Genomic DNA, 53,650 nt, shown 5'->3' with positions numbered 1-53,650 from the left:
GGCGCTGATGCTCGGGACCGACAAGGTCGTTTACCAGTATTACCGAAAAGTCAGGGCTGCGCCCGTGGTCATGGTCATGGTCTCGGTCGGCGTGATGTTCGTGATGAACGCGCTCACGCGCTTCCTGATCGGCGTCGACCAGATCAATTTCGACGACGGCACCCGCTTCGTCATCAACGCCCGGCAATGGCGCGACATGACGGGCCTCTCCGAGCCGCTGACGCTGCGCTCGACGCAGGTGATCACCGTCGTCACCGCGATCATCACCGTGGCCGCGCTGTTCTGGTTCCTCGGCAAGACGCGCACCGGCAAATCCATGCGCGCGTTTTCCGATAACGAGGATCTGGCGCTGCTGTCCGGCATCGACCCGAACAAGGTCGTGGCCGTGACCTGGATCATCACCGGCGCGCTCGCGACCATCGCAGGCACGCTCTACGGGCTCGACAAGTCGTTCAAAGCCTTCACCTATTTCCAGCTTCTGCTACCGATCTTCGCCTCGGCCATCGTCGGCGGCATCGGCAACCCGGTGGGCGCGATCGCGGGCGGCTTCGTGATCTCCTTCTCGGAGGTGGGCCTCACCTACGCTTGGAAGAAGGTGGCGACCTATCTGATCCCGAACTGGGAGCCGGACGGGCTCGTTCAGCTTCTCTCCACCGACTACAAATACGCAGTCAGCTTCACGATCCTGATCCTTGTCCTGATCTTCAAGCCGACCGGCCTCTTCAAGGGGAAAATCGTATGAGCAGCAATCGTCAGGCTGGTGAGACCAGCCGTCTCCGTGCGCCCCTCTTCTTCGCCATCATGGCCGCGCTCATCCTGCTCGAAGGTTTCACCTCGGGCTGGAACTCGGCGCTCGGCATTCTCAACATGGGGCTTCTGTCGGCGATCATGGCGCTCGGCGTGAACATGCAATGGGGCTATGCGGGCCTGTTCAACGCAGGCGCGATGGGCTTCCTCGCGCTTGGCGGCCTCGCCCCGGTGCTGATCTCCATGCCGCCCACCCCCGGCGCTTTCTCGGGCGGCGGTCCGGGCATCATGGCGGCCTTCTTCGTGGCCATCGTCGCCGTGCTGGCGGCGGTCTGGATCTGGCGCAATCTGCGCGGAAAGACGCGCGGTCTCGCCGTGACGGCCGTGCTGATCGTCGGCTTCTTCACCTATCGCTGGCTCTTCGATCCGGCGGTCGAAGTAATCGAGGCGATCAACCCCTCGGCGCAGGGCAACCTCGGCGGGCTTGGCCTTCCGACGCTGATCTCCTGGCCCGTGGGCGCGGTTCTCGCCGCAGGCGCGGCTTGGCTGGTCGGCAAGACCGCCCTCGGCCTGCGCTCGGATTACCTCGCGATCGCCACGCTGGGCATCGCGGAGATCATCGTTGCTATCCTGAAGAACGAACAGTGGCTCGACCGCGGCGTGCTGAACGTCAATGGCATCCCGCGCCCCTGGCCGGTGCCCTACGAGATCGACCTGCAGAACTCGCCCGACTTCGTCGCGCAGATGCAGAGCTGGGGCCTCGATCCGCAGCTTGGCTCGACCATCGTGGTGAAGCTGGCCTTCCTCGTGCTGTTCGTGATCGTCATCCTCGCGCTGATCTGGCTGACCGAGATGTCGCTGAAATCGCCCTGGGGACGGATGATGCGCGCGATCCGCGACAACGAGATCTCGGCGGCGGCAATGGGCAAGAACGTCACGCGCCGCCATCTGCAGATCTTCGTGCTGGGCTCGGCGGTGATCGGGCTTGCGGGCGCGATGATGATCTCGCTCGACGGGCAGATGACGCCGACCTCCTACAACCCGCTGCGCTACACCTTCCTGATCCTCGTGATGGTGATCGTGGGCGGCTCGGGGAACAACTGGGGTTCGATCCTCGGTGGCGTGCTGATCTGGTATGTCTGGGTCAAGGCAGGCGACTGGGGCCCGGATATCATGGGCGCGCTGGCGGCTCCCTTCCCCGATGGCGGGTTCAAGGATCACCTGGTCCAATCGGCCCCGCATATGCGGATGCTGGTGATGGGTATCATCCTGCTGATGGTGCTGCGCTTCAGCCCGCGCGGGCTCTTGCCGGAGAAATAAAAAAGAGGGGCTCTGCCCCTCGCCCGTTCCGGGCTCACCCCGGGATATTTCTTCCAAGCCGAAGACAAGACGCGCGCCCCGCAAGGAGCGCGCGTTTTTTTGGGTTACTCCTCGCCGCCGTCAAACTGGGCGACGCGGGCGCCGGCCTTGTTCGTGGTGACGACGCCGAGCGATTTGAGCTTGCGGTGCAGCGCCGAGCGCTCCATGCCGACGAAATTCGCGGTGCGCGAGATGTTGCCCCCGAAACGGTTGATCTGGGTGAGCAGATATTCGCGCTCGAACAGCTCGCGCGCCTCGCGCAGTGGAAGCGTTGCAAGCGCGCCGCCCAGAACGATGCGCCCTTCATCCGCCGGGCCTTCCTGGCCGGGCAATTCGCGCGCCTCGATCACGCCCGTGCCTTCCCCGAGGATCAGCACCCGCTCGATCACGTTGCGCAGCTGGCGGACGTTGCCGGGCCACTCCATCGTCTGCATCAGCGCCGCCGCCTCTTCCGAGATTTCTCGCAGCGGCAGGCCTTGGGTCTCGTTGAAGCCGCGCAGGAAATGGTCGGCCAGAAGCGGCACGTCCTCGCGGCGCTCGGAGAGCGGCGGCACCTCGATCGGCACCACGTTGAGCCGGTCGTAGAGCTCCTGCCGGAAATGCCCCTCGCGGATCTGTGCCGTCAGATCGCGGGTCGTCGACGAGATAACCCGCAGGTCGACGCGGACCTTGTCGGCCCCGCCCACACGCAGAAATTGCTGCTCGGTCAAGACGCGCAGGATCTTCGACTGCGTGCCGAGCGGCATCTCCGCCACCTCGTCGAAATAGATCACGCCGCCATGGGCCTGCTCCAGCAGGCCCTTCTCGACGCCGCGCTCGGGCGTCTCGCGCCCGAAGAGGACCTCTTCCATCCGGTCGGGCTCGATCGAGGCGGAATTGACCGTGACGAAGGGCCCCGCCGCACGGGTCGAGAACTGGTGGATGTAGCGCGCGGCCATCTCCTTGCCCGAGCCCGGCTCGCCCGTCAGCATCACCCGGCCGTTGGACTTGGTCACCTTGTCGAGTTGATCCTTCAGCCGCCGGAAAGCCGCCGAGTCGCCGATCATCTCGCCCGAGGACATGTCGCGGCGCTTGAGCGTCGAGTTCTCGCGCCGCAGCCGCGCCGTCTCCATCGCGCGGGAGATCACCACCATCAGCTGGTCGATGTTGAACGGCTTCTCGATGAAGTCGTAAGCGCCCTGCTTGATAGCCGCCACAGCGATCTCGATATTGCCGTGGCCCGAGATGATGATCACCGGCACGTCCGGATTGTCGCGCTTGACCGTCTTGAGGATGTCGATCCCGTCCATCTTGCTGTCCTTCAGCCAGATATCGAGGATCATCAGCGCCGGTTCCTGCGCGTTGATCTCGTCCATGCACTCGTTGGAATTCGCCGCGAGGCGTGTCTTGAAGCCTTCGTCGCGCAGGATGTCGGCGATCAGCTCGCGGATGTCTTTCTCGTCGTCGACGATCAGAATGTCGCTCATGTCACTTCCCCGGGGGCTTCGCCCCTCTCCTTGATGGCTCTGAGCGCTGCTCGCGCGCGTGGGAGCCTGATTTCGGCGAGCGCCCCGCGATGGGCGCCCTCTACGAAGGCGGGCGCGTCGCTCAGCGTCAACGTTCCACCATGTTCCTCGATGATCTTCTTGACGATGGGAAGACCCAGCCCGGTGCCTTTCTCGCGCGTCGTCACGTAAGGCTCGAACAGGCGCGAACGGTCCGGCGGCAGGCCGATCCCGTTATCCGCGATATGGATCGTCACGTGATCGGAGGCGACTTCCATATCGAGGCGCACCTCGGGCGCGTAGCCTTCCTCCACGTTCCCTTTTTCCGTATAGGATTCTATCGCTTCGCCCGCGTTCTTTACGAGGTTAGTCACCGCTTGCGAAATCATCGTCGCGTCCAGTTCGACGATCACCGGCTCGGTCGGGACATCCGTCACCAGTTTCGCGCCATGCAGGCTGTCTTGCTGCAAGGTCGCCGCATCGCGCACGAGCTGCGCAAGATCGTGATCGGCACGGTCGGGCTCGGGCATCCGGGCAAAGCGCGAGAACTCGTCCACGATGCGCCGCAAGTCATTGGTCTGGCGCACAATAACGCCGGTAAGCTGATTGAGCGTTTCTAGGTCTTCGCCCTCGGTCATCTTGCCGAACTTACGCTTGATCCGTTCGGCCGAGAGCTGGATCGGCGTGAGCGGGTTCTTGATCTCATGTGCGATGCGCCGCGCCACGTCGCCCCAGGCCGCCATCCGCTGCGCAGAGACCAGATCGGTCACATCCTCGAACGCGACCACATAGCCTTCGGGCGTGCCCAGATCGTTGCGTCGAACGGCCATGCGCACCAGCAGGCTCTCCAGCCGCCCGCCGCGCGAAATCCGGATTTCCTCCTGCGCGACTTCATTAAGGCCGTCCTGCAACTTGTTGTAAATCGACAGAAATTCTGGAACAGCGGTTGCAAGGTCGCGGGAATGATCGCTCACGCTATTGAGCGCCAGCAACTGCATAGCTGCCCGGTTCATGAAATCGATCCGCCCGTCGGCATCGAGTCCGATCACCCCCGAAGTCACCGAGGACAGCACGGAATCGAACAGGCGACGGCGTTCTTCCGTCTCGCGGTGGTTCTCCATCAGGGCCATGCGCTGGCCCTTCAGTTGCCCGGTCATGCGGTTGAACGCCTCGCCAAGCGTCGCGATCTCGTCGTCGCCCTCGGCCTCGATCACCCGCGCGTCCAAATCACCCGCGCCGACCCGCTCCGCGGCGGCGGCGAGCCGCCCGATCGGCCGAGACAGGCGCTCCGCGAACCACAGCCCCATCCAGAGCGCGGCGAGGATTAGGATCAGCGCGAAGCCGAAATAGACCAGCCCGAATTCGAAGATGACGCGACCGCGGGCGCTCTCCAATTGCTGATAGAGCGTCACCGTCTCGCGCGTCTTGTCCAGCAGCGCGAGAATCTGCCCATCCACCTTGCGCGAGATATACAGATACCGATCCACGAAAGCGTCGAGCCGGATCAGCGCGCGCAGTTCCGAGTTCGGCCAATCCTCGATCAGCACCGTCTCGCCCTTCTGCGCCTCGACGATGTCACGCGGAGAAGGTTCTTCGTAATCAAAGAGATAAGAGCGATCGCCGCGCGCGATGATGCGCCCCGTACCGTCGATCACATAGGCCTCTTTCACGCCGCGCTGGATGCCCGCCTGCCCGGTAATGAGCAATTCGCGCAGCTCGCCATCCGACATGAAGGTCGACGCCTGCCGCCGCAGGTCGAGGAAATTCGCGAGCGCCCGGCTGTCCTGCACCAGATCGCGCTTGTGCTCGGACTGATAGGCCTCGGCGGCCTGAAGCGAGGTGCCGACGACCGAGCGCACGCGGTCGGAAAACCACCCCTCGAGGCCGATATTCACGGTAAGGAACGCGAAGACTGCGACGAGGATCGTCGGCACCAGTGCAATGCCCGCGAAAACGCCCGTCAGGCGCAGGGTGAGCCGCGAGCCGGCGGAATGGGCGCGCCGGGCTGCGATGATCTGCACCAGCCGCATCAAAATCAGACCGGCGAGCAGCAGAAAATAGACGAAATCGGCGAGCAGGATCAGGCGCAGCGCGGTGCTGTCCGCCCCCTGTCCCAGGGGGCCGAGGACAATAAAGGTCGCAATCGCGAGCGCCGGGCCAAGCACCACCAGGCCGAAGGTGAACAGGTTGCGGACCCGCTTCTGGCGGCGAAAGCGCGCCAAACGGTCCCAGCCTGAGCGATATGCCGTGCTGCCCTGCACCAATGCCCCCTCATTCCGGGCTGAAGCTCGCGAATCCGTTAGACGGAAAAGCCACAGGCCCCTGTTGCGGGTTTACATCAGTTTGCGGCGCCGTGTCACCTGAATATCCAGATCAGTGATCTTTTTCCGCAATGTATTGCGGTTGATGCCGAGCAAATCGGCACATCTGGCTTGATTGCCGCCGGTTGCATCCAAGGCGATTTCGATCAGCGGCGCCTCCATTTCCTTCAAAATCCGGTCGTAGAGGCCCGGCGGTGGCAGCGTGCCGCCGTGAAGGTCGAAATAGCGCCGCAGGTGGCGTGCGATGGAGGAGGACAACTTCTCGCCCTCGCCGCCCTGACGTAGCGGCTCGATCGCGGGCTGGTTGCCCAGCACGAATTCCGCCTCCGCCCGGGTGATTTCCTCTTCGGGCGAGGTCACGGCAAGCCGGCGGATCGTGTTCTCGAGCTGGCGCACGTTGCCGGGCCAGGAATAGGCGCGCACGAGTTGCAGCGCCTCGGGCGTGAAGCGGCGCAGCCCCAGTCCGTCGCGCTCGGCGCGGGCAAGGAAATGCTCGGCCAGAAGCGGGATATCCTCAACCCGCTCGCGCAGGCTCGGCACGTTCAGCGTCACGCCGCCCAGCCGGTAGAACAGGTCCTGACGGAACTTGCCCGCCTCCATCAGCCCCGCGAGGTCGATCTGCGTCGTCGCCATGATACGCGGTGCGGGATCGGGCAGCGCGTCGAGCATACGCACGATCCGCGCCTGCGTCTCGTCGTCGTAATCGCCGACCTCGTCGAAAACGAGCGAGCCACCTTTGGCCTTCGCCACCAGTGCCGCGGGGCCGTCCGCGCCCTGCAGATCGCCTGCCTGCGCCACCACGAAGGGAAGCGTGCGGCGGTCGGAAAAGTCGTGAATAGCCTTCGCGATGAGGGACTTGCCGGTGCCGCTCTCACCCGCGATCAGCACCGCGAGATCGGCATTCATCACCCGCGCAACGAGCCGGTAAAGCTCCTGCATCGCAGGCGTGCGCCCGACCAGCGGAAGATCGCCCGCATCGGCGCGTCCGTCGATCTCGCGCGGCGCGGTCGGACTGCGGCGCTTCTGCTCCAGCGCCTTTTGCGCACGCTTCATCAGGTCGGGCAGATCGAACGGTTTGGGCAGATAGTCGTAGGCCTCGGCCTCGGCCGCCTGAATCGCGGTCATTATTGTGTTCTGCGCCGAGATCACGATGACCGGCAGGCCGGGACGCTCCTCGGATATCTTCGGCAACGCCTCCAGCCCGTTCCCGTCGGGCATCATGACGTCGGAAATCACCAGATCACCCTTGCCCTCTTCGACCCACCGCATCAGCGTCACGAGCGAGGCCGTGGCGTGAACCTTGCAGCCCGCACGGGTAAGCGCCTGGGTCAGAACGGTGCGGATTGTGCGATCGTCATCCGCGACAAGTACGGTGCCGTCCATGGATCAGGCCTCCTTCGGCGCAACGGGAAGTGAAATGCGAAACCGGGTCTTGCCCGGGACCGAGTCGAGCGTGACCCAGCCGTCGTGATCGTTGATGATCTTCGAGACAAGGGCGAGACCGAGCCCGGTCCCGTTCTCGCGACCCGAGACGAAGGGCTCGAAGATCTCGTTGGAGATTTCCGGCGGAATACCGGGGCCGTCGTCGATGATCTCGATCTGCAGCGGCAAGGGCTGCCCCGATCCATCGGCGCGACGCAGACGCAGGCTGTGTTCGTAGAAGGTACGGATCTTGATATTCCCAGCTCCTTCAGAGGCTTCTGCGGCGTTTTTCAACAGGTTCAGGAAGACTTGAGTCAACTGATCCGCATCGCCCAGCGTCGGCGGCAGCGAGGGATCGTAATCTTCCGTAATCGCCATATGCGCGCCGAAACCCACACCTGCGGATTTGCGTGCGCGGTCGAGTACGTCATGGATATTGACCGGCTTCTTCTCGGGCGCACGGACATTGCCGAACTGTTCGACCTGCTCGAGTAGCTTCACGATCCGGCGCGTCTCGTCGACGATCAGATCCGTTAATTCAAGGTCTTCTCCGGACAAGTTCATGCTCAGAAGCTGGGCCGCCCCGGCGATCCCGGCGAGCGGGTTCTTGATCTCATGGGCCAACATCTCCGCCATACCGATGGCCGAGCGCGCCGCCGATTTCACGAGACTCGCGCGGCCCAGCCGGTCAGCCAGCTCGCGCGGCTCGATCAGCAGCAACACCCGGTCGGGGTCTTCGCCCACCGGCGCAGCCTGAAGGTTGCATTGCACCGGGGCTTTCTCGCCCGTCGTCAGCTCGACATCGTTAACGAAGAGAGAGGCGCGGTTCTTCCGAACCCGGTAGAAGATCTCCTCCAAAGGCGCCGAAATCGCGAGCCTTTCGCCGATCGCCTTACCCCGCAGCGCCTTGGCGGAGAGGTTAAGGAACAGCTCGGCGGCCGGGTTCACCTCGTCGACAAGATCATCGCCGTCGATCAGCAAAGCCGGGGTCGGCAGCGAAGTCCAGATTATGCCGGGGGCCGGAAGGTTCATGCGGCGCACCTTTCGCCGAAAGCGCGCTCGATTAGCGCCAAGGTCGCCTCCGGCGTTTCGCTGACCATCATCTCGGCGCGCAGCGGCGCGTTCGCCGCCTCGCAATACCAGCCCAGATGCTTGCGAGCGAGACGCAGCCCGAGATCACGGCCGTAGAAGCTCAAGATCGCCTCGTAATGTTCTGAAATATAATCGCAAAGTGCGTTTCCGTACGGAACCTGCGGCTTCGGCGATCCGAAGATTTCATGACCGATTTCAGCCAAGCGCCATGGTGCGCCCTGCGCCCCACGCCCGACCATCACACCCGCCGCGCCCGATTGTGCAAGCGCTGCGCGTGCGGAACTCGCATCGACCACGTCGCCATTGGCGATCACCGGGATCGAGACCGCCTCGACCGTCTCGGCAATCGCCTCCCAGTCGGCGTTGCCTTTGTAGAACTGCATCCGGGTGCGCCCATGCACGACGATCATCTTCACGCCCGCAGCCTCCGCCCGGCGCGCGATCTCGGCCGCGTTATGCGTATCGTCACACCAGCCCAGCCGCATCTTCAGCGTCACCGGCAGATCGACCGCGCCCACCGTCGCCTCGATCAGACGCAGCGCGTGATCTGGATCGCGCATCAGCGCCGAGCCCGAGGCCCCGCCCGTCACCTTCTTGGCCGGGCAGCCCATATTGATGTCGATGATCCGCGCCCCCATGCCGGCGACCATTTTCGCGGCTTCGGCCATCGGCTCGGGCTCACGGCCCGCCAATTGCACCGAGGTCGGCAGCTCCAGCCCCATCTCGACCCGCGCCTTCGCGCGCACCGAGGGCTTCGCCGTCAGCATCTCACCCGAGGCCACCATCTCGGACACGACGAGACCCGCGCCGAAGCGCGCCACCATCCGCCGGAACGGAAGGTCGGTGATCCCCGCCATCGGCGCGAGGAAGACCGGAGGGGTCAATGTGATATCGTCGAGAACCAAATTCTGCGGCACGGAGACTGTCCTGTTACGCGTCTTCCTTCGAATTAGGCGTTTGACCAAAGAATCACAATTGCGTCCAGCCTTTTTTAGGTGGGAAAATCAGCATCCGCCTATTTTTTAATCACCGGTCCGTGGCCAGTTGTCACATCCCGCAGCGTCTCGCGTCCAGCGGCACCGATTGCGCAAAGTCGCGTCTTCGCCTAAGCCCTTGGGCGATCAGGGAGGCGCCATGAGCAACGCCATCATCATCGTCGCCGCCGGGCGCGGCACCCGCGCCGGCGGAGAAACCCCGAAGCAATGGCAGAGCCTCGCGGGGCAGCCGGTGCTGGCCCATACCGTCGCCGCTTTCGAAGGCATCGGGCGGATCGTGGTCGTTCTGCATCCCGAGGACATGACGCGCGGCGTCGCGCTGTTTCAGGGCAAGGTCGCGCTGTGTGCGGGCGGTGCCAGCCGCGATGCCTCGGTGCGCAATGCGCTGGAGATGCTCGAGGGCTCGGGCGTCGAGAAGGTGCTGATCCATGACGGGGCACGCCCGCTGGTGAGCCGCGCAGTGATCGACGGCGTGCTAGAGGCGCTGGACAGCACACAGGCGGCAGCTCCCGCCCTGCCCGTGTCGGATGCACTCTGGACCGGCGAGAACGGTCAGGTCACGGGCACGCAGGACCGCAACGGGCTCTACCGCGCGCAGACCCCGCAGGGCTTCGATTTCGACGCGATCCTCAGCGCGCACCGCGCCCATCCCGGCGGGTCCGCCGATGACGTGGAAGTGGCCCGGGCGGCGGGTCTATCGGTTGCGATCACGCGCGGCTCGGAGGACAATCTGAAGATCACCTACCCGGAGGATTTCGCCCGGGCCGAGAGACTGTTGGGAGACAAGATGGATATCCGTTTGGGTCATGGTTACGACGTGCACGCGTTCGAGCCGGGCGATCACGTGACGCTCTGCGGGGTCGCGGTGCCGCATGACAAGAAGCTCAAGGGCCATTCCGATGCCGATGTGGGCATGCACGCGCTGACCGATGCGATCTATGGCGCGCTGGCCGAGGGCGATATCGGGCGGCATTTCCCGCCATCGGACCCGCAGTGGAAGGGCGCGGCGTCCGAGATTTTCCTCGACCACGCGGTGAAACTGGCCGAAGCACGAGGCTTCCGTCTGGGCAATGCCGATGTCACGCTGATCTGCGAGCGTCCCAAGATCGGCCCGCATGCCACTGAAATGGCCCAGGTTCTGGCGCGCATCATCGGGATCGAGCCGGGCCGGATCTCGGTCAAGGCCACCACCTCCGAACGTCTGGGCTTCACCGGGCGCGAGGAAGGCATCGCCGCCATCGCCACTGCCACGCTGATCAAGGAGTAACGCCATGCTGCGCGCCATCAACACGGTCGGATTTGTCGGCTTGCTGAAACCCGCGCCGGGCACCTGGGGCTCGCTGGTGGCGGTGCTGGTCGGTTGGGCGATCGAGCATTGGCTGGGCTTTATCCCGCTGGTGATCGCCACGGTCGCGGTCACCGCACTCGGCTTCTGGTCGGTGCGCGCGCAACTGGGCGACAGCAGCGACGACCCCTCCGAGATCGTCATCGACGAGGTGGCGGGCCAATGGGTGGCGCTCCTGTTCCCGGCCTTTGGCTTCTGGCAGCGCGGCCTCTCTACCGGCGTCGATCTGCATATGGTCTGGCCCGGCCCGGTCGCGGCCTTCCTGCTGTTCCGGCTGTTCGACATCTGGAAGCCGTGGCTCGTGGGCCGCGCCGATCGCCGCCATGACGCGACGGGCGTGATGCTGGACGATATCTGGGCGGGGGTCTTTGCCGGGATCGTGTCGATCATCCTCGCAGGGCTCTATCACATCGTCTTTCTGGGCATGATGGGATGAGCCGCGCCTCCGACGTTCTCGACGCCTGCAAGGCGCGCGGTCTTATGGTCGCCACCGCCGAGAGCTGCACCGGCGGCATGGTCGCCGCAGCCCTTACCGATATTCCGGGATCGTCGGCGGTGGTGGAGCGCGGCTTCGTCACCTACACCAATGACGCCAAACGCGAGATGCTGGGCGTCAGCGCGGAAAGCCTCGACGCCCATGGCGCGGTCTCCGAGGAGGTCGCGCGCGAGATGGCCGAGGGCGCGCTGCGCCACTCCCACGCCCAGCTCGCGGTCGCGATCACCGGGATCGCAGGCCCCGGCGGGTCGGAGTTCAAACCCGAGGGCCGCGTCTGCTTCGGCCTCGCCCGAAACGGCGCCGAAACGCAGGTCGAGACAGTCGAATTCGGCGCGCTCGGCCGCGACACCGTTCGCGAAGCGGCCCGCGATCATGCGCTGAGCCTGCTGCTTCAAGCCGCCGAAAGCTGACTCACTTCCGCCCATCAATCGCGCATATCGGGAAAAATCTGCCCAATTTGCGCGCAGTTTCCAAAGTGACGCGCATTTGAGCGGCCTGCGCGGAAATTGTCCCTTTATTGCGCGCGGCGCTTATGGCCCCTGCCCCTCCAGAGGGATTTCCGAGGAGGATGTGAGCAAATGGAAGCGGGGATGAACGCGGCCGATACCGCGTGGATCATGGTGGCGACGGCGCTGGTCTTGCTGATGACGCTGCCGGGGCTGGCGCTGTTCTACGGCGGGCTGGTGCGGGCGCGCAACGTGCTGTCGATCTTCATGCAGTGTTTCTCGATCGCCGCGCTGATGAGCGTGCTGTGGCTGCTGTTCGGCTATTCGATCGCCTTCGGGGACGCCAATGGCTACTGGGGCGGTCTGGGCAAATTTGCGCTGCTGGGCGTGACGCCCGAAAGCCTCTCCGGCTCGATCCCCGAGATCGTCTTCTTCGCTTTCCAGATGACCTTCGCGATCATCACGCCCGCCCTGATCGTCGGCGCCTTCGTGGAGCGCATCAACTATGCCTTCGTGATGGCCTTCACCGGGCTCTGGATGCTGCTGATCTACGCCCCGGTCACGCATTGGATCTGGGGGGGCGGCATGATGTCGGATGGCGGCATCTGGGGCGCGGTCGGCACCCGGGATTTCGCGGGCGGCATCGTGGTGCATGAAACCGCGGGTCTTGCAGCCCTCGTGCTGGCGCTGATGATCGGGCCGCGCGCCAAGCGCACCACCCCGCCGCACAATCCCGGCATGGTCGCGATGGGCGCAGGGCTCCTGTGGGTCGGCTGGTTCGGCTTCAACGGCGGCTCGGAGCTGGCGGCCGATGGCGTCGCCGGCATGGCGATCACCGTCACTCATATCTCCGCTGCCGCCGCCTCGCTGAGCTGGGCGCTGTGGGAGCGCATCAAGTTCGGCCGCGCCTCGATGGTGGGCCTCGTGACCGGCACGATCGCGGGCCTCGCCTCGATCACCCCGGCCTCGGGCTTCGTGGGTCCGATCGAGGCGCTGGTGATCGGCTTCGCCGCCGGGATCATCTGTCAGGAATTCGTCGTGCTGATCCGCGAGAGGCTTCATGTCGATGACAGTCTCGACGTCTTCGCGGTCCATGGCGTGGGCGGCATCTTCGGCACGATCATGATCGCGGTCTTCGGCCATGGCAGCTTTGTTGCCCAGCTTGGCGCGCTGGCGGTGGTGGGCGTCTTCACCGTCGCAGGCAGCTGGGCGCTGGCGATGCTGGTGCGGCTCGTCTTCCCGCTGCGCGTGAGCGAGGAGCACGAGACCAACGGGCTGGACCTTTCCACCCATGGCGAACGCGCCTACGACATGAATTCCTGATCGCAGGGCTTTGAACGGAAACGCAAAAAGGCCGCCCCGAGAGGCGGCCTTTTTCGTGGCGCGGAACGAACGGCGCGGCGCTCAGCCCTTCGGCCCGTACAACTCCTCTGCGCGCTTCTCGAAGGCACGCACGATCCGCTGCATCGCCTCGTTGAAGACGACCCCGATCACGCCCTGCAGGATCGCGTTCTTGAACTCGAAATCGACGTGGAAATCCACCTCGCAGGAGCCGTCCTCGCGATCGGTCATCCGCCAGTGGCTGTGCATGTATTTGAACGGCCCGTCGATATATTCGGTCTCGATATGATGCTCCTCGGGATGAAGCACCACGCGCGAGCCGAACTTCTCGCGGAACACTTTGAACGAGATCACCAGATCGGCCAGCATCAGGATCGAGCCGTCCGGACGCTCTTCGCGCGAGCGCACGCGGGCGGCGGAATTCCACGGCAGGAATTTCGGATAGCTCTCCACATCGGCCACAAGATCGTAGATCTGCTGCGCGCTATAGGGCATGACCCTGTTCTCGTGATGCTTAGGCATGTCTCTCCCGTTTTCTTGCGCCTCTTGATGCGCTAAAGCTAAGCCCGAGTTCAAGCCCTACAACCCGTTTCGAGGCCCGACATCATGACGCAGCGCCCCTATGTGATCGACCAGATGATTTCGGCCAAGCAGATCGCGGCCCGAGTCGAGGAATTGGCGGCCGAGATCACCCGGACCTTCAAGGGCACCGACAAGCTCGTGGTGGTGGGGCTGCTGCGCGGCTCCTTCGTGTTCATCGCCGATCTGGTGCGCGAGATCGACCTGCCCGTCGAAGTCGACTTCCTCGAGGCCTCGAGCTACGGCGACGCGATGACCAGTTCGCGCGAAGTCCGCATCCTGAAAGATCTGCGCGCGGGCATCGAAGGCCGCGACGTGCTGGTGGTCGAGGATATCGTCGACACTGGCTTCACCCTGCACCACGTGATGGGAATGCTGCGGGCGCGCGAACCGGGACGGATCGAATCCTGCGCGCTGCTCGACAAGCCGTCGCGGCGCGAGGTCGATGTGCGCGCCACCTGGACCGGGTTCGAGATCCCCGATGAATTCGTCGTGGGCTACGGGATCGACTTCGCGCAGCGCAACCGCAACCTGCCCTATATCGGCAAGGTGCGCTTCACCGGGGATGCTTCGTGAATTACACGTGGCTGCTGCGCATGGCGCGGTGGGCACGGCGCCCTCCGTCGATGACGCAGGTGAAGATCGTGGCGGTCGTGGCGCTCGCCGTGATCGCGATCGTTGTCATTGAAAAGCTTGGATATTGGCCGGACTGGGCGACGGTGAACCCGCGCGCCTTGCGCGCTCCCAGACCCTGAGGCCGCGGTCCCTCTTCGGGCTTGTGAAATATCCCGGGGGGTGAGGCGGGAAAGGCGGCCTTCCAGTGGAAGAACGCCCCGCCGAACGCCCGACGCGCAAGCGACGGGCCGTGACGAGCGGGGGCAGCGCCCCCGCCACGCCAGTTTTACAGCGACGAAATGCGCAGCAGGCGCGCGATCTCGCCGACGATGCCGCGGCGGAACAGCAGCACGCAGGCGATGAAGGTCGCGCCGATCACCACCTGCACCCACGAGCCGATGCCCGACAGGAAGTGCTGCAGCGTGACCACGATGAACGCGCCCACGACCGGGCCGAAGATCGTGCCCATGCCGCCCAGAAGCGTCATCAGGATCACCTCGCCCGACATCTGCCAATGCGCGTCGGTCAGCGAGGCAAACTGGAACACCAGCGCCTTGGTCGAGCCCGCAAGCCCTGCCAGACCCGCAGACAGCACGAAGGCCAGCAGCTTGAACCGGTCGACGTTGTAGCCCAGCGAAAGCGCGCGCGGCTCGTTCTCGCGGATCGCCTGCAGCACCTGCCCGAAGGGCGAATGCACGATGCGGTAGATCGCGAGGAAGCCGACCAAGAAGATCACGGCCACGAAATAGTACATCGTGATCGGATCGCTGAGATTGAAAATCCCCAGCAGGTTGCCGCGCGGGATGCCTTGCAGACCGTCCTCGCCGCCGGTGAAGGGCATTTGCAGCGCGAAGAAATACACGATCTGCGCGAGCGCGAGCGTGATCATCGCGAAGTAGATGCCCTGCCGGCGAATGGCGAGCGAGCCCACGACCCAGCCCATCGCAGCCGCTGCGAGCGTGCCAGCGATGATGCCCAGGATCGGCGGGAAGCCCCAGACCTTCAGCACATGGCCCGCGACATAGGCCGCACCGCCGAAGAAGGCGGCATGGCCGAAGCTCAAGAGGCCGGTGAAGCCGATCAGCAGGTTGAAGGCGGCCGCGAACAGCGCGAAGCACAGCAGCTGCATCACGAAGACCGGGTAGAGGAAGAAGGGTGCGATCGCGAGGAAGCCCAGCAACACCACCCAGAACACAGCCTGCACCATGCGGCCGCGCTTGTGGGTCTGGGGGCTGACGTCTTCCTGTTCGAATTCGCCGATTTCGCTCGTCGTGCTTGTCGTATTGCTCATGTCTTCACCCTCACCCTTGACGTCCGAAGAGGCCCGACGGGCGCACCAGAAGCACGATCACCATCAGCAGGAAGATCACCGTGTTCGCGGCGGGCGCGTAGAAGACCTTGGTCACGCCCTCGATCAGCCCCAGAGAGAAGCCGGTGATCACCGCCCCCGCAATCGAGCCCATGCCGCCGATCACGACGACCGCGAAGATCACGATGATCAGGTTCGCGCCCATCAGCGGGCTGACCGAGTAGATCGGCGCGGCCAGCACGCCTGCGAGCCCCGCGAGGCCGGTGCCGAAGCCGAAAGTCAGCATCACCATCAGCGGCACGTTGATCCCGAAGGCTTTCACCAGCTCGGGGTTCTCGGTGCCCGCGCGCAGCCGTGCGCCGATCCGGGTCCGTTCGATCACGTACCAGGTCACGAAGCAGACCACGATCGAGAAGATGATCACGAAGAGGCGGTATTTCGGGAACATCATGAAGCCGAGATTGGTCACGCCCTTCATGCTCTCGGGCATCCCCGGATAGGGCGTGCCGGAGGCGTTGAAGTAATTGATGAACAGGCCCTGCAGCACCAGCGTGATCCCGAAGGTCAGCAGCAGCGAGTAGATCGGGTCGAGCTTGTAGAGCCTGCGCAGCAGGAAGCGTTCGATCAGCATCCCGAAGCAGGCCACCAGGAGCGGCGCGAGGATCAGCGCTGGCCAGAAGCCGATATGCAGGTCCGCCATGCCGATCCACTGACCGACATAGGAATACAGGATCAGCGCGAGGAACGCGCCCAGCATGTAGAGCGCGCCATGCGCGAAATTGACCACGTTCAAGAGGCCGAAGATCACCGCGAGCCCGAGGCTCAGCATCGCGTAGAACACGCCGTTGTTTAGGCCCAGCATCCCCTGGGCAAGAATAAGTCGGATCATCGGATCCATCGGGGTTGTCCTCCCTGTCGGGTCTCGGGCGCCTGTGCCCGGCCCGGTTTCTCGTTACACGCTCAGGTAATGGTTCAGCCGGTCCATCGAGGCTTCGACCTGATCGGCTTCGATCACGTCGATCACCTCGCCATGTTCGATGACATAATGGCGGTCGGCGAGCGGGGCTGCGAAGCGGAAGTTCTGCTCCACCAGAACGATCGTGTAGCCGCGCGATTTCAGATCGCGGATCACGCGACCCAGCGTTTTCACGATCACGGGCGCAAGCCCTTCGGTGATCTCATCGAGCAGCAGCAGCCGCGAACCGGTGCGCAGGATACGCGCGATGGCCAGCATCTGCTGTTCGCCGCCCGAAAGCCGCGTGCCCATCCGCTTGCGGACATTGGCGAGGTTCGGGAACATCTCGAAGAGTTCCTCCACCGACATGCCGCCCTCGCCCACGCTCGGCGGCAGCATCAGGTTTTCCTCGACATTGAGCGAGGCGAAGATGCCGCGCTCTTCGGGGCAATAGCCGATCCGTGCATCGGGCGAGATCTTGTGCGTGGGCTTCGTCAGAAACTCCTCGCCATTGATCTTGATCGAGCCTTCGCGGCGATCGACCATACCCATGATCGAACGCAGCGTGGTCGAACGGCCCGCGCCGTTGCGGCCGAGAAGGGTGATCAGCTGCCCCTCGCCCAGTTCGAGATTGATCCCGTGCAGGACGTGGCTCTCGCCATACCACGCGTGCAGATTCTCGATCTTGAGCATCGGTTTGGTCATGGTTGCGGTGCTCATGCGACCTCCTCCTGCTCGTCGGCGGAGACGCCCATGTAGGCCTCCATGACTTGCGGGTTCTTCGACACTTCGGAATAGGGCCCTTCGGCCAGCACTTCGCCGCGCGCCAGCACGGTGATCGTGTCGGCCAGTTCCGCCACGACGCCGAGGTTATGCTCCACCATCACGATGGTACGCCCCTCGCGGACACGACCGATCAGCTCGGTCACGGCGCCCACGTCCTCGGTGCCCATGCCCTGGGTCGGCTCGTCGAGCAGCATCAGCTCGGGCTCCAGCCCCAGCGTCGTCGCGATCTCGAGCGCGCGTTTGCGGCCGTAGGGCAGCTCCACCGCTTTGAGATGGGCGAAGTCCTTCAGCCCCACCTGATCGAGTGCAGCGACGGCTTTCGCGTCGAGGTCGTGCAGCACCGATTTGGAGCGCCAAAACTGATAGCTCACGCCCAGCGAGCGTTGCAGCGCGAGGCGCACGTTTTCCAGCGCCGTCAGGTGCGGAAAGACCGCGGAAATCTGGAACGACCGAACGATGCCCATATTGGCGATCTCGGCGGGTTTGCGATTGGTGATATCGCGGTCGTTGAAGAGGATCTTGCCCGACGTGGGCGTGATGAATTTCGTCAGCAGGTTGAACATCGTGGTCTTGCCCGCGCCGTTCGGGCCGATGATCGCGTGAATGGCGCCGCGCTTGATGCGCAGGTTCACGTCATTGACGGCCACGAAGCCGCCGAAACTCTTGGTCAGGTTCTTGGCCTCGAGAATGATATCGTCGCTCATGGTCTCGCTTTCGGACTGATACGCAGGCGCAGGGCGGTCGCGATGCCGCCCTGCGCCAAGGATTTGTTCAGATCACTTGTTGACCAGCTTGCAGCCGCCCGCTTCGAGCGAAGCATAGGCCTCTTTGCCCGGAATGGTGCGCGCCACGTCGGCCACGTCCCACGGATCTTCGCCCCCTTCCTTGACCTTCAGCAGATACATGTCGTGCTCCAGCAGGCCGTCGGGACGGATGGTGCCGCCCTTGGCGAAGAAGTCGTCGATCTTCATCTTGCCGAGCTGCTCACGCACCTTGTCGGAATCGTCGGTGCCAGCCGCCTTGATCGCCTCGAGATAGGCCATGGTCAGCGAGTAGTCCGCAGCGTGCACGAAGGTCGGCGCTTCGCCGCCCGAGAACTTCTCGTACTCTTCCTTCCACTTGCGGCTCTCGTCGTCCATGTTCCAGTACCAACCGGTGGTGAACTGGAGGCCCTTGGCGACGTCGGTGCCGAGCGATTTCACGTCCGAGATCAGCACCAGCATACCAGCGAGCTGCTGGCCACCGGCGACGATGCCGAATTCATGCGCCTGCTTGATCGAGTTCACGGTGTCCTGACCGGCATTGGCCAGACCGATCACTTTCGCGCCCGAGCTTTGCGCCTGCAGCAGGTACGAGGAGAAGTCGGTCGATGCCAGCGGCACGTCCGAGCTGCCCACGACCGAACCGCCGAGGTTCTTCACGACTTCCGAGGTGTTGTCCTGCAGCGCATGGCCGAAGGCGTAGTCAGCGGTGATGAAGTACCAGCTGTCGCCGCCGTTCTTCACGACCGCCGTCGCGGTGCCGACCGGCAGCGCATGGGTGTCGTAGCCGTAGTGGATGCCATATTTCGAGCAGTTCTCGCCGGTCAGCGCCGCGGTGGCAGCGCCGGTTGCGAAGGTGATGGTCTTCTTCTCGGAAGCGAGTTGCTGCACGGCAAGCGCCACGGCCGAGTTGGTCAGGTCGGCGATCATGTCGACATGCTCTTGGTCGATCCACTCGCGTGCGGTGGCCGAACCGACATCCGCCTTGTTCTGGTGGTCAGCCGAGATCACTTCGATCGGCTTGCCGAGAACTTCGCCGCCGAAGTCGCGTACGGCCATTTTCACCGCGTCGACCGCGCCCTTACCCGAGAAACCGGTCGAGTAGACGCCGGACATATCGCCGAGCACACCGATCTTCACCGAGCCGTTCGAAATCGCATCCTGCGCCATCGCGCCGCCTGCGGCAATGCTAAGCGCCGCGGCACTTACACCTGCGTAAATAGCTGATTTCATCAACATTCCTCCCATTGGTTGATAGATTTGGCTCTCTTGCGCATCGCGCCATGAGAACACGCCGACGGGACGCTTCTCTGGTCCCTGCCGGATTACGATCCTGTTTTTCTCCTCACACGGCCGTCCCTGCTCCTCGACGCGACCGCTGGCGAATTCAGCTTGGAAACGAGGGGACATTCAAGTGCTTGCGCCACCGCAGTTCCCTTCAAGCCGATAAATTCATTGTCAGCGCTCCCATCATAGGCAGAAACCGGCCATGTGCAAAAGGCTAGGTGGGAAAATACGCGCGGCCATGCCACGTATCGCCAAACGCATGTGCAAGAATACCCATATAGCCCGTTTTTACGACACACGACTGCAAAAAGGACCGGCAATGAGCTTCGATTGGGACGATCTGCGATTCTTTCTCTCGGTGGCCCGGGCCGGGCGCCTGACCGTCGCGGCCCGCGCGATGGGCACCGATCATGCCACGGTATCACGCCGGGTCAAATCTCTGGAGACCCAGCTTGGCGCGCAATTGTTCGAGCGCAGCCCACGCGGCTATGCGCTGTCGGAACATGGCGAGCGGCTTCTGGCGAAGGCCGAGCAGATCGAGAATGTCGCGGCACGCGTGCAGGACGAATTGTCGGGCACGCTCTATGCGCTGTCCGGCACGGTGCGGATCGGCGCGCCCGATGCGTTCGGGGCGTTCTTTCTCGCGCCGCGGCTGGCGGATTTCATCAAGGCCAATCCCGAGCTGGAGGCGCAGCTGGTCGCCACGCCGCGCCTGTTCTCGCTCTCGAAGCGCGAGGCGGATATCGCGATCACCCTGTCGCGCCCCGAAAAGGGGCGGCTCGTGTCGCGCAAGCTCACCGAATACACGCTGCATTTCTACGCCTCCCCCGACTACCTCGCCCGCAATTCGGCGATCAACCGCAAGGAGGACCTGCTGAAGCACCCGCTGGTCGGCTATATCCCGGAACTGATCTACACGCCGGAGCTGGATTACCTGTCGGTCATGCTGGGCGATCACACGCCGCGCCTGTCCTCGACCAATCTCTTCGCGCACAAGCAGGTGGCCGAGGCCGGACGCGGGATCGCGGTGCTGCCCGATTTCCTCGCCCGCCACTCGACGAAGCTGGTGCCGATCCTGCCCGACGAGATCGAGATTCGCCGCACCTTCTGGCTGGTCACTCATGAAGACCTGCACGAGATCGCCCGCGTCCGCGCCGCGATGCGCTTCATCGCCGAAGAGGTTTCCAAGAGCCGCGCCGAGTTCCTGCCCCGGATCACCGCCCTGTCGGATTGAACGGCGCGACGCGGCGGGCCGATTGGGTCAGCGATGGAGCGCGGTCGATTGAGCCGCGCTCATGATCTTGGCGCGGATTATTCCGATGCGCAGCGCTGGTCCAGGCCCCTGCCCGCCTGCTATCACCTGCCCCACAGTCACCGGCACGTCGCTCACCCGCGACGGAATGTCGAAAATCCACCGCGCCCGGCGTCGCTTTCGGGCAATTCTGGCCCCACGAGGAGAGAGATTCGCATGGCACAGATCACCTTGGTCTATTGGCGCGACATCCCGGCCCAGATCATCGCGGGCAAGGGACGCCGTGGCGTCAAGAAACCACTGCCCGAACGGTTCGAGCAGGCGATCGACCGCGCGGCCATGAAGATCGGCGCCCGCGACAGCGACGCCTATCTGGCCGAGTGGCGCAAGGTGCCCGAGGGCGAGGAGCCCGGCGACGATGCCGAGGCGGCCGAGGCCGTGCTGGCGCGTATCCTCTCTGACTACGACGACGCGCGGTTGCGCGCGTTGATTGCCAATGACGGCTGGAACCCCCAGCCCGACGCGTAAGGGAGAATAGGCGCATGGCTCTTGTGAATTTCCGCCGCGAGGCTGCGAAACCGGTCCGCCCGCCGGTGAACGCCAATATGGTGGCCCTGCTGGACGGCGCCTCGGTCGAGGTCATGCCGCGCACCGCCGCGAAGGTGGCAAGCTTCGCGCCTTTGTTCGCGAAGGGCTCCCGCGTCTATATCGCCCATATCGACGGCACGCCCTTCGAGGAAATGCTCGCCACGGCCAAACGGCTGCGCGAAGAGGGTTTCGAACCGATGCCGCACTTCCCGGCGCGCATCATCCGCGACGAAGCGCAGCTCAATGACTGGGTCTCACGCTACCGTGGCGAAGCAGGTGTCGAGCAGGCGCTGCTGCTGGGCGGCGGCGTGGCCGAGCCGAAGGGCGACTTCCACTGCGCCATGCAGATGATCGAAACCGGCGCCTTCGACGGCTTCGCCCGTCTTCATGTCGCCGGCCACCCCGAGGGCAACCGCGACATCGATCCCAATGGCGGCGAGGCAGAGGTGATGGCCGCGCTGAAGCTCAAGCAGGATTTCGCGAACCGCACCGATGCGGATATGGCGATCGCCACGCAATTCGCCTTCGAGGCCGGTCCGATCCGCGACTGGGCCAAGCGTCTGGAGGCCAACGGCATCGAAATGCCGGTCCATCTGGGCATCGCGGGCCCCGCGAAACTGCAGACGCTGCTGAAGTTCGCCATCGCCTGCGGCGTCGGCCCATCGCTGAAAGTGCTGCAAAAGCGCGCCCGCGACGTGACGAAGCTGCTGCTGCCCTTCGAGCCGACCGAATTGCTGACCGATCTGGCCGCCGATCGCCCGTCGAATATCGAAGCCGTGCATTTCTTCCCGCTGGGCGGTATCACCGCCACAGCCAATTGGATCGCCGAACAGAGAGGCCATGAATGACCCGCACCGTCCTTGAGTCCAAAACCAAAACCGTCGTGATCGGCTTTGACGAGCCCTTCTGCGTCATCGGTGAGCGGATCAACCCCACCGGCCGCAAGAAGCTGGCCGCCGAGCTCGAGCAAGGCGATTTCTCGACCGTCGAGAAAGACGCGCTCGAGCAGGTCGCCTGCGGCGCCACGGTTCTGGACATCAATTCGGGCGCGGTGTTCTCGAACAAGATGGCCGAAGACCCGCGCTATGCGGATAACAACTTCGTCGAACCCTCGCTGATGCGCGATCTGATCAACTGCGTGCAGGGCGTGATCGACGTGCCGCTGTGCATCGACAGCTCGGTTCCGGCCGCGCTCGAGGCGGGTCTGGAAGCCGCCGAAGGCCGTCCGCTGCTGAACTCGGTGACGGGCGAGGAAGAGCGTCTGGAACTGGTTCTGCCGCTGGTGAAGAAATACAACGTGCCGGTCGTCGCGATCTCGAACGACGACACCGGGATTTCCGAAGATCCCGACGTGCGTTTCGCCGTGGCCAAGAAGATCGTCGAGCGCGCCGCCGATTTCGGCATCCCCGCGCATGACATCGTCGTCGATCCGCTGGTGATGCCGGTGGGCGCGATGGCCTCCGCGGGCCGTCAGGTCTTCACGCTTGTCAACCGCCTGCGCGACGAGCTGGGCGTGAACACCACCTGCGGCGCGTCGAACATCTCCTTTGGCCTTCCGAACCGCCACGGGATCAACGGGGCCTACCTGCCTATGGCGATCGGCGCCGGCATGACCTCGGCGATCATGAACCCGGTGCGCAATCAGGAGATGGAAGCGATCCGCGCCGCCAACCTGCTGATGAACCACGACCCGAACGGGATGGAGTGGATCCGCCTGTCGAAGACGCTCGACGCGATGAAAGAGGGCGGCATCAGCTTCGCCGAAGCCTCTGCAGCCGCGGCCACCTCCTCCGCCGGTGGGCGTCGTGGCGGGCGCCGTCGCCGCGCCTGATCCGCCCCACCAAGACAGTCGAACGCCCGGGCTAGCTCCGGGCGTTTCGCATTTTGCGCATCGCGTTTCTTCCACTCCGGATTTGAGGCCTTTCCAGCGGCTATTGTTGCGCAAACCGGCACAAATCGTCCGCAACCTCACGACAATGGCGGTCATCACGGCGCGATTCGCGGAGTCGTGATCAATCAGAGCTCCCGCGCACAGAAGCCGTCTCATTCAGCATATTGCAGCCTCAGCCGCGCTGCGGACCGGCGGGATATCGCCGCTTCGCGCCCCGAGGCTCGAAAATTCCGATTGTAAGGCAAAGATTTACTGGCAGGGCTTAAACCCGTATGTGTACCTTGCGGCATCGAACTGGGAACACGCTGCCATGCGCTTAGCATTCAAACTGCTCAGCGCGGCCTCTCTGGCGCCTGCGCACCTTGAGACGGCATCGCGCACCGGCTTGTTGAAAGCCTCGTCCCCCGGACGCGCTGCGGCGCGGGCGGGCACGCTCGCTGCGCTGATCGTCGCGGGCGGTCTCGCCGCCTGCTCGACCAACAGCCCCGAGGTGACGACGACCCGTGGCACGGCCCAACTTCTCGACCTCTCCGCGCCCGATCTGGCGCCAGGGCTCGAGACCGCTCCCTCGTCTGAGCGGCTGCCCGATAACAGCCATCTGGGCGCCGACTTCATGGAGCTCAGCTTTTTCCTCGAATCCGGGCGCGCGCTGCCGCGCTTCACCCGGTTCGAAGGTCCCGTCTCGATCACGCTCGCCGGCAACGCCCCGCCCGTCGCGCAGACCGAACTGGGTCATCTGGTCCACCGGCTGCAGACCGAGGCGGGGCTGAACGTGTCGACCGAACCGGGCAATGCCAACACGATCTCTGTGCAATTCGTTCCCCAACGGCAGATGCGGCGCGAGGTTCCGAATGTCGCCTGTTTCGTGGTGCCCAATGTCGAAAGCTGGACGGATTACCGCAACTCGCATGGCGACGAGGCCAGCGATTGGGCCAAGCTGACGCAGCGCCATTCCGCCACCGTGTTCATCCCCGCCGCCTCGACCCCGCAGGAGATCCGCGATTGCCTGCATGAGGAGGTCAGCCAGGCGCTCGGGCCGGTGAACGATCTCTACCGCCTGCCCGATACGGTCTGGAACGACGACAATTTCCACACCGTGCTGACCAAGTTCGACATGACGATCCTGCGGGCCTATTACGACCCGGCGCTGCATACCGGCATGAGCCCCGACGAAGTGCGCGCGGCCCTGCCCGCGATCCTGTCGAAGATCCACCCGTCGGGCGGCCAGATGCGCACCCTGCCCGCCGATCCGACACCGCGCACCTATGTGAAGGCGATCACCACCGCGCTCGGTCAAGGCGCGAGCGACAAGCGCCGTCGTGCCGCCGCCGAACGCGCCACGAAGATCGCCACCAGCCGGGGCTGGCATGACAGCCGCGCGGCGTTTGCGTGGTTCGCGGTCGGGCGGCTGACGATGAAGACCGATCCCGAGAAAGCCGTCGCGGCCTACAAGAAGGCAGGCCGGATCTATCGCGCAACGCCGGGCGCGGAAATTCAGGCCGCCCATATCGACATGCAGCTTGCGGCCTACGCGCTTGGCACGGGCCGCGCGCAGGAGGCGGTGACGCTGGTGAACCGCGCGCTGGCCTCCGATGTCTCGACCGAGAACGCCTCGCTGATGGCCACGCTCTACATGATCCGCGCCGAAGCCTATGGCCAGCTTGGTGACGCTACGCAGGAACATCAGGCTCGTCTCGACATGCAGCAATGGGCGCGCTATGGATTTGGCTCGGACGCGGCGGTTACACGCCGCGCGAAAGAGGTGGCGGCCCTCGCCAATGCGGGCGCTCGCGTGAACTGACCGCAAAAGGCGGTCCGGGCGCGCCCGGACCAAGACCGCAAGGGGGCGCAGCATGTATGTTCTGGCAGGGGTGGTGATCGGGCTGATCTGGGGCGACTGGAAGGCCCGCAAACGCGGCGGCAACAAGCTCGACCGGGCGCAATATGCCGCCGTTCACGCGATCGGGCTGGCGCTGGTGGGCCTCTTCGTCACCGTGATCATCAACCGCATCTGGGCATAATCGGAGGGCGGAGATGTTCCTGCCATTCTTCGATGCTCTGCGGCGCGGCGGTGTCCCCGTCTCTCTGCGCGAATATCTGAGCTTTCTCGAAGGGCTGGCCGCGGGGCTTTGCACCTACGACATCGACGGGTTCTACTATTTCGCCCGCGCCGCGATGGTGAAGGACGAACGCTTCCTCGACCGGTTCGACCGCGCGTTCTCCGAGGCCTTCTCGGGGCTGGAGACGATCACGCCGGACGATGTGCTCAACGCCGTCGATCTGCCCGAGGAATGGCTGCGCAAGCAGCTTGAGAAACACCTAACAGACGAAGAAAAAGCGCAGATCGAGGCGCTCGGCGGGTTCGACAACCTGATGGAAACGCTGAAAAAGCGGCTCGAGGAGCAGAAAGGCCGCCATCAGGGCGGCAGCAAATGGATCGGCACGGGGGGCACCTCGCCCTTCGGCGCTTATGGCTACAATCCGGAAGGCGTCCGCATCGGCCAGAAGGAAAGCCGTCACCAGCGCGCCGTGAAGGTCTGGGACAAGCGCGAGTTCCGCGATTTCGACGACACCGTGGAACTGGGCACCCGCAACATCAAGGTGGCGCTGAAACGCCTGCGCCAATGGGCGCGCCACGGCGCGAACGAGGAACTCGACCTGCCCGGCACGATCCGCGCCTCGGCCGAAGCCGGCTACATCGACGTCAAGACCCGGCCCGAGCGGCATAACGCGGTGAAGGTCGTGCTGTTTCTCGATGTGGGCGGCTCGATGGACGCCCATGTGCAGCTGGTAGAGGAACTGTTCTCCGCCGCCAAATCCGAGTTCAAGCATCTCGAGCACTGGTATTTCCACAATTGCCTCTACGAAGGCGTCTGGAAATCGAACAAGCGCCGCTGGAACGAGGCGACGCCGACCTGGGACGTGCTCCATCGCTACGGGCCCGATTACAAATGCATCTTCGTGGGCGACGCCTCGATGTCGCCCTATGAGATCACCCATCGCGGCGGCGCAAACGAGCATTGGAACGACGAAGCGGGCCATGTCTGGCTGACCCGCGCGCGCGAGCAATGGCCCGATCACACATGGCTCAACCCGATCCCGGAACGCGGCTGGGGTTATACGCCGTCGATCGAGATCATCCGCGAGATCTTCGAGAACCGAATGCATCCGCTGACCCTCGAAGGGATCACCGCGGCGATGAAAGAACTCGGATGAACCGGCTGCGCTACCTCTGGGGGCATCACAAGATCGCCTCGCTGGGCTTTATCCTCGCGGTCGCGCTGTCGCTGTTCTTCGGCGCAAGGTTCGTCTCGCGCGCGATCTACTGGTCGGACCCCTCCCATCTGCATCAAAGCCCAGAGGAATGGATGACGCCGGGCTATATCGCGCGTAGCTGGCATCTGAAGATCGAGGAAGTCGACGCGATCCTCGGCATCGAGGACGGCCACGCGCTGGTCGGCGACGGACGCCCGACGCTGGAACGTATCGCGAAGGCCAAGGGCGAGCCGCTGCAGGACCTGATGCGCAAACTGTCTCTCGGCCTGCCGAAGACGATCGCCGACAAAGAAGCGCGACCGCCGCAATGAGTTTCTCCGACCTTTCAGACTGGCTGCTCGCGCAGGTGCCGCTCTACGGGCCTTGGCTGTTAGGTCTGACGACCTTCCTGAGCTGCCTCGCGATCCCGGTCCCCTCCTCGCTGATGATGATCGCGAGCGGAGCCTTCGTGGCCTCGGGCGATCTGGACCTCGCGACGGTCGCGGGCGCAGCCTTCACCGGCGCGATCCTCGGCGATCAGCTGGGCTTTCAGCTCGGCCGCCGGGCCGAGCGGTTCCTGCCGCAGCCCGGCACCAGACGCGGCGCCCTGGTGGACAAGGCGATGGCCGCCCTGCGCAGGCGCGGCGCGGTCACGGTGTTCTTCACCCGCTGGATGTTCTCCGCGCTCGGACCTTGGGTGAACCTCGCAGCCGGCGCCTCGGGCTTCGCGCATCGGCGTTTCACGCTGGCCGATCTGGCGGGCGAAGCGGTCTGGGTCACCGCCTATGTGGGCCTCGGCATCACTTTCGGGGCCAATCTGGACGCGGCCGCCGAACTTGCGGGCAACGCGCTGGGGCTGTTGGGCGCGGGTGCGGCCGCCTTCGCCTTCGGCTGGTGGCTCTGGCACGCGGCCAAGCGCGCGCCCAAAGCCCCCCATCCGACGCCTGATCACGACGCTTGATCACGGGCCCGCGAGCCGCCATATCCATCCCATGTTGTTCCGCCTTCTCCCGATCCTGCTGCTGGTCCTCTACGGCTTCGCCATGTGGCATTTCTCGACCTGGCAACTCAAACGCCAGCTGAACGGGAATTCGCGCCGGTTGCGCGACAGCAAGCTGGAGCCCTATCTCGACCGGCTCGCCGCCGCGCTCGAAGTCTCGGAAATCCCCGTCCATGTCTACCAGATCGAACCGGTCAACGGGCTCGCCGCCCCCGATGGCCGCGTCTTCATCACCGAAGGCTTCATGCGCAAATATCGCAACCGCGAAGTCTCGGCGGAGGAGCTGACCTCGGTGATCGCGCATGAGTTGGGCCATGTCGCCTTGGGCCATTCGCGCCGCCGCATGATCGACTTCTCGGGTCAGAACGCCCTGCGCGCCGTGCTGATGACAGTGCTTGGCCGCTTCATCCCCTTCATCGGTCCGTGGATCGCCAATCTGATCACCGCCGCACTCGCCGCCCGCCTCAGCCAGCGCGACGAGTTCGAGGCCGATGAATTCGCCTCCGCACTGATGATCAAGGCTGGCTTCGGCACCGCGCCGCAGGTCTCGCTTTTCCGCAAGCTCGATGCGCTGACCAAGAACGCGGGCCAGACCACGCCCGCCTGGTTGCTCACCCACCCCAAGACTGAAAGGCGCATCGCCGCGATCGAGGCGAACCAGTTGCGCTGGTCACGCGCAGAGCGCTGATTTTCCTTACTTTCGCCGCGCAGGGCCGCTAATCTGCCCGCGAGGAAGGGCAGCGAATGACAAGCGGGTCTAAAGGGCGGGTGCACAGGCGCCGGGTGTTCTACATTCCGGGCTACGACCCGATTCACCCCCGCCGCTACCGCGAGCTTTACCGCAAGGAAGGCGCAGACCAGGCCCGCATCTCGGGCTATGAGATCGCGCTGGCGCCCAAGCGCGCAGGCGGCCCCTATGGCTGGCACGTCACCTCCACCCAGGACGGCGCAGAGGTCGAGGCCGATGTCGAAGTGCTCGTCTGGTCCGATATCGTGCGCTCATCGATGGGCAAATCGATCCCCGCGACCTACGCGCAACTGATCCGCACCGCATGGGCCTATATCGCCTCCGGCGCGCTGTTCCGGCTGATGAGGCTGCGCAAAGGCCCGGTGATCGCCGCGCTCTACCCGATCGTGGCACTGATCGTGCAGGCGCTGATCGGGTTCGGCCTTGGCTGGGCTACGGCAGCACTCGCATTGACGCGCCTTCCCGGCTTCCCGCTCGACTGGCTCGCAGGCCTCATTCTCGGCGCCGCGATCCTCGCTCTCACCCTGCGCTGGTTCCGAGGCAAAGACGGCAAGCTCTTCGCCTATTACCTGATGCATGACTACGCCTTCACCGCACGCTGGGGCGGCGCGAACCCGCCAGAGCTGGAAGCGCGCATGGCCGAGTTCGCCGCCCGCATCGAAGACGCCATGCGAGAGGACTGGGATGAAGTCCTGATCGTCGGCCATTCCTCGGGCGCCCATCTCGCCGTCTCGATCCTCGCCGACCTGATCCGCGAGAACCGCCTCCCCAGTTCGGGCTTGTCGAAATATCCCGGGGGTCCGGGGGCAGCGCCCCCGGCGCTCGCCTTCCTCTCGCTCGGTCAGGTCATCCCGATGGTCAGCTACCTCCCCCGCGCCACCCGCCTGCGCGCAGATCTGCAGTTCCTCGCCACGCGGCCCGAGCTGTTCTGGCTCGACGTCACCGCGCCGGGCGATGGCTGCGCCTTCGCGCTCTGCGATCCGGTTGCGGTCTCGGGCGTGGCCCCGGAGGGCCAGATCCACCCGCTGGTGATCTCCGCCGCCTTCACCCAGACTCTCAGCCCTGCACGTTGGAAAGACCTCCGATGGCGCTTCTTCCGGCTGCATTTCCAGTACCTCTGCGCCTTCGACCGGCCCGGAGATTACGACTATTTCCGCCTGACCGCCGGACCGCTGACCCTGGCCGAACGCTTCCACGGTCGTCCGCCATCGAAAAGCCGGATCACGACGCCCGCGAACCGGTTCTCGAGCGTCACATGAGCCGGCCCTCCCGCCTACCCCCAAAACCGACCCCGCGCCCGGATCGCGTCTCGCTCTGGCGCTATTTCCGGCTGTTCAAATCTGACATCCTCTCCGCCCAGCCCGCGCGTCTCTATCGCGCGTGGATGGCAGAGTTCCGCACGCCATTCTTCCGCTCCTACATGTGCAACGACCCCGATCTGGTCGATCTGGTGCTCAGCAAACGCCCGATGGATTTCCCGAAATCCGACCGAGTGCGCGAGGGGCTGAAACCGCTTCTCCGCGAGAGCGTCTTCATCACCAATGGCGAACAATGGCAGCGCCAGCGCCGGATCATCGACCCGGCCTTCGAGGGCGGCAAACTGCGCGAGACATTCCCGGCGATGTGGGCAGCGGGCGAGGCTTGCGTCGAACGGCTGAAGATGAAGACCGGAACCGAACCGATTGATATTGAAACGGAAACCTCCCACGTCGCGGCCGATATCATCTTTCGCACCCTATTCTCGATCCCGATCGAGGATGAGACCGCCAGCGCCGTCTTCGCAGCCTTCAAGCGCCATCAGCGCGCCTCTCCGGTGGTCAATCTTGGCGCGCTGCTGCCGCTGCCGCGCTGGTTTCCGCGCTTTCATGCGCGCGAGACGAAGCGCACGGCCGCCCATATCCGCGCGCTGATCAAGCGGCTGACGACAGAGCGCGCCGCCCGGATCGCCACCGGCACCGCGCCCGACGATCTGGCGACCAAGATCATGACCACCGCCGATCCCGAAACCGGCGAGACCTTCGACACCGCCGAGATGGTCGATCAGGTCGCGATCTTCTTTCTTGCGGGCCACGAGACTTCGGCTTCGGCGCTGGCATGGGCGCTCTATCTGCTGGCGACGCATCCGGAATGGCAGGACCGAGTGGCCGAAGAGGCAACGAATGCACTGGCGGAAAGTCACAACTTTTCCGTGCTTTCCAAGCTGAAGTTGAACCGCGCCACATTCCGTGAGGCGATGCGGCTTTACCCGCCGGTGCCGATGTTCGTGCGCGAGGCGACCTGCCCGGAAACCTTCCGCAAGCGCGGCGTCAAACCGGGCAGTCAGGTGGTCATCTCACCGTGGCACCTGCATCGCCACGAACGGCTATGGGACAATCCCGACGGGTTCGACCCGAGCCGCTGGGAGACCGAGAACGGCAAGTCCTGCCAGCGCCGCGCCTATATCCCGTTCTCCTCGGGTGCGCGGGTCTGCCCCGGTGCAGGCTTCGCGATGGCGGAGGGGCCGCTTCTGCTCGCGATGCTGCTGCGGGCGTTTCGGTTCGAGGCTGTCGAGGACCGCGAACCGGTCCCTGTCGCGCATCTGACGGTGCGCGGCAAGGACGGGATTTATCTCAGGATTTCCATGCGTTGAGACGCGAAGCTCAGTCCCGCACGACGAGATCGGCGGCGCGGCTCTCGCGCGTGATGGTGCGGCCATTGGGCAAGTCGTTTTCCTCGACACGGCGGCGCGTTTCGGCCAGATCGCAGCCCTGATCGCGCCAGCGTTGAGTCAGCCGCTCGCGCAGCACCTCTTCAGGCAGATCGATGCGGATCGTAAGATCGAAGAGCGGATAGAGATCGCTCCAACCGGGCCGCGTCAGCAGCAGGTAATTGCCCTCGACGATCAGGTATTTCGCCGAGCCCGGCACGTTTGCACCGCCCGGAACGGTGGCGTCCAGATCGCGGTCGAAGGTCGGCACCGCCTCGTCCTGACGGCTCGATTTCAGCCGTGCAAGAAGTTGCGAAAACCCCTCCGTATCAAATGTTTCCGGTGCGCCCTTCACGTTACGCAGGCCGCGTGCGTCGAGCCAGTCATTGTCGCGGTGAAACCCGTCCATCGCGACAATCGCCGATTGCTCTCCGAGCGCCTCGGCGAGTTCATGCGCGAGATGCGACTTGCCCGCACCGGGGCCGCCGACCAGCCCGATCAGCAGCCGCTCGCCCGGAAGCTGGCGGATATGCGCGGCCAGATCGGCGCGCGGCACCTGCAGCTCGCTCTCCATGAAGGCCCCGTAATCGCCCATCGGGCCGTCGCTATCGCCGAGCCAATCCGGCATCACGACATCGCCTTGATGAACCGTCCCAAAGCTGCGGCCGGGTCGTCTTCGCGCCAGACCTCGTCGCCGAAAGCGAACCAGTCGGTGACGGGGGCGAATTTCGTGACCAATTCCTCGGTCAGCGCGCCTTCGGCCACCACCGGGACTTCGATCACTTCCGACCACCAGGCGAACAGCTCGTGCTCGGCGGGTTCGGCCGTCCCCAGATTGGTCTCGCCGATCGGGCCGAAACAGACATAGTCGGCCCCCGCCTCGCCCGCGTTCATCCCCTCATGGCGGGAATTGCCGCAGAAACTGCCGACGATCGCGTCGTCGCCCAGCTCCTTGCGGCCATAGCGGATCTGCTTCGCGCCATCGATGAAATGCACCCCGTCGAGCCCGTGGCGTTCAACGAGGGCGACATGGGATTCGATGACCAGCGCCACGTCGCGGGCATGGGCCACTTCGCGCATCGCGTCGGCGATCCGACCGATCTCGTATTCGTCGCGGCTGGCGAGCGACAGGCGGATGCAGGCGATCTCATGCGCATCGAGCACCGAGGCCAGTTTCGGCGCGAATTCCTCGGCGTCGAAAGCGGGCGGCGTGATCAGGTAAATCTGCGGGAGGTCTTCGGCCATGGGCAGGCTCCTTTGCGGGTCTTGGGCGCCTATTAACGCAAGCGGCGCGGCCTTGCCAGTGCCAGCTTGCGCGACTAGGAGAGGCGCGAAAGGACCGCCCATGCCCCATACGCCTGAAATCCCCGATCCCGCCCAGCCCGCCTTCATCCTCGTGCGTCCGCAGATGGGCGAGAATATCGGGGCGGCGGCGCGCGCGATGCTGAACTTCTCGCTGCGCAAGATGCGGCTGGTGGAACCGCGCGACGGCTGGCCCAACCCGAAAGCGGTGGCGATGGCCTCGGGGGCGGCGGGGCAGGTGCTCGATTTCGCGGGCGTCTATGACAGCGTGGCGGACGCGGTGGCCGATTGCGATTACGTCTTTGCCACCACCGCGCGGGGCCGTGAGTTGCCCAAACCCATCTACACGCCCGAGGCGGCGATGGACGAGGCGCGCAAACGCATCGTCGCAGGCCAGAAGGTCGGCGTGCTTTTCGGGCCCGAACGCACGGGGCTGGAGAATGACGACATCCTGCGTGCCAATGCGATCATCACGGTCCCGGTGAACCCGGAGTTCTTCTCGCTCAACCTCGCGCAGGCGGTGCTGCTGTCGGCCTATGAGTATTCGCGCCACACATTGGAGTCCGTTCCGATCGATCCGGGGCTTGCGGGCCATGATCCTGCAAGCGCGGTTGAGGTCGAGAAGCTGGGCGATCACTTCGAGCAGCGGCTCGAGGAGGCGGGCTTCTTCCACCCGCCCGCGAAGGCCCCGATGATGAAGCGCAACCTGCGCAACATGTGGACGCGCTTCGCGATGACGCGCTCGGAGGTGCAGACACTGCACGGCGCGCTGCGACAAATCCTCCGCGGGCGCGACTGACGCTTGGTGAAAACCGTGGCTTGCGCCATCTTGGCGGTATGTGGCGAGTGATCCGGGTCTCTCTATTGGCGCTTCTGGCGGGCGGGCTTCTGGGCCTGATCGCTCTCTTGTGGTTCTATCCGGTACTGGCGGCGGGGCTATGCCCGCGCTGCTTCGGGCTGGACCGGGCCGCGCCGGGCATTTTCGTCGAGCATGAGATGAGCCGCGCAGAGCGCCGCGATCTGGTCGAGACGGTCGATGCGGCACGCGACACCGTCGCCCAATTTTATCCCACGCGCGAAGCCCATACCCGCATTCTCGCCTGCACGAGCGACGCCTGCGACCGCCGCCTTGGTGGGCGGGGTGCGGCGGCAGTGACCTATTCGCTCGGGGCCTGGGCGGTGGTGCGCGTGGCCCCGCGCGGGCTGACCGAGACGATCCTCGCGCATGAGCTGACCCATACAGAGACCCATGCCCGGCTGGGGGTGCTGGGTCAGGTACGCGGACGCATGCCTGCGTGGTTCGACGAGGGGTTAGCGGTGCTGGTCTCGAACGATCCGCGCTATCTCGGGCCAGGCTCGGGCATCGGGCGCTGTCAGGCGCTGCCGCGCGCCGATCTGCCCAGCTCGCCCTTCGACTGGGCACCGCAGGCCGGGCGCAACAACCGACTTTATGCCGAAGCCGTCTGCGCCGTGCTGATCTGGGAGACGCATCAGGGCGGGCCGGAGGCCATCCTTGCGCGGCTGGACGACGGGCGCAGCTTTCCCTGAAACGCAGCCATGCGCGAGGCGTGCGCGGATTGCGCTTGACCTGAGGGCGTGTGCGCAGAAAAAGGGGCCATGGCACAGGCACATCTTCATATCGACCTCGACGCAGTGGTCAGCAATTGGCGCGCGCTCGACGCGCAATCGGGTGAGGCGACGCGCACGGCGGCGGTCGTGAAAGCCGACAGCTACGGCTTGGGCGCAGAGCGTATCGCCCCGGCGCTTTACCGGGCGGGTGCGCGGGACTTCTTCGTCGCGCTGGCCGAGGAAGGCGCGAAGCTGCGTCCGCATCTGGGCGAAGACGCGCGGATCTTCGTTCTTGGCGGTCATATGGCGGGCGATGCGGGTTTCCTGCGCGACGCGCGGCTGATCCCGATGCTGAACTCCGGCGAACAGGCGCAGCGGCATCTGCAGGCGATCCCCGAGAGCCCTGTGGGCGTACAGCTCGACACCGGGATGAACCGGCTCGGGATGGAGGCTGCCGACTGGCAGGCCGCCGCCCCGCAGCTGATGGAGCGCGGGATCGAATTGGTGATGAGCCATCTCGCCTGTTCCGACGAGCCCAACCACGAGATGAACGCCAAGCAGCTGGCCGAATTCAAACGCATGACCGACGGGATGGGGTTGAAACGCTCGCTTTCGGCGACGGGCGGCATCCTCTTGGGCCCGGACTATCATTTCGACGTGACGCGCCCCGGCATCGGCCTTTACGGCGGGCGCCCCTTCGAAGAGGCGCGCCACGTCGTGACCCTCTCGCTGCCGGTGATCCAGACCCGGATCGTCGAGCCTGGCGAAACCGTGGGCTACGGCAACACCTGGACCGCCGAGCGCGAGACGAAGATCGCGACGCTCTCGGCGGGCTATGCCGACGGAATTCACCGCGTGCTGTCGAACATCACGAACCTTTACGCGGGCGACACGCCCTGCCCGCTGCGGGGCCGCGTCTCGATGGACCTGCTGACGGTGGATGTGACCGATCTCGATACGGTGCCCGAGACGCTAGATCTGCTCGGGCCGCATCAGGGTGTCGACACGCTGGCGGATCTCGCGGGCACGATCGGCTACGAGATCCTGACCTCGCTCGGTCCCCGCTATGCCCGCCGCTACGCGGAGCCCGCCGCATGACCGCAACGGCGCTCAGCCGGCCGCTGGCCACGCTCGGGCGGGCCACGCTCGCGCTTCTGGCGGAGACGGGGCGGCTGTCGCGCTTCGTGGGCGAGACGCTGAGCCACCTGCTCCGCCCGCCCTTCTACCTGCGCGAATTCTGGCTCGCTTGTCTCAATATCGGCTGGCTGTCGCTGCCGGTCGTGGGGATGACCGCCCTGTTCACCGGCGCGGCGCTGGCGCTGCAGATCTACGCGGGCGGCGCGCGCTTCTCGGCAGAGCAGGTCGTGCCCTCGATCACCGCGATCGGAATGGTGCGTGAACTTGGCCCCGTCCTGGGCGGCTTGATGGTCGCGGCGCGTGTGGCCTCATCCATCGCGGCCGAAATCGGCACGATGAAAGTGACCGAGCAGATCGACGCGCTCACCACGCTCTCGACCAACCCGATGAAATATCTCACCGTGCCGCGCGTGCTGGCCGCGACGCTTTGCGTGCCGATGCTGGTCGGCGTGGGCGACGTGATCGGGATCATGGGCGGCTGGGTCGTCGGCGTGAACCGTCTCGGCTTCAACTCCGCCACCTACCTCAAGAATACGTGGGATTTCCTCGAGTTCTGGGACGTGGGATCGGGCCTCGTGAAGGGCGCGGCCTTCGGCTTCATCGTGGCGACGATGGGCTGCTATCACGGGATGAATTCGGGCCGCGGCGCGCAGGGCGTGGGCCGGGCGACGAAATCGGCGGTGGTCGCCGCCTCGGTCGCGATCCTCGCCGCGAATTACGTGCTGACGGAGGCGTTCTTCTCGGCATGATCACGCTTGAGGCCATAACCAAGAGCTTCGGATCGAACCACGTCCTGCGCGGCGTCGATCTGGTGGTGCCGACGGGGCAATCGACGGTCATCATCGGTGGCTCGGGCACCGGCAAATCGGTACTGCTGAAGTGTATCCTCGGGCTGGTCAAACCCGATAGCGGGTCGATCACGCTCGACGGGGTCGATGTCCGCACCGGGGAGCGCGACGCCTTCCTCGCCCGCTTCGGGATGCTGTTTCAGGGCGGCGCGCTGTTCGACAGCTTTTCCGTCTGGGAGAACGTCGCTTTCCGCCTGCTGCGCGGCGCGCTGAAGCGCCCCAAGGCGGAAGCGCGCGAGATCGCGGTGGAGAAGCTGCGCCGGGTGGGCCTATCGCCGGATGTGGCGGACCTATATCCGGCGGAACTGTCGGGCGGGATGCAGAAACGCGTCGGCCTTGCCCGCGCGATCGCCGCAGAGCCCGAGGTCATCTTCTTCGACGAACCCACCACCGGGCTCGACCCGATCATGGCGGGTGTCATCAACGAGCTGATCCGCGAGATCGTCACCGAGATGGGCGCGACCGCGATGACGATCACCCATGACATGACCTCGGTCCGCGCGATTGCCGACCGCGTTGCAATGCTCCACGCGGGCAAAATTCGATGGGAAGGTCCGATCTCGGAAATGGACGCGACTTCAGACCCTTACGTCCAGCAGTTCATCCACGGACGTGCGGACGGACCGATCGAAACGCTTCGCTGACATACAGGCTGCGGAACCAAGCGAATTTCCGCGCATTCTCCCCAAGTGCTTGATCCGCCAACGAGACTCAAACTCGGACCGGTTCCGGCCAACATCTTCAACAAGGGGACCGGGGGGGTCAGACAATGCAAACCGAACACGTTGGGAGCGCCAATCTAGACCGTATCAACGCGGCGATTGGCCAAGCACTTACCGTCACCGTCGCAATCACCGCACTCGCCGCGATCGGCGCGGTCGCTGCGGCGTCGCTCGGCCTGATGCCGTGGCTCAGTCTCGAGGCGCAATTCGGCGACACTGTCCTGCCTGATTTCGGCGCCTGGCTACAGGTTGGCGCAGCGCTTCTGGCGCTGATCCTGTTGCTCTATCTGCCCTCCTGCTCGCGCGTGTCGAAGCTCGAAGGCAGTCATCGGCGGTTCCACGTCGACATGGATGACGTGACCCGCGCCTATCGCAGCGCGCATGATGCGGACCGCGCAGGCGTTTTTGCGCTGTCGGGCGAGTTCGACGCCATGCGCGAACGCATCAGCTATCTGCGCCAACATCCCGACCTGGGAGGGCTCGAGCCGGAACTGCTGGAACTGGCCGCACAGATGAGCCTGCAATCGCGCGACCTCGCGAAGGTCTATTCCGAGGAAAAGGTCAAACGCGCCCGCGCCTTCCTCGAACAGCGCCAACAGGAGGCGGAGACGCTGAGCGATCAGATCGCGGTCGCCCGTGGAACCTGCACGCAGCTTCGCGAATGGCTGACCGATGTCGAGACCGAGGAGCGCGAGGTGAACGCCGAGTTTCGTCTGCTGGAGCGCGACCTGCGTGACATCCTGCCGCTGCTGGGCTACGAAATCGAAGACGGCCCGCAGCCCAACGTGGTGCCGATCGCGAAGAAAGAATCCAAGTCGTAACGGGGCCGAAGCGTCCCTCGGGAAGAGCGCCGGTCGATGCTGAAATTCGCCAATCTGGCGCTCTTGCTGCTCTTTCCCCTCGCATGGGCCGCGCCGCTTCTGCGCGCGGGGCTCTTGCCCTTCTTCGGGCTGGAGGAAATCTCGGTGCTCAGCGGGCTGCAGACGCTGTGGCGGACGGATGTGTTTCTCGCCCTGCTCGTCAGTTTTCTGGCCCTGTTTGCCCCCTATCTGAAGGTGATCGGCGTCGCGCTGATCCAGTTCGATCTGGCCTCGCCGCGCCTGCTGCCGACGCTGAACGTCTTGGGCAAACTGGCGATGGCCGACATCTTCCTGATCGCGATCTATATCGTCGTGGCGAAAGGCGTGGGCGTCGGGCGCCTCGAGACGGCTTGGGGGCTGTACCTGTTTACCGGATGCGTCGCGGCCTCTTTCGCGATCTCGCATCTGGAAATGAAAAAGGCGCCGCGAGGGTGATCCCCCGGGCGCCTTTCGCGTCCGTTCAACCGATCAATGGACCGAGACCGGGTCCAGATCGTTCTGCCGGGCCAGCGAGAAGGCCAGCTTGCGGTCCTTCACCAGCGCGAGCCGTTCGCCATCGCTGTCATGGACGGCATAGAGGTGATCGACATCGTCCAGTTCGGCCCGGATTTCCTCGGGCAGATCGACGACCGCCACTTCGCGGACATAGACGATGGGATGTTCGGCCTTATCGCCGAAATCGTATTCCGTATTCATTGCGCTTTTCCTTTCCTGCCTGATTATTTCCGCTCGATCGGGATGGTCTGCACGATCGTCTCGGGCGGCGCCCTGTTCAGATCGACATGCAGTAGACCGTTCTCGATCGTGGCGGCTGCGACCTCGACCCCTTCGGCGAGCACGAAGCTGCGCTGAAAGGCCCGTGCGGCGATCCCGCGATGAAGGAACAGGCGGTCGCCCTCCTCCTCGCTTTGACGGCCGCGGATCACCAAAGCCCGGTCTTCGAGCGTGATCGTGAGGTCTTCCTCTCGGAAGCCTGCCACTGCGAGCGTGATGCGGAACGCATCCTCGCCGCGTTGTTCTATGTTATACGGCGGATAGGCATCCGATCCCTTGGCGGTGCGTTCCACCAGCCGTTCCAGCTGGTCGAAGCCCAGCAGGTAGGGATGTGCGCCAAAACTCAGTTTCGTCATTCGGCAAGCCCTTGATCAAGCGACGTTGCAAGTTCGGGCCCCGATCTTCGGCAGCCCACTAGTCAAATATGGGCGGCGTGGAAGCCCCCTGCAAGACCCCGCCGTCCATTTACGCTAAGGGCAAATTTTCTCCTAAGTCGTTCGAAACCTGTTATATTGACCCTCCCCCCTGACGGGCCCAGCCGAGTCGGGCGGAGGGTAAATCGCGCAACCAGAACCGGATGATACGGATATGAACGCCCATCTCGAGATGGATCATGAAGAAGTGCTGCGGGTGAAGCTGGAAGTGCTGCGGCGTGAACACCGCGATCTGGACGAGGCGATCTCCGCCCTCACGCAGGCGGTGCATTCCGATCAGCTGCGCCTCGTGCGACTGAAAAAGCAGAAGCTTGCCCTGAAAGACGAGATCGCGCGGATCGAAGACCAGCTCACGCCCGACATCATCGCCTGATCCCCGAATTGATCCCGATCCGATCGGCGCTGCAGCCCTGCCGGGGCTTGCCGCGACGGCACAGATTCCTATAGTGCGCGCTCCATCTGAAAAGGGGGCGTCATGAGCGTGAAAGTGGGAATCATCATGGGCAGTCAGTCCGACTGGACCACGATGAAAGAGGCGGCGGAAATCCTCGACGAACTCGGTGTGGAATACGAGGCGAAGATCGTCTCGGCCCATCGCACCCCCGACAGGCTCTGGTCCTACGGCAAGACCGCCGTGGAGCGTGGTCTGCACGTCATCATCGCAGGCGCGGGCGGTGCCGCGCACCTGCCTGGCATGATGGCCTCGAAAACCCGCGTGCCGGTGATCGGCGTGCCGGTGCAGACCCGGGCGCTCTCGGGCGTCGACAGCCTCTATTCCATCGTGCAGATGCCCAAGGGCTTCCCCGTCGCGACGATGGCGATCGGCGCGGCGGGTGCCGCCAATGCGGGCCTGATGGCCGCTGCCATCCTTGCGGTGTCGGACGAGGATCTGGCGAAGCGGCTCGATGGCTGGCGCGAGAAGCTCTCGGCCTCGATCAAGGAGGAGCCGGAAGATGAGTGAGCCCCTGCCCTATGGATCGGTGATCGGCATCCTGGGCGGCGGTCAGCTGGGACGGATGCTCTCGGTCGCGGCCTCGCGTCTGGGCTACAAGACCCACATCTTCGAGCCGGGCGCGAACCCGCCCGCAGGCGACGTGGCCCATGCGGTGACGACTGCGCCCTATGAGGACGAGGCCGCGCTGCGCGCTTTCGCCCAAGCCGTGGACGTCATCACCTACGAGTTCGAGAATGTCCCGACTTCGGCGCTCGATCTGCTGGAAAGCCTCAAACCGATCCGCCCCAACCGCAAGGCGCTCGCCGTCAGCCAGGACCGTCTGGTTGAGAAAGCCTTCCTCAACGACCTGGGCCTCGCCACAGCACCTTTCGCCGCCGTGGACGATATCGAGGACCTCAAGGAAGCGATCGCCGAGATCGGCTGCCCCGCGATCCTGAAGACACGCCGCTTCGGCTATGACGGCAAGGGACAGGTGGTGATCAACGCGCCCGAAGAGGCTGCCGCCGCGCTGGAGGACATGAAGGGCGCGCCTGCGATCCTCGAAGGCTTCGTGGAGTTCTTCAAGGAAATCTCCGTGATCGGCGCGCGCGCCGAGGATGGCGCGATCTCCTGCTACGATCCGGGCCAGAACAAGCATGAGGGCGGCATCCTGCGCACCACGCTGGTGCCCGCCGCGATCACTGACAGCCAGCGCACCGATGCGGTACTGCTGGCGGCGAAGATCCTCAACAAGCTCGATTATGTCGGCGTGATGGGGGTCGAGCTGTTCGTCACCCGCGACGCGCTGATCGTGAACGAGATCGCCCCGCGCGTGCATAATTCCGGCCACTGGACGCAGGCGGGCTGCGCGGTCGACCAGTTCGAGCAACATATCCGGGCCGTGACCGGCTGGCCGCTCGGCGATGGCGGGCGCCATTGCGACGTCGAGATGGAGAACCTGATCGGCGACGACATGGACCGCGTGCCGCGGCTGGCGAAGCTCGCGCGGTATCAGATCCATCTCTATGGCAAGGCCGAGGTGAAGCCGGGCCGCAAGATGGGCCATGTGAACCACATCCTGTAAGTGAAAAAGGCGCCCATCGCGGGCGCCTTTCTCTTATATCGCACGATCACTTCGCAGACCATGTGAAGCGCGTGCCCCACGGGTCTGCCACGCTGTCGCCATAGGCCTCGCGGAAGGCGGCGAGCGGCTCGGCATCGGCCTTCAGCCCCACCTCGGCCAGACCGGTCACGGGCTGGTGACGTTCCTTGGCGCCGCGGCTGTTCCAGATATTCGTGGCGAGGTGGTGGTGATAGCCGCCCCAGCCGTGGAAATTCGCTCCCGGATAGCGGGCCATCACATCCGCACCGAGCGTCTCGGCATAGAACGGCTCCGCCGGATCGAGCGCACCGACCTGTAGGTGAACGTGCCCGATCACCGAACCCTTCGGCGCGCCGCGCCACGGGCCGCGGGCCTGCGCCATCACGTCAGCCAGATCGAGCGGGTCGGTCACCATCGCGATCATCCCGTCCTTGCGCGGCCAGTCTTCGCGGGCACGGTCACGGTAGATCTCGATCCCGTTGCCTTCGGGGTCGTGCAGATAGACCGCCTCGCTCACGAGGTGATCGGACGCCCCGTCGAGCCGGATGCCTTGCTCGGCGGCGTGGTTCAGCCACGCGCCCAGATCGGCGCGGTCGGGCAGCAGAAAGGCGGTGTGAAACAGTCCCGCCTCTGCCCGGCTCGATTTGCGCGCCTCCGGGTCGGCTTTCAGGATCACGAGCACCTTGCCATCGACGCCGTAACGCGCCTCGGCAGTGTCGCCCCCGATCTGCTCCAGCCCGAGCACGCTCTCGTAGAACGCGCCCACCGCCGGGAGGTCACGGACCACGAGGGTCACATGGCCGATTTCGACATTTGCATCACTGGTCGCCATCGTCTCCTCCTGTCATTTCCGGCTCAAAGGGCGCAGCGCATAGGCGCCGTCACCCAGAGCAGCGAGCGTGAATTGCACGATGGCCCACATCACCGGATATTCCCAGCCGCCGCCTTGGTTCGAGAATCCGAAGCCGTTGCCCCAGTGCGCCGTGAAGGCCGCGCCGAGCAGGATGAACCCGAGCCCGAAAGAGACGATCCGAGCATAGATGCCGGTGAGCAAGGCGATACCGCCGAGGATTTCCGCCGCCATCGTCACGATGCCGAGCCAGCCGGGCAAACCCAGCGATTCAAAGAAACCCATCGTGCCGGCCGGAGTAAAAACGAAAAGCTTCGTCAGGCCGTGGGTGAGAAACAGCGCCCCGGTCAGAAGGCGCAAAACGAGGACGCCGTAGGGGGCGAGTTTGGTGTCGATCATGGTCTATCTCCTGCAACCGCACTCTGTGCGCGGTGTGTTCGCGTTACAGCGAGGAAATTAGTCGTTCCGTTAGTGAATAAAATGGATATTATCTGGAATTACTTTTACCATTTTGTTCTGAATAGCGATGGATATCACCGAACAGCTCCGCGCCTTCGTCGCGACCGCCCGCGCCGGCTCTTTCACCGCGGGGGCGGAGCAATTGGGCATCTCCAATCGGCTCGCCTCGAAATATGTGGCCGAGCTGGAGGACCGCCTTGGCACGCGCCTTCTGCAGCGCACGACGCGGCGGATCGGGCTGACCCCTGCGGGCGAACGGCTGCTGGCCGATGCGCCGGGCGTGCTCGACGGGCTCGACGATCTCTTGGGCGCGGTGTCCGAACAGTCGCGGGGCTTTTCCGGCGTGCTGCGGATCTCCGCGCCGGTCACTTTCGGGGAGGTCTATCTGGCCGAGATGCTCGCGCGCTTCGCCGCACCGCACCCCGATCTGGTGATCGATCTGACGCTCTCGGATGCACCGACAGATCTGGCCGCCGAGGGGATCGACCTCGCTTTCCGGATCGGGCAGCTGCGCGATCAGGCTCTGCGGGCGCGCAAGCTGGGCGAGATCGGGATGCGCGTCGTGGCCTCTCCGGCCTATCTCGAACGGGTGGGCCGTCCTGCGAAGATCGCCGATCTGACCGATTACCGCTGCATCCATGACAGCAATCACAGCGCGATCCCGCATTGGCGGCATCGTGAGAGCGGCGAGATAACCACCCTGCCCGTTCCCGCGCAAATCCGCGTCAACAGCGCCCGCGCGGCCTGCGAGCTGGCGCTGGCGGGCCACGGCATCGCCTATGGGCCGGACTTCGTGCTGGGCCCTGAAATCGCAGCGGGGCGGCTGGTCTCGCTCTTTCCGGAGGAGATGCTGCTGCGCATCCCGATTCACGCGGTCTATCTCGACGGGCCGCGGCTGCCGCGCAAGCTGCGCTCGTTGATCGAGTTCGCCTACGAGGATACGCGCCCCTTCCGGACCTGAGCGCTCAGCCCTTGACCGTCGCCGTCACGCCGCGCGTGGCCGCCTTTTCGGACCGCTGTGCGCCTTGGGCGCGCTGGTCCATCATGTCCTCGACGAAGAGGCTCAGAAGCGCGCCGCGCCCGTTCACCCCGGCTTTGCGGTAGATTGCCGCGCTCTGCGCCTTGGCGGTGCCCTCGGAGGTCCCGCGAAGGGCCGCGATTTCCGCCGTGCTGAGCCCCTTGATCGCGAACAGCGCGACGTCGCGCTCTGCCGCCGTGAGGCCCCAATCCGAGAAGCGTTCTTCCAGAAGGTCTTCGAAGGCCGAGGTCGCCCGGTCCAGGCGCGCCTGCGCCCGCGCCCCCTCGCGTAGTGCCCCCGCCAGAGCGAACGCCCCGAGCGCGAGGCCCAGAACGAGGCCGAGCGCGGCGCCGATTTCGAGGAATTCGCGGTTCTGCCAACTGATCGGCGCCGGGTAGAGACCGAAGATCGACAGCAGGATGTCGGAGATGAAGAACAGCGCGCAGACAGCCTGAAAGAGCAGGATCGCCCCCACAAGCACCGCCCGGCGCAGCCGCGACGTCATAGCGCCGCTCCCGTCGACCGCTGCGGGGCGTCAATCATCCGCACTGTCTCCGCCGCTATCGCTGCTATCGCTGCTATCGCTGCCCCCGCCATCGTCGCTGCCGCTGTCGTGGCTTCCGCCATCGTCGCTGCCGGCGCTGGACCCGCTGTCGGATCCGCTATCCGAGTCGCTGCCGCCATCGTCCGACCCGTCGTCGGAGCCGTCTCGTCCGGATGTGGCGCCCTGTCCGGCATAGGAGCTCGATCCGTTCCCGCCCAATGGCGTGTCGTTCAGGATCGGCCTGCGGCTGGAGCGTGACAGATCGCGCAGGATCTCGCCGCTGCGCGGATCGAGGACGATCTCGCGCTCGACGCCTGCCCGGGTGCCAGTGATGCGCACGCGGCCCAACAGGGTCCGCTGTACGTCGATGCCATGATAGCCGTAATCTTCGAGCTGTCGGGTGACCGCCTCGCTGGCGCTCTCGGCACGGGCGAGGCCGGGCGCGAAAGGCACGCTCAACGCGCCGATCAAAGCGGCTATCGCCAAGTCTCTGCGCAATCTCATCGGCTCCTCCTCCCGCGCGGATACGCGGCTCTTGCGGGGATTATGCCCGGCGCAGGGAGCGCCGGGCAAGTCCGTTCGGATCAATCGTCGTTGCTGTCATGCGAGCCGCCGTCATCCGACCCGCTGTCATGCGAGCCGCCGTCGTCGGAACCGCTGTCATCCGAGCCGCCATCGTCCGAGCCGTGGTCGTCCGAACCGTGATCGGAATCCGACATGGTGTGATCGCCGTCGCTGCTGTCATCCATGCCCTGATCGTCGCTACCGTTATGGTCGTCTTCGCTGCCGTCGTAGAAATCTTCCGATTGCTGACGGACGCTGACGCCCTGCGTCATGTCCTCGCCCGCGCGCGTCCGGTAGGTTTCCTGTTTCTGGATCTTGCCGGTCTCGCGGTCATAGACCACTTCGATCTTGGTGCCGTCGGGGTTGTAGCCCTCGGCCTTGACCTGGGTCGGGCCGACCTTGATCTCGATGCTGGTGAAGCCATTGGCCTGAAGATCGGCGGCGATGCCGTCCGTGGACACTTCAGCCTGCGCCATATGCGCTGAGACCGCGAATGCCGCGAGTACGGCGAGGGTAGATTTCATCTTCATCGTCTCTCTCCTCCGATGGGAATTGCGCCGCGGGCTGCGACGTCGGGGGAGAGGGTCGGCGGACAGGGCCCGCCGGTCCATTGACAATTGGGTTATGTCAGCACATTCGGCCTGCCGTTGCAGGACATAAACCTGAGTTTATGCCTGCATATCGAAGCCGAGATGCTTCGCGACGGCGAAAATGTCCTTATCGCCGCGCCCGCACATGTTCATCACGATGATATGGTCCTTGGGCAGATCGGGAGCGATCTTCATCACATGGGCCAGCGCGTGCGAGGGCTCGAGCGCGGGGATGATCCCTTCGAGACGGCAGGAGAACTGGAACGCCTCCAGCGCCTCCTTGTCGGTGATGTTCACGTATTCGGCGCGCCCGGTGTCATGCAGCCAGCTATGCTCCGGCCCGATTCCCGGATAGTCGAGCCCGGCCGAGATCGAATGCCCTTCGAGGATCTGCCCGTCCTCGTCCTGCAGCAGGTAGGTCCGGTTGCCATGCAACACGCCCGGACGCCCGCCGGTGAGCGAGGCGCAATGCTCCATCTTCTCGTCGACGCCGTGACCGCCGGCTTCGACGCCGATGATGCGCACGGACTTGTCGTCGAGGAACGGGTAGAACAGGCCCATCGCGTTCGAGCCACCGCCGATCGCCGCGATCACGGTGTCGGGCAGACGGCCCTCGCCTTCCTGCTCTTCAAGCTGCCAGCGCACTTCCTTGCCGATGATCGACTGGAAATCGCGGACCATCGCCGGATAGGGGTGCGGACCGGCCACCGTGCCGATGCAGTAGAACGTGTCACGCACATTGGTCACCCAGTCGCGCAGCGCATCGTTCATCGCGTCTTTCAGCGTGCCGCGGCCCGATTTGACGGGCACGACCTCGGCGCCCAGCAGGCGCATCCGGAAGACGTTGGGCGCCTGACGCTCGACATCGGTCGCCCCCATATAAACCACGCATTTGAGGCCGAATTTCGCGCAGACCGTCGCGGTCGCCACGCCATGCTGGCCCGCGCCGGTCTCGGCGATGATCCGGGTTTTGCCCATGCGCCGTGCCAGCAGGATCTGCCCCAGCACGTTGTTGATCTTATGCGCGCCGGTGTGATTCAGCTCGTCGCGCTTGAGATAGACCTTCGCGCCGCCCAGCTCTTCGGTGATGCGGGGCGCGAAATACAGCGGCGACGGACGGCCGACATAGTGCTTCCACAGATCGTCCATTTCGGCCCAGAAATCGGGATCGGTCTTGGCCTTCTCGTATTCCTCTTCGAGCGCGAGGATCAGCGGCATCAGCGTCTCGGACACGAAGCGGCCACCGAAAATGCCGAACCGCCCATTCTCGTCGGGCACATTCATGAAGGAATTGATCAGATCGTCAGCCATGGCTCACCTCGCGCTTTTCGTGACGACGGGTCTAGCGTCAAAGCGGGGCAAGATAAATCCCTGCCCCGGCCTCAGACCAAAAATACTCGATTGCGCCGGGCCCGGCTACGCCCCGTCGGCCCCCTGACGCGCGGCGCGCACGAAGGCGCGGATTTTCTCGGGGTCTTTCACGCCCGGCGCGCTTTCCACGCCGGAAGAGACATCGACCTGCCGCGCGCCGGTCAGCAGGATCGCTTCGGCCACGTTTTCGGGCGTCAGCCCTCCGGCCAGCATCCACGGTTTTTCCCATTTGCGCCCGGCGATCAGCCGCCAGTCGAAGGAAAGCCCGTTACCGCCCGGAAGCTCCGCCTCTTTCGGCGGCTTTGCGTCGAGCAGGATCTGGTCAGCCACCGCCTCATAGTCCGCGATCTTCGGCAGATCGGCCGCATCCGCGACACCTACCGCCTTCATTACGGGCAGACCGAACTTGGCGCGGATCTCGGATACCCGCTCCGGCGTCTCGGAGCCGTGAAGCTGGATCATGTCAAGCGGCACGGCGTCCGTGATCTCGGTGAGAAGCTCGTCGCTCGGGTTCACAACCAGGCCAACCTTTGCGATGCCGGGTTCCACCTCCTGCGCCAACTCGCGCGCCTCGGCGATCTCCAGATGACGCGGGGATTTCGGGAAGAAAACGAAGCCGACATAGCGCGCACCCGCCTCGACGGCGGCGGCGATATCCTCGGCCTTGCGCAGCCCGCAGATCTTGACCCGGGCGAGACCCTGCGCGTTGCGGTCTATGGCGACGGTCGGCATCTCAGCGCGAGGGCTGGTCGAGCAGCGCCAGCACGTCGTCCTTCGGGCCGGTCTTGTCGTGGCGCAGGGTCTGAACCTCCGCCTCGAGCTTGCGGGCCTTGCGGTGCGACTGGCGGGCATCGCGGCGCAGACGCGCCTCGCGCGCCCATTCCCAGACGAAACCGATCAGCAGGCCGATCAGAACGCCCGCGAGGATCACGAGGAACAGCGGCACCTGAACAGCCCAGTCCCAGCCAAGGAAGCTGCCCGCCTCGAGCGGCAGCACCCGCAGCGTGACGATTTGACGATTGGCCAGCGCCAGTCCGATCAGGACCACGGCGAGCAGGCCGAGAAACAGCAGCCGAAGCGCTCGAATCATTAGCTCTTATTCCTCTTTCCCGTTCAGCCGGTCGCGCAGCAGCTTACCGGTCTTGAAGAAGGGTACATGTTTTTCCTCGACCTCAACCGCTTCGCCGGTGCGCGGGTTCCGACCGGTGCGCGCGTCGCGCTTCTTGACGGAAAAAGCCCCGAAGCCGCGCAGCTCGACGCGGTCGCCCGAGGCGAGCGCCTCGGTGATCTCGTCGAAGATCGTATTCACGATCTTCTCGACATCCCGCTGGTAAAGATGCGGATTCTCCTCGGCAATCTTCGTGATCAACTCAGAGCGGATCATCTTGTTGTCTCCCCCACGGGCTTGGCCGGGTGAGTTCCCGGCTCTCACATGCGTCAGAGTGCAATTATAGGACCAATCGGGTCAGCGCGGAACAGCAAAGACCCGGAAAATCCACGTAAAATCGAGCCCCTAGCGGTCTGCCGCCGATAGAACCGCCTTCGCAATCGCAGAAAATTGGCCGATCGCCCGCCCACGCGTCACCCTGTGCGCGAATCGCTGTTGCACATCGCCAAGCCTTTGCAGGAACGAAAAAGGCCCCGCCAAACGGCGGGGCCCCCGGTTGGACCGAGCGGTCCGATCTCTTACTTGTCGCCCTTGAGCGCGGCGCCCAGGATGTCGCCCAGCGACGCACCCGAGTCCGACGAGCCGTACTGTTCCACGGCTTCTTTCTCTTCAGCGATCTCGCGCGCCTTGATCGACACACCCAGCTTGCGGGTCTTGGAGTCGACGTTGGTCACGCGGACATCGACGTGATCGCCAACCTGGAAGCGCTCGGGGCGCTGGTCGGCGCGATCGCGGGCGAGGTCCGAACGGCGGATGAACGACTTCATGCCGTTGTATTCCACCTCGACGCCACCGTCTTCGATCGCGGTCACGGTCACGGTCACGATCGAACCACGCTTCACGCCGTCAACGGCATCCGAGAACGTGTCGGCGTCGAGCGCCTTGATCGAGAGCGAGATACGCTCCTTGTCGGTGTCCACTTCGGTGACAGCGGCCTTGACCATGTCGCCTTTGCGGTAGTCCTGGATCGCATCCTCGCCACGCTGTTCCCAGCTGAGGTCCGAGAGGTGAACCATACCGTCGATGTCGTTCTCGAGGCCAACGAACAGACCGAACTCGGTGATGTTCTTGACTTCGCCTTCGATGACGGTGCCGACCGGGTGGGTCTCTGCGAAGACTTCCCACGGGTTGCGCATGGTCTGCTTGAGACCCAGCGAGACGCGGCGCTTCGCGGTGTCGATCTCGAGGACCATGACGTCGACTTCCTGGCTCGTCGAAACGATCTTGCCGGGGTGGACGTTCTTCTTGGTCCAGGACATCTCGGACACGTGCACGAGACCTTCGACACCCGGCTCCAGCTCGACGAACGCGCCGTAGTCGGTGATGTTGGTCACGCGGCCGGTATGCACCGAACCCAGAGCGTACTTCGATTCCACCGAGTCCCACGGATCCGACTGCAGCTGCTTCATGCCGAGCGAGATGCGGTGGGTTTCCTTGTTGATCTTGACGACCTGGACCTTGACGGTCTCGCCGATCGACAGGATCTCGGACGGGTGGTTCACGCGGCGCCATGCCATGTCGGTGACGTGCAGCAGACCGTCGACGCCGCCCAGATCAACGAACGCACCGTATTCGGTAATGTTCTTGACCACACCATCGACGACCTGACCTTCGGAGAGGTTGGCGATGACTTCGGCGCGCTGTTCGGCGCGGCTCTCTTCGAGGATCGCACGACGCGAGACAACGATGTTGCCACGACGACGGTCCATCTTGAGGATTTGGAACGGCTGCTTGAGACCCATGAGCGGGCCAGCGTCGCGCACCGGGCGCACGTCAACTTGCGAGCCGGGCAGGAACGCGACGGCGCCGCCCAGATCGACGGTGAAGCCGCCTTTGACGCGACCGAAGATGGCGCCTTCGACGCGCTCTTCCTTGGCGTAAGCTGCTTCGAGACGATCCCATGCCTCTTCGCGGCGGGCTTTCTCACGCGAGATCACGGCTTCGCCGCGGGCGTTCTCGACGCGGTCGAGATACACTTCGACTTCGTCGCCGACTTCGATCTGCGGAGCCTCGCCGGGATTGGCGAATTCTTTCAGTTCGACGCGGCCTTCCATTTTGTAGCCGACATCGATGATGGCCTGGCCCGCCTCGATGGCGATGACCTTGCCTTTAACAACCGAACCTTCGTTCGGGGTGTCGATTTCGAGGCTCTCGTTCAGAAGGGCTTCGAATTCGTCCATGGTTGCATTTTGCGACATGCGTTCAGATTTTCCTTTTCATCTTCGGTTTTCTGGCCTTGCGGTTGGCTCCGCCGGTCTTTCGTTGGAATGTCCGTGCTGCAATAGCGCACAGGCCGGGTGAGTCCCGACCTGCCTCAGACCGCGCCGATATAGGCGCGATCAACCATTATCGCAAGCATTTATTGCGTCCTGAGCAGGCCGTGGCGCCCTCTCGCTCAACCGTGGCTCGCACTGGCGAGAGCGGCCTTGACGTCGCCCAGCATCCACGACGAAAGCGGGGCCGCGCTGGCGGGATAGGTCGCGATCACCGATCCGTCGCGGCCTAGCAGCACCTTGTTGAAGTTCCAGCTCGGCTCGAACCCCTCGGTGTCATGCATGTAGCGGTAGAACGGATGCGCCTGCGGCCCCTTCACCTTGGCCAGCTGCGCCATCGGCAACTCGGCCCCGAAGGTCAACGCGCAATAGCGCTTGGCCTCCTGCGCGGTGGAGAGTTCCTGATGGAAATCGTTCGACGGCACGGTCAGAACGACCAGCCCGTCGCGTCCGTAGGTCTCGGACAGTTTCTGCAACTCGGTGAACTGGGGCGCGAAGCCGCATTTGGATGCGGTGTTGACCACGAGCACGACCTTGCCACGAAAATCGGAGAGCGACACTTTTCCGCCTTCGACCAGATCGAAGGACAGATCGCCGGGCACCGGCGTCGCGGAGTGCGCCTTGACCTGGAGCGGTTCGGGAAGCGGACTGTCGGCCCGCGCCGGAGCGGTCAGGGACGCGGCGCCAAGACAGATGCAGGCCAAAGCCAGGGGCAAGCGCATCGGACCTTCCTCATGTAGTTTCCACGTACCGCTAACGCAGCGAGGCGGGAAAAGGTTCACCATTTCGTGATTATATATTTCGGATGTTTCTTTTCCTCAATCGCAAATGCGATCGACGCGGCGATATTTCGGCACCGGGAATTCCGGTATTTCCATGGGATCACGGGGCTTTACGCCAGGGCGCACCGCTTCCGGTGCGGTGGTCACGCTGTCGAAATCGAGCGCGAGACGCTGGCAGATTCCGAGGCTTTTCTGCGCTATCGCCCCCAGATCGCTCAGATCGACCAGATGCCCGCCCTTTCGCGCGAAGCCCGTGACGCCGAAATCGAGCGGCGGATCGAGGCGCAAGCGCTCGGTGTCGGGACCGAAGAGCGTCGCACCGCCTTTCCAATCCCCGGCAGGTCCAAGCGCCACCTGCAGCTCGAACCGGCCCGGCGGCACCAACAGGCGAAAGAACTCCCCACCCTGCGCATAGGCGCCCATCACGTCCTGCCCGGTCGTGGCATCGCGCAGCACGATGTAGAGATCGCGATCCGGGGCGGATTTGATCTGCAACGGCATGGTGCGCGGCAGGTCCGTCTCGCTCCATAACAGGCCCTGCGGGCGCTCCTCGGCGATCGCCTGAGAGGCAAGAACCAGCAAGAGGAGCCCCCAGCGCAGCATCCCTGCCCCCTAGTCCAGATCGCCCGCGCGGCGGGCCTCGATCTGATCGGCGGCGCGGGCGACCGCCTCTTCGATGCTGAGATCCGACGTGTCGATCACGAGCGCATCCACGGCCGGGCGCAGCGGACTGTCGGCGCGGCCCATGTCGCGGGCGTCGCGCTCGCGCACCTGTTCGAGCACGTCGGCCTCATCGCCGCCGAGCTCGAGCCAGCGCCGATGCGCGCGCACCTCCGGCGAGGCGGTGACGAACAGTTTCACCTCGGCCTGCGGGCAGATCACCGTGCCGATGTCGCGCCCGTCGAGCACCGCACCGCCCTCTCGCGCCGCGAAATCGCGCTGAAACGCCACCAGAGCCGCGCGCACCTCGGGGATCGCGGCGACGATCGAGGCCGCCTGCCCCGCTTCCATCGTGCGTAGATCGCCGCGCTCCAGATCCTCGGGGCGGAGCGCCTTGGCCGCGGCGATGGGCTCCAGCCCCTCGGTCTCGGATTTCATGCCGACCGCGCGATAGAGTGCACCGGTATCGAGATGCGCCAGCCCAAACCGCTCGGCCACGGCGCGGCTGATCGTGCCCTTGCCAGCCGCGGCGGGGCCATCGATGGCGACGGTAAAGCGCATGAACGGTCCTTTCTTCTCACAGCGACGCGGACAGCCGCCCTGCCCGGCTCAGCCTTCGCGGACGATCTCCGCACCCAGCTGCGCCATCAAATCTTCGAAGATCGGGAAGGAGGTTGCAATGGGCGAGCCGTCATCGACCGAGACCGGCTTCTGCGCAGCCATGCCCAGTACCATGAAGCTCATTGCGATCCGGTGGTCGAGATGGGTCACCGCGGTGCCGCCGCCCGGAACGCCTTCGGGGCCGCAGCCATGCACGATCAGCGTATCCTCGTCTTCCTCGATCTTGACGCCGTTGGCTTCCAGCCCGCGCGCCATCGCGTCGATCCGGTCGCTTTCCTTCACGCGCAGCTCATGCACGCCGGGCATGCGCGTCACGCCTTCGGCAAAGGCTGCGACGACCGAAAGAACGGGATATTCGTCGATCTGCGCCGAGGCGCGCTCGGCGGGCACGTCGATCCCGTGCAGCTTGGAATAGCGCACGCGCAGATCGGCCACCGGCTCGCCCCCTTCTTCGCGCTCGTTCTCGAAGGTCAGGTCCGCGCCCATCTCGCGCAACGTGATGAAGATCCCGTTGCGGGTCGGGTTCTGGCTGACGCCCGGCACCACAATCTCCGAGCCCGGCACGATCAGCGCAGCGCAGACCGGGAAGGCCGCCGAAGACGGATCGCGCGGCACGGCGACCTCCTGAGCCTTCAACTCAGGCTGGCCCTGCAACGTGATCACATGGCCCTGATCGGTCACTTTGGTGGTGATTTCGGCACCGAAGCCGCGCAGCATCCGCTCGGTATGATCGCGGGTCGGGGTCTTCTCGATCACGACGGTCTGACCCGGCGCGTTCAGCCCCGCCAGCAGCACCGCCGATTTCACCTGCGCAGAGGCCATCGGCGTCGCATAGCGCACGGGCGCCGGGCTCGGCGCGCCGAGTATGGTCATCGGCAGACGACCGCCATGACGCCCGAAAGCTTGCGCGCCGAACAGACGGATCGGGTCGGTGACGCGGCCCATCGGGCGTTTGCGCAAAGACCCGTCGCCGGTGAAGGTCGCCACGATCGGCGAGGTCGCCATCGCGCCCATGATCAGGCGCACGCCGGTGCCGGAATTGCCGCAATCGATGACATCTTCGGGCTCGGCAAAGCCGCCCACGCCCACGCCATGCACCGACCAGCTGCCGGGGCCGTGCTGCGTGACCTCGGCGCCGAAGGCGCGCATCGCCTTGGCCGTGTCGAGCACGTCTTCGCCTTCGAGCAGGCCGGTGATCTTCGTCTCGCCCACCGAGAGCGCGCCGAGGATCAGCGCGCGATGGCTGATCGACTTGTCGCCGGGAACCTCCGCCGTGCCCTTGAGGGGACCGCAGGCGTGCGAGGTCATTTTGATCGGTGTGCCGTGGCCGGACATGATGCCTCCCTAATTTCAACGCGCCCCTGTTAGCGCGATCTGGCGGGAGGCGGAAGGGCTCAGATCCGCCGATAGGTCAGGTAATGCGGCTTGCGGCCCTCACGCAGCGCTTTCTGTTCGTAGCGCGTCGAGAGCCAGTCCGCCCACGGTGTATCCCAATCGCCGGAAACCGGCTGCGGATCGTCGAAATCGAAGGCGGCGGGCACCTCGAACAGCGGCTCGAATCCGGCCTGCGGGACTTCTTCGACCGTCTGGCGGACATAGTCGGGGATGTCGGTCGCCACGCGGAATTCCGATCCCGGTTTCAGCGCGCGGTGCAGCGGTTCGAGATGCTCCTGCGTCACGAAGCGCCGACGATGGTGCTTCGATTTCGGCCACGGGTCTGGATAGAGGAGAAACGCCTTCGAGATCGAGCCCTCGGGCAGCACATCCATCAGGTCGCGCGCATCGCCGGGATGGACCGAGACATTCGGTATTTTCTCGCGCCGCAGCTTACCCAAGAGCATCGCCACGCCATTGACGAAAGGCTCGCAGCCGATGAATTCCACGTCCGGATAGGTCTGCGCCATGTGGGCGAGATGTTCGCCCCCGCCGAAGCCCACTTCAAGCCAGACCGGCTTGCCCTTGAACCGCGTCTCCATGTCGAGCGGCTCGCGGTCGGGGTTCTCCTCCCAACCGACGGGACCGGGCAGACGGCCCGGCAGGTCCTCGCGCAGATATTCCTTCTGCGCCTTGTTCAGCGTCTTGCCGTGGCGGCGACCATAGAAGTTGCGCCAGGGCTGTTCGGGGGTGTCATTCTCGCTCATGGGAGGGGCCTCTAGCGGCGTCTCTCGAAAGGTTCAAGCCTTCTGAATGAGGAACAGCCCCAAGCACATGAAGCCGATCCCCGCCCCGCGCATCAGAGTGATCGGCCGGACCAACGCGCCAAACAGTCCGAACTGGTCGATCGCGGCGGCGGCGATCATCTGGCCCA

62 protein-coding genes (2 of these 62 cut by a window edge) are annotated in these 53,650 nt (G+C 64.7%); 31 read left to right on the top strand and 31 right to left on the bottom strand.

Annotated elements, in window-relative coordinates; translation table 11 throughout:
• Together B6V75_RS01870 and B6V75_RS01865 are read left to right on the top strand one after the other, a co-directional pair.
• Positions 1-742 carry the 3' portion of a branched-chain amino acid ABC transporter permease gene (locus B6V75_RS01870; protein ID WP_075774908.1) on the top strand. It extends 266 nt beyond the left edge of the window, so only the last 742 of its 1,008 coding nucleotides appear in the window; its start codon lies beyond the left edge, outside the window; its stop codon occupies positions 740-742.
• A complete protein-coding gene (locus B6V75_RS01865) occupies positions 739-2,067 on the top strand; it encodes a branched-chain amino acid ABC transporter permease (protein WP_088718546.1) in 1,329 nt (442 codons plus the stop codon). The genes B6V75_RS01870 and B6V75_RS01865 overlap by 4 nt, the downstream gene beginning before the upstream one ends.
• 104 nt (positions 2,068-2,171) lie before the next feature.
• Here B6V75_RS01865 and B6V75_RS01860 read toward each other — a convergent pair whose 3' ends face one another.
• The 5 genes from B6V75_RS01860 to dusB all read right to left on the bottom strand — a co-directional run bounded on the left by B6V75_RS01860 (position 2,172) and on the right by dusB (position 9,342).
• On the bottom strand, positions 2,172-3,572 hold the full coding sequence (locus B6V75_RS01860) for a sigma-54 dependent transcriptional regulator (RefSeq protein WP_075774910.1): 1,401 nt from the start codon (positions 3,570-3,572) through the stop codon (positions 2,172-2,174).
• A complete protein-coding gene (locus B6V75_RS01855; RefSeq protein WP_088719364.1) occupies positions 3,569-5,851 on the bottom strand; it encodes a PAS domain-containing sensor histidine kinase in 2,283 nt (760 codons plus the stop codon). Before B6V75_RS01855 ends, B6V75_RS01860 begins: the two co-directional genes overlap by 4 nt.
• Positions 5,852-5,923: 72 nt before the next feature.
• Positions 5,924-7,294 carry a response regulator gene (locus B6V75_RS01850; RefSeq protein WP_075774911.1) on the bottom strand — a complete coding sequence of 457 codons (1,371 nt, stop codon included), beginning with the start codon at positions 7,292-7,294 and terminating at the stop codon, positions 5,924-5,926.
• A 3-nt stretch (positions 7,295-7,297) separates the two neighbouring features.
• On the bottom strand, positions 7,298-8,365 hold the full coding sequence (locus tag B6V75_RS01845) for an ATP-binding protein (protein ID WP_075774912.1): 1,068 nt from the start codon (positions 8,363-8,365) through the stop codon (positions 7,298-7,300).
• On the bottom strand, positions 8,362-9,342 hold the full coding sequence (gene dusB / locus B6V75_RS01840; RefSeq protein WP_255415018.1) for a tRNA dihydrouridine synthase DusB: 981 nt from the start codon (positions 9,340-9,342) through the stop codon (positions 8,362-8,364). Before dusB ends, B6V75_RS01845 begins: the two co-directional genes overlap by 4 nt.
• Before the next feature lie 217 nt (positions 9,343-9,559).
• On the opposite strand from dusB, the gene B6V75_RS01835 reads away from it, so the two are divergent.
• The 4 genes from B6V75_RS01835 to B6V75_RS01820 all read left to right on the top strand — a co-directional run bounded on the left by B6V75_RS01835 (position 9,560) and on the right by B6V75_RS01820 (position 13,030).
• The gene (locus tag B6V75_RS01835) at positions 9,560-10,687 is read left to right on the top strand and encodes a bifunctional 2-C-methyl-D-erythritol 4-phosphate cytidylyltransferase/2-C-methyl-D-erythritol 2,4-cyclodiphosphate synthase (protein WP_088718545.1); all 1,128 of its coding nucleotides are present in this window, start codon (positions 9,560-9,562) and stop codon (positions 10,685-10,687) included.
• A gap of 4 nt (positions 10,688-10,691) precedes the next feature.
• Positions 10,692-11,201: a phosphatidylglycerophosphatase A gene (locus B6V75_RS01830; protein ID WP_075774914.1), complete on the top strand. Its 510-nt coding sequence runs from the start codon at positions 10,692-10,694 to the stop codon at positions 11,199-11,201.
• A complete protein-coding gene (locus B6V75_RS01825; protein WP_088718544.1) occupies positions 11,198-11,671 on the top strand; it encodes a CinA family protein in 474 nt (157 codons plus the stop codon). The genes B6V75_RS01830 and B6V75_RS01825 overlap by 4 nt, the downstream gene beginning before the upstream one ends.
• A gap of 180 nt (positions 11,672-11,851) precedes the next feature.
• Complete coding sequence (locus B6V75_RS01820) at positions 11,852-13,030, top strand: ammonium transporter (RefSeq protein WP_088719362.1); 1,179 nt, start codon at positions 11,852-11,854, stop codon at positions 13,028-13,030.
• A gap of 81 nt (positions 13,031-13,111) precedes the next feature.
• Here B6V75_RS01820 and B6V75_RS01815 read toward each other — a convergent pair whose 3' ends face one another.
• The gene (locus tag B6V75_RS01815; protein WP_088718543.1) at positions 13,112-13,570 is read right to left on the bottom strand and encodes a type II toxin-antitoxin system RatA family toxin; all 459 of its coding nucleotides are present in this window, start codon (positions 13,568-13,570) and stop codon (positions 13,112-13,114) included.
• Positions 13,571-13,654: 84 nt separating this feature from the next.
• Here B6V75_RS01815 and hpt point away from each other — a divergent pair, with 84 nt between their 5' ends.
• Positions 13,655-14,203 carry a hypoxanthine phosphoribosyltransferase gene (gene hpt, locus B6V75_RS01810; protein ID WP_088718542.1) on the top strand — a complete coding sequence of 183 codons (549 nt, stop codon included), beginning with the start codon at positions 13,655-13,657 and terminating at the stop codon, positions 14,201-14,203.
• Complete coding sequence (locus B6V75_RS01805) at positions 14,200-14,382, top strand: hypothetical protein (RefSeq protein WP_078550189.1); 183 nt, start codon at positions 14,200-14,202, stop codon at positions 14,380-14,382. Before hpt ends, B6V75_RS01805 begins: the two co-directional genes overlap by 4 nt.
• Before the next feature lie 146 nt (positions 14,383-14,528).
• Here B6V75_RS01805 and B6V75_RS01800 read toward each other — a convergent pair whose 3' ends face one another.
• The 5 genes from B6V75_RS01800 to B6V75_RS01780 all read right to left on the bottom strand — a co-directional run bounded on the left by B6V75_RS01800 (position 14,529) and on the right by B6V75_RS01780 (position 19,286).
• A complete protein-coding gene (locus B6V75_RS01800) occupies positions 14,529-15,449 on the bottom strand; it encodes a branched-chain amino acid ABC transporter permease (protein ID WP_088719361.1) in 921 nt (306 codons plus the stop codon).
• Positions 15,450-15,543: 94 nt separating this feature from the next.
• Positions 15,544-16,440 (bottom strand): branched-chain amino acid ABC transporter permease, encoded by an 897-nt coding sequence (locus B6V75_RS01795; RefSeq protein ID WP_088719360.1) that lies wholly within the window; start codon positions 16,438-16,440, stop codon positions 15,544-15,546.
• Between the two features lie 63 nt (positions 16,441-16,503).
• Complete coding sequence (locus B6V75_RS01790) at positions 16,504-17,211, bottom strand: ABC transporter ATP-binding protein (protein WP_199224642.1); 708 nt, start codon at positions 17,209-17,211, stop codon at positions 16,504-16,506.
• 11 nt (positions 17,212-17,222) lie between these two features.
• Entirely contained in the window at positions 17,223-17,996 is a 774-nt protein-coding gene (locus B6V75_RS01785; RefSeq protein ID WP_075774921.1) for an ABC transporter ATP-binding protein, read from the bottom strand.
• Positions 17,997-18,068: 72 nt separating this feature from the next.
• Positions 18,069-19,286, bottom strand: coding sequence for an ABC transporter substrate-binding protein (locus tag B6V75_RS01780; RefSeq protein ID WP_075774922.1), 1,218 nt, complete (start codon positions 19,284-19,286; stop codon positions 18,069-18,071).
• A gap of 373 nt (positions 19,287-19,659) precedes the next feature.
• On the opposite strand from B6V75_RS01780, the gene B6V75_RS01775 reads away from it, so the two are divergent.
• From B6V75_RS01775 to B6V75_RS01725, 12 genes are all read left to right on the top strand, one after another.
• Entirely contained in the window at positions 19,660-20,574 is a 915-nt protein-coding gene (locus B6V75_RS01775; protein ID WP_075774923.1) for a LysR family transcriptional regulator, read from the top strand.
• A gap of 234 nt (positions 20,575-20,808) precedes the next feature.
• On the top strand, positions 20,809-21,120 hold the full coding sequence (locus B6V75_RS01770) for a virulence factor (protein WP_075774924.1): 312 nt from the start codon (positions 20,809-20,811) through the stop codon (positions 21,118-21,120).
• Positions 21,121-21,134: 14 nt separating this feature from the next.
• Complete coding sequence (locus B6V75_RS01765; RefSeq protein WP_088718541.1) at positions 21,135-22,028, top strand: 5,10-methylenetetrahydrofolate reductase; 894 nt, start codon at positions 21,135-21,137, stop codon at positions 22,026-22,028.
• Positions 22,025-23,011: a methyltetrahydrofolate cobalamin methyltransferase gene (locus B6V75_RS01760; protein ID WP_075774926.1), complete on the top strand. Its 987-nt coding sequence runs from the start codon at positions 22,025-22,027 to the stop codon at positions 23,009-23,011. The genes B6V75_RS01765 and B6V75_RS01760 overlap by 4 nt, the downstream gene beginning before the upstream one ends.
• 370 nt (positions 23,012-23,381) lie before the next feature.
• Positions 23,382-24,872, top strand: a complete 1,491-nt coding sequence (locus B6V75_RS01755; protein WP_088718540.1) for a DUF2927 domain-containing protein — start codon at positions 23,382-23,384, stop codon at positions 24,870-24,872.
• Between the two features lie 52 nt (positions 24,873-24,924).
• The gene (locus B6V75_RS18560) at positions 24,925-25,092 is read left to right on the top strand and encodes a hypothetical protein (protein WP_165756950.1); all 168 of its coding nucleotides are present in this window, start codon (positions 24,925-24,927) and stop codon (positions 25,090-25,092) included.
• A 13-nt stretch (positions 25,093-25,105) separates the two neighbouring features.
• On the top strand, positions 25,106-26,287 hold the full coding sequence (locus B6V75_RS01750) for a VWA domain-containing protein (protein ID WP_075774927.1): 1,182 nt from the start codon (positions 25,106-25,108) through the stop codon (positions 26,285-26,287).
• Positions 26,284-26,658, top strand: coding sequence for a hypothetical protein (locus B6V75_RS01745; protein WP_088718539.1), 375 nt, complete (start codon positions 26,284-26,286; stop codon positions 26,656-26,658). Before B6V75_RS01750 ends, B6V75_RS01745 begins: the two co-directional genes overlap by 4 nt.
• Positions 26,655-27,287 (top strand): DedA family protein, encoded by a 633-nt coding sequence (locus B6V75_RS01740; RefSeq protein ID WP_075774929.1) that lies wholly within the window; start codon positions 26,655-26,657, stop codon positions 27,285-27,287. The genes B6V75_RS01745 and B6V75_RS01740 overlap by 4 nt, the downstream gene beginning before the upstream one ends.
• A gap of 34 nt (positions 27,288-27,321) precedes the next feature.
• Entirely contained in the window at positions 27,322-28,014 is a 693-nt protein-coding gene (locus tag B6V75_RS01735; RefSeq protein WP_088719358.1) for a M48 family metallopeptidase, read from the top strand.
• A gap of 56 nt (positions 28,015-28,070) precedes the next feature.
• Positions 28,071-29,333: a hypothetical protein gene (locus tag B6V75_RS01730; RefSeq protein WP_088718538.1), complete on the top strand. Its 1,263-nt coding sequence runs from the start codon at positions 28,071-28,073 to the stop codon at positions 29,331-29,333.
• The gene (locus B6V75_RS01725) at positions 29,330-30,703 is read left to right on the top strand and encodes a cytochrome P450 (protein WP_088718537.1); all 1,374 of its coding nucleotides are present in this window, start codon (positions 29,330-29,332) and stop codon (positions 30,701-30,703) included. The genes B6V75_RS01730 and B6V75_RS01725 overlap by 4 nt, the downstream gene beginning before the upstream one ends.
• Positions 30,704-30,713: 10 nt before the next feature.
• On the opposite strand, the gene B6V75_RS01720 is transcribed toward B6V75_RS01725, so the two are convergent.
• Together B6V75_RS01720 and B6V75_RS01715 are read right to left on the bottom strand one after the other, a co-directional pair.
• Positions 30,714-31,388 (bottom strand): AAA family ATPase, encoded by a 675-nt coding sequence (locus B6V75_RS01720; protein WP_240496887.1) that lies wholly within the window; start codon positions 31,386-31,388, stop codon positions 30,714-30,716.
• A complete protein-coding gene (locus tag B6V75_RS01715; protein ID WP_088718536.1) occupies positions 31,388-32,005 on the bottom strand; it encodes a thiamine phosphate synthase in 618 nt (205 codons plus the stop codon). The genes B6V75_RS01720 and B6V75_RS01715 overlap by 1 nt, the downstream gene beginning before the upstream one ends.
• A gap of 100 nt (positions 32,006-32,105) precedes the next feature.
• Between B6V75_RS01715 and B6V75_RS01710 the strand changes: the two genes are divergently transcribed.
• From B6V75_RS01710 to B6V75_RS01680, 7 genes are all read left to right on the top strand, one after another.
• Entirely contained in the window at positions 32,106-32,861 is a 756-nt protein-coding gene (locus B6V75_RS01710; RefSeq protein WP_088718535.1) for an RNA methyltransferase, read from the top strand.
• Between the two features lie 47 nt (positions 32,862-32,908).
• Positions 32,909-33,610 (top strand): hypothetical protein, encoded by a 702-nt coding sequence (locus B6V75_RS01705; protein WP_146735099.1) that lies wholly within the window; start codon positions 32,909-32,911, stop codon positions 33,608-33,610.
• A 69-nt stretch (positions 33,611-33,679) separates the two neighbouring features.
• Positions 33,680-34,729 (top strand): alanine racemase, encoded by a 1,050-nt coding sequence (gene alr / locus B6V75_RS01700; protein ID WP_088718533.1) that lies wholly within the window; start codon positions 33,680-33,682, stop codon positions 34,727-34,729.
• Complete coding sequence (locus tag B6V75_RS01695) at positions 34,726-35,517, top strand: ABC transporter permease (RefSeq protein WP_075774936.1); 792 nt, start codon at positions 34,726-34,728, stop codon at positions 35,515-35,517. The genes alr and B6V75_RS01695 overlap by 4 nt, the downstream gene beginning before the upstream one ends.
• Positions 35,514-36,260 carry an ATP-binding cassette domain-containing protein gene (locus B6V75_RS01690; protein WP_088718532.1) on the top strand — a complete coding sequence of 249 codons (747 nt, stop codon included), beginning with the start codon at positions 35,514-35,516 and terminating at the stop codon, positions 36,258-36,260. Before B6V75_RS01695 ends, B6V75_RS01690 begins: the two co-directional genes overlap by 4 nt.
• Before the next feature lie 125 nt (positions 36,261-36,385).
• Positions 36,386-37,159, top strand: a complete 774-nt coding sequence (locus B6V75_RS01685) for a DNA repair protein (RefSeq protein ID WP_233243040.1) — start codon at positions 36,386-36,388, stop codon at positions 37,157-37,159.
• Positions 37,160-37,195: 36 nt separating this feature from the next.
• Positions 37,196-37,633 (top strand): paraquat-inducible protein A, encoded by a 438-nt coding sequence (locus tag B6V75_RS01680; RefSeq protein WP_088718531.1) that lies wholly within the window; start codon positions 37,196-37,198, stop codon positions 37,631-37,633.
• A 33-nt stretch (positions 37,634-37,666) separates the two neighbouring features.
• On the opposite strand, the gene B6V75_RS01675 is transcribed toward B6V75_RS01680, so the two are convergent.
• Positions 37,667-37,894, bottom strand: a complete 228-nt coding sequence (locus B6V75_RS01675; protein WP_075774940.1) for a DUF1150 family protein — start codon at positions 37,892-37,894, stop codon at positions 37,667-37,669.
• Positions 37,895-37,917: 23 nt separating this feature from the next.
• On the bottom strand, positions 37,918-38,328 hold the full coding sequence (locus B6V75_RS01670; RefSeq protein ID WP_088718530.1) for an Hsp20 family protein: 411 nt from the start codon (positions 38,326-38,328) through the stop codon (positions 37,918-37,920).
• Between the two features lie 232 nt (positions 38,329-38,560).
• Here B6V75_RS01670 and B6V75_RS01665 point away from each other — a divergent pair, with 232 nt between their 5' ends.
• The 3 genes from B6V75_RS01665 (at position 38,561) to B6V75_RS01655 (ending at position 40,424) form a co-directional block, all read left to right on the top strand.
• Positions 38,561-38,779, top strand: a complete 219-nt coding sequence (locus B6V75_RS01665; protein ID WP_075774942.1) for a DUF465 domain-containing protein — start codon at positions 38,561-38,563, stop codon at positions 38,777-38,779.
• A gap of 102 nt (positions 38,780-38,881) precedes the next feature.
• On the top strand, positions 38,882-39,367 hold the full coding sequence (purE, locus tag B6V75_RS01660; protein ID WP_088718529.1) for a 5-(carboxyamino)imidazole ribonucleotide mutase: 486 nt from the start codon (positions 38,882-38,884) through the stop codon (positions 39,365-39,367).
• The gene (locus B6V75_RS01655; protein ID WP_088718528.1) at positions 39,360-40,424 is read left to right on the top strand and encodes a 5-(carboxyamino)imidazole ribonucleotide synthase; all 1,065 of its coding nucleotides are present in this window, start codon (positions 39,360-39,362) and stop codon (positions 40,422-40,424) included. Before purE ends, B6V75_RS01655 begins: the two co-directional genes overlap by 8 nt.
• A gap of 46 nt (positions 40,425-40,470) precedes the next feature.
• On the opposite strand, the gene B6V75_RS01650 is transcribed toward B6V75_RS01655, so the two are convergent.
• On the bottom strand, positions 40,471-41,274 hold the full coding sequence (locus B6V75_RS01650; protein ID WP_088718527.1) for a VOC family protein: 804 nt from the start codon (positions 41,272-41,274) through the stop codon (positions 40,471-40,473).
• Positions 41,275-41,286: 12 nt separating this feature from the next.
• Positions 41,287-41,691, bottom strand: coding sequence for a DoxX family protein (locus B6V75_RS01645; RefSeq protein ID WP_088718526.1), 405 nt, complete (start codon positions 41,689-41,691; stop codon positions 41,287-41,289).
• 127 nt (positions 41,692-41,818) lie between these two features.
• Here B6V75_RS01645 and B6V75_RS01640 point away from each other — a divergent pair, with 127 nt between their 5' ends.
• Complete coding sequence (locus tag B6V75_RS01640; protein ID WP_088718525.1) at positions 41,819-42,712, top strand: LysR family transcriptional regulator; 894 nt, start codon at positions 41,819-41,821, stop codon at positions 42,710-42,712.
• A gap of 4 nt (positions 42,713-42,716) precedes the next feature.
• Here the strand turns inward: B6V75_RS01640 and B6V75_RS01635 are convergent, their stop codons facing one another.
• The 14 genes from B6V75_RS01635 to B6V75_RS01570 all read right to left on the bottom strand — a co-directional run.
• Entirely contained in the window at positions 42,717-43,274 is a 558-nt protein-coding gene (locus tag B6V75_RS01635; protein ID WP_146735098.1) for a hypothetical protein, read from the bottom strand.
• Between the two features lie 30 nt (positions 43,275-43,304).
• Positions 43,305-43,817 carry a hypothetical protein gene (locus B6V75_RS01630; RefSeq protein ID WP_088718524.1) on the bottom strand — a complete coding sequence of 171 codons (513 nt, stop codon included), beginning with the start codon at positions 43,815-43,817 and terminating at the stop codon, positions 43,305-43,307.
• An 80-nt stretch (positions 43,818-43,897) separates the two neighbouring features.
• On the bottom strand, positions 43,898-44,407 hold the full coding sequence (locus tag B6V75_RS01625; RefSeq protein ID WP_075774950.1) for a PepSY domain-containing protein: 510 nt from the start codon (positions 44,405-44,407) through the stop codon (positions 43,898-43,900).
• 138 nt (positions 44,408-44,545) lie between these two features.
• The gene (gene trpB, locus B6V75_RS01620; protein ID WP_088718523.1) at positions 44,546-45,778 is read right to left on the bottom strand and encodes a tryptophan synthase subunit beta; all 1,233 of its coding nucleotides are present in this window, start codon (positions 45,776-45,778) and stop codon (positions 44,546-44,548) included.
• 105 nt (positions 45,779-45,883) lie between these two features.
• Complete coding sequence (locus B6V75_RS01615) at positions 45,884-46,570, bottom strand: phosphoribosylanthranilate isomerase (protein WP_088718522.1); 687 nt, start codon at positions 46,568-46,570, stop codon at positions 45,884-45,886.
• A gap of 1 nt (position 46,571) precedes the next feature.
• Positions 46,572-46,928: a LapA family protein gene (locus B6V75_RS01610; RefSeq protein ID WP_233243041.1), complete on the bottom strand. Its 357-nt coding sequence runs from the start codon at positions 46,926-46,928 to the stop codon at positions 46,572-46,574.
• A gap of 6 nt (positions 46,929-46,934) precedes the next feature.
• Positions 46,935-47,222: an integration host factor subunit beta gene (gene ihfB, locus B6V75_RS01605; protein WP_075774953.1), complete on the bottom strand. Its 288-nt coding sequence runs from the start codon at positions 47,220-47,222 to the stop codon at positions 46,935-46,937.
• A 302-nt stretch (positions 47,223-47,524) separates the two neighbouring features.
• Positions 47,525-49,204 carry a 30S ribosomal protein S1 gene (gene rpsA / locus B6V75_RS01600; protein WP_075774954.1) on the bottom strand — a complete coding sequence of 560 codons (1,680 nt, stop codon included), beginning with the start codon at positions 49,202-49,204 and terminating at the stop codon, positions 47,525-47,527.
• A 197-nt stretch (positions 49,205-49,401) separates the two neighbouring features.
• Positions 49,402-50,001 (bottom strand): glutathione peroxidase, encoded by a 600-nt coding sequence (locus tag B6V75_RS01595; RefSeq protein ID WP_088718521.1) that lies wholly within the window; start codon positions 49,999-50,001, stop codon positions 49,402-49,404.
• A gap of 96 nt (positions 50,002-50,097) precedes the next feature.
• Positions 50,098-50,664 carry a hypothetical protein gene (locus B6V75_RS01590; RefSeq protein WP_088718520.1) on the bottom strand — a complete coding sequence of 189 codons (567 nt, stop codon included), beginning with the start codon at positions 50,662-50,664 and terminating at the stop codon, positions 50,098-50,100.
• 9 nt (positions 50,665-50,673) lie between these two features.
• Positions 50,674-51,282, bottom strand: a complete 609-nt coding sequence (locus tag B6V75_RS01585; RefSeq protein ID WP_088718519.1) for a d(CMP) kinase — start codon at positions 51,280-51,282, stop codon at positions 50,674-50,676.
• 48 nt (positions 51,283-51,330) lie between these two features.
• A complete protein-coding gene (aroA, locus tag B6V75_RS01580; RefSeq protein ID WP_088718518.1) occupies positions 51,331-52,677 on the bottom strand; it encodes a 3-phosphoshikimate 1-carboxyvinyltransferase in 1,347 nt (448 codons plus the stop codon).
• A 59-nt stretch (positions 52,678-52,736) separates the two neighbouring features.
• Complete coding sequence (locus tag B6V75_RS01575; RefSeq protein ID WP_075774958.1) at positions 52,737-53,483, bottom strand: tRNA (guanine(46)-N(7))-methyltransferase TrmB; 747 nt, start codon at positions 53,481-53,483, stop codon at positions 52,737-52,739.
• A gap of 33 nt (positions 53,484-53,516) precedes the next feature.
• Positions 53,517-53,650 carry the 3' portion of a DMT family transporter gene (locus B6V75_RS01570; protein ID WP_075774959.1) on the bottom strand. 313 nt of this gene lie beyond the right edge of the window, so only the last 134 of its 447 coding nucleotides appear in the window; its start codon lies off the right edge, out of view; its stop codon occupies positions 53,517-53,519.

It is taken from the genome of Thioclava sp. F1Mire-8, from assembly GCF_002213165.1.
In the GTDB taxonomy this organism is placed as follows: domain Bacteria; phylum Pseudomonadota; class Alphaproteobacteria; order Rhodobacterales; family Rhodobacteraceae; genus Thioclava; species Thioclava nitratireducens.
This window is presented reverse-complemented; position numbering and strand designations above follow the sequence as displayed.

What these genes read in the sequence shown, in the direction of transcription:
- B6V75_RS01865 (WP_088718546.1), top strand. Translation starts at nt 739, where the DNA reads ATGAGCAGCAATCGTCAGGCTGGTGAGACCAGCCGTCTCCGTGCGCCC.
- B6V75_RS01860 (WP_075774910.1), bottom strand. Translation starts at nt 3,572, where the DNA reads ATGAGCGACATTCTGATCGTCGACGACGAGAAAGACATCCGCGAGCTG.
- B6V75_RS01850 (WP_075774911.1), bottom strand. Translation starts at nt 7,294, where the DNA reads ATGGACGGCACCGTACTTGTCGCGGATGACGATCGCACAATCCGCACC.
- B6V75_RS01845 (WP_075774912.1), bottom strand. Translation starts at nt 8,365, where the DNA reads ATGAACCTTCCGGCCCCCGGCATAATCTGGACTTCGCTGCCGACCCCG.
- B6V75_RS01835 (WP_088718545.1), top strand. Translation starts at nt 9,560, where the DNA reads ATGAGCAACGCCATCATCATCGTCGCCGCCGGGCGCGGCACCCGCGCC.
- B6V75_RS01830 (WP_075774914.1), top strand. Translation starts at nt 10,692, where the DNA reads ATGCTGCGCGCCATCAACACGGTCGGATTTGTCGGCTTGCTGAAACCC.
- B6V75_RS01825 (WP_088718544.1), top strand. Translation starts at nt 11,198, where the DNA reads ATGAGCCGCGCCTCCGACGTTCTCGACGCCTGCAAGGCGCGCGGTCTT.
- B6V75_RS01820 (WP_088719362.1), top strand. Translation starts at nt 11,852, where the DNA reads ATGAACGCGGCCGATACCGCGTGGATCATGGTGGCGACGGCGCTGGTC.
- B6V75_RS01815 (WP_088718543.1), bottom strand. Translation starts at nt 13,570, where the DNA reads ATGCCTAAGCATCACGAGAACAGGGTCATGCCCTATAGCGCGCAGCAG.
- hpt (WP_088718542.1), top strand. Translation starts at nt 13,655, where the DNA reads ATGACGCAGCGCCCCTATGTGATCGACCAGATGATTTCGGCCAAGCAG.
- B6V75_RS01800 (WP_088719361.1), bottom strand. Translation starts at nt 15,449, where the DNA reads ATGGTGCAGGCTGTGTTCTGGGTGGTGTTGCTGGGCTTCCTCGCGATC.
- B6V75_RS01795 (WP_088719360.1), bottom strand. Translation starts at nt 16,440, where the DNA reads ATGATCCGACTTATTCTTGCCCAGGGGATGCTGGGCCTAAACAACGGC.
- B6V75_RS01790 (WP_199224642.1), bottom strand. Translation starts at nt 17,211, where the DNA reads ATGACCAAACCGATGCTCAAGATCGAGAATCTGCACGCGTGGTATGGC.
- B6V75_RS01785 (WP_075774921.1), bottom strand. Translation starts at nt 17,996, where the DNA reads ATGAGCGACGATATCATTCTCGAGGCCAAGAACCTGACCAAGAGTTTC.
- B6V75_RS01780 (WP_075774922.1), bottom strand. Translation starts at nt 19,286, where the DNA reads ATGAAATCAGCTATTTACGCAGGTGTAAGTGCCGCGGCGCTTAGCATT.
- B6V75_RS01775 (WP_075774923.1), top strand. Translation starts at nt 19,660, where the DNA reads ATGAGCTTCGATTGGGACGATCTGCGATTCTTTCTCTCGGTGGCCCGG.
- B6V75_RS01770 (WP_075774924.1), top strand. Translation starts at nt 20,809, where the DNA reads ATGGCACAGATCACCTTGGTCTATTGGCGCGACATCCCGGCCCAGATC.
- B6V75_RS01765 (WP_088718541.1), top strand. Translation starts at nt 21,135, where the DNA reads ATGGCTCTTGTGAATTTCCGCCGCGAGGCTGCGAAACCGGTCCGCCCG.
- B6V75_RS01760 (WP_075774926.1), top strand. Translation starts at nt 22,025, where the DNA reads ATGACCCGCACCGTCCTTGAGTCCAAAACCAAAACCGTCGTGATCGGC.
- B6V75_RS01755 (WP_088718540.1), top strand. Translation starts at nt 23,382, where the DNA reads ATGCGCTTAGCATTCAAACTGCTCAGCGCGGCCTCTCTGGCGCCTGCG.
- B6V75_RS18560 (WP_165756950.1), top strand. Translation starts at nt 24,925, where the DNA reads ATGTATGTTCTGGCAGGGGTGGTGATCGGGCTGATCTGGGGCGACTGG.
- B6V75_RS01750 (WP_075774927.1), top strand. Translation starts at nt 25,106, where the DNA reads ATGTTCCTGCCATTCTTCGATGCTCTGCGGCGCGGCGGTGTCCCCGTC.
- B6V75_RS01745 (WP_088718539.1), top strand. Translation starts at nt 26,284, where the DNA reads ATGAACCGGCTGCGCTACCTCTGGGGGCATCACAAGATCGCCTCGCTG.
- B6V75_RS01740 (WP_075774929.1), top strand. Translation starts at nt 26,655, where the DNA reads ATGAGTTTCTCCGACCTTTCAGACTGGCTGCTCGCGCAGGTGCCGCTC.
- B6V75_RS01730 (WP_088718538.1), top strand. Translation starts at nt 28,071, where the DNA reads ATGACAAGCGGGTCTAAAGGGCGGGTGCACAGGCGCCGGGTGTTCTAC.
- B6V75_RS01725 (WP_088718537.1), top strand. Translation starts at nt 29,330, where the DNA reads ATGAGCCGGCCCTCCCGCCTACCCCCAAAACCGACCCCGCGCCCGGAT.
- B6V75_RS01720 (WP_240496887.1), bottom strand. Translation starts at nt 31,388, where the DNA reads ATGCCGGATTGGCTCGGCGATAGCGACGGCCCGATGGGCGATTACGGG.
- B6V75_RS01715 (WP_088718536.1), bottom strand. Translation starts at nt 32,005, where the DNA reads ATGGCCGAAGACCTCCCGCAGATTTACCTGATCACGCCGCCCGCTTTC.
- B6V75_RS01710 (WP_088718535.1), top strand. Translation starts at nt 32,106, where the DNA reads ATGCCCCATACGCCTGAAATCCCCGATCCCGCCCAGCCCGCCTTCATC.
- alr (WP_088718533.1), top strand. Translation starts at nt 33,680, where the DNA reads ATGGCACAGGCACATCTTCATATCGACCTCGACGCAGTGGTCAGCAAT.
- B6V75_RS01695 (WP_075774936.1), top strand. Translation starts at nt 34,726, where the DNA reads ATGACCGCAACGGCGCTCAGCCGGCCGCTGGCCACGCTCGGGCGGGCC.
- B6V75_RS01690 (WP_088718532.1), top strand. Translation starts at nt 35,514, where the DNA reads ATGATCACGCTTGAGGCCATAACCAAGAGCTTCGGATCGAACCACGTC.
- B6V75_RS01685 (WP_233243040.1), top strand. Translation starts at nt 36,386, where the DNA reads ATGCAAACCGAACACGTTGGGAGCGCCAATCTAGACCGTATCAACGCG.
- B6V75_RS01680 (WP_088718531.1), top strand. Translation starts at nt 37,196, where the DNA reads ATGCTGAAATTCGCCAATCTGGCGCTCTTGCTGCTCTTTCCCCTCGCA.
- B6V75_RS01675 (WP_075774940.1), bottom strand. Translation starts at nt 37,894, where the DNA reads ATGAATACGGAATACGATTTCGGCGATAAGGCCGAACATCCCATCGTC.
- B6V75_RS01670 (WP_088718530.1), bottom strand. Translation starts at nt 38,328, where the DNA reads ATGACGAAACTGAGTTTTGGCGCACATCCCTACCTGCTGGGCTTCGAC.
- B6V75_RS01665 (WP_075774942.1), top strand. Translation starts at nt 38,561, where the DNA reads ATGAACGCCCATCTCGAGATGGATCATGAAGAAGTGCTGCGGGTGAAG.
- purE (WP_088718529.1), top strand. Translation starts at nt 38,882, where the DNA reads ATGAGCGTGAAAGTGGGAATCATCATGGGCAGTCAGTCCGACTGGACC.
- B6V75_RS01655 (WP_088718528.1), top strand. Translation starts at nt 39,360, where the DNA reads ATGAGTGAGCCCCTGCCCTATGGATCGGTGATCGGCATCCTGGGCGGC.
- B6V75_RS01650 (WP_088718527.1), bottom strand. Translation starts at nt 41,274, where the DNA reads ATGGCGACCAGTGATGCAAATGTCGAAATCGGCCATGTGACCCTCGTG.
- B6V75_RS01645 (WP_088718526.1), bottom strand. Translation starts at nt 41,691, where the DNA reads ATGATCGACACCAAACTCGCCCCCTACGGCGTCCTCGTTTTGCGCCTT.
- B6V75_RS01640 (WP_088718525.1), top strand. Translation starts at nt 41,819, where the DNA reads ATGGATATCACCGAACAGCTCCGCGCCTTCGTCGCGACCGCCCGCGCC.
- B6V75_RS01635 (WP_146735098.1), bottom strand. Translation starts at nt 43,274, where the DNA reads ATGACGTCGCGGCTGCGCCGGGCGGTGCTTGTGGGGGCGATCCTGCTC.
- B6V75_RS01630 (WP_088718524.1), bottom strand. Translation starts at nt 43,817, where the DNA reads ATGAGATTGCGCAGAGACTTGGCGATAGCCGCTTTGATCGGCGCGTTG.
- B6V75_RS01625 (WP_075774950.1), bottom strand. Translation starts at nt 44,407, where the DNA reads ATGAAGATGAAATCTACCCTCGCCGTACTCGCGGCATTCGCGGTCTCA.
- trpB (WP_088718523.1), bottom strand. Translation starts at nt 45,778, where the DNA reads ATGGCTGACGATCTGATCAATTCCTTCATGAATGTGCCCGACGAGAAT.
- B6V75_RS01615 (WP_088718522.1), bottom strand. Translation starts at nt 46,570, where the DNA reads ATGCCGACCGTCGCCATAGACCGCAACGCGCAGGGTCTCGCCCGGGTC.
- B6V75_RS01610 (WP_233243041.1), bottom strand. Translation starts at nt 46,928, where the DNA reads ATGATTCGAGCGCTTCGGCTGCTGTTTCTCGGCCTGCTCGCCGTGGTC.
- ihfB (WP_075774953.1), bottom strand. Translation starts at nt 47,222, where the DNA reads ATGATCCGCTCTGAGTTGATCACGAAGATTGCCGAGGAGAATCCGCAT.
- rpsA (WP_075774954.1), bottom strand. Translation starts at nt 49,204, where the DNA reads ATGTCGCAAAATGCAACCATGGACGAATTCGAAGCCCTTCTGAACGAG.
- B6V75_RS01595 (WP_088718521.1), bottom strand. Translation starts at nt 50,001, where the DNA reads ATGCGCTTGCCCCTGGCTTTGGCCTGCATCTGTCTTGGCGCCGCGTCC.
- B6V75_RS01590 (WP_088718520.1), bottom strand. Translation starts at nt 50,664, where the DNA reads ATGCTGCGCTGGGGGCTCCTCTTGCTGGTTCTTGCCTCTCAGGCGATC.
- B6V75_RS01585 (WP_088718519.1), bottom strand. Translation starts at nt 51,282, where the DNA reads ATGCGCTTTACCGTCGCCATCGATGGCCCCGCCGCGGCTGGCAAGGGC.
- aroA (WP_088718518.1), bottom strand. Translation starts at nt 52,677, where the DNA reads ATGTCCGGCCACGGCACACCGATCAAAATGACCTCGCACGCCTGCGGT.
- B6V75_RS01575 (WP_075774958.1), bottom strand. Translation starts at nt 53,483, where the DNA reads ATGAGCGAGAATGACACCCCCGAACAGCCCTGGCGCAACTTCTATGGT.